Raw genomic sequence first — 47,390 nt, 5'->3', positions numbered from 1 at the left:
GGCGGCCGCGGCCGCCGCCGAAGCCGACGACCGCAACCCTGCCTCTCACGCCCGACAGGTCCCCGACCACCTCGACCAGGCCGATGAGCACGCCGACCGGCTCGGTGCCGACGACAACCGGCTGTGGACGTCCTTCGGCCCGACGAACGTGTGCCTGTACCGCGTTGCCGCGCACGTGCAGCTCTCCGAGGGGGCGGACGCCGTCGCGGTCGCGGCGGGCATCCCCGCCCAGGCGTTCAGCAATCTCCCCAGGGAGCGCCGGGCGCACCTGCTCGCCGACCGCGCCCTCGGTGAGCTGCAGGCCGGACTGCGCGAGAAGTCCGTCGACACACTGCTGCAGGCCGAGGCACTGGCCCCCGAAGAGGTCCAGTGCCGGCCCCGCACGAAGACGACCGTCGAGAACCTGCGTCTGCTCGGAGCCGGTTCCGCCGAGGGCCGGTTGCGCGGACTTGCTGATCGCTGTGGACTGCCCCGGTGACGAACACTCTGTACTTGATCGCCTGTGCCGCCCCGCCCGCCCGCCGCCTCCACGTGCCCATTCGCGCGGCCCAGGAAGCTGGTTGGGAGGTCTGCGTGATCCTCTCGCCGTTCGCGTACCGGTGGGCCTCCGAGGACGCCGAGGGCGAGATAGAGGCCCTGCAGAAGCTCACCGGCCACCCCGTCCGGCACCAGTACAAACTCCCCAGCCAGGACGACGTGCTGCCGCCGCCGGACGCGCTGCTCGTCGCCCCACTGACCAGCAACACGGTCAACAAGTGGGCCGCGGGGATCAGCGACACCCTCGCCCTTGGGCTCATCACCGAGGGCATCGGACTTCAACTGCCCATCGTCGCCCTGCCGCACTGGAACAACGCCCAGGACGCACACCCCGCCGTCGCCCGCAGCGTCGAGACCCTGCGCGCCGCCGGCGTCACCGTGCTGCTCGGCGAAGGCGGATTCGTACCGCACCGCCCCCGGCACGGCGACCTCGACGCCTACCCGTGGCAGGCCGCCGTCGACGCCCTGCCCGCCCTGCCCTGACCGTCGGACAACCGTCTCCCACGGGAGACACCCGCCCGAGATTCCCCCATGCACATGGGGAATTAGTGGAACGAGGCGCCCTCGACGACCAAGATCTCAAAAACGTGGGTTAAGGGGAGTCGTCGCAGGCCACAGGCCCGAAGACACAGACGCGGGGCTCCGCCCCACACCCCGGCCCTCCTCGGAGGGGGAGGGGGCTCATGGGCGATCTTGCGGTGCGTGGGTAGCAGGGGTGGGGGCGAGCTGCGGTGCGGACCCCTCCCCGAACGGGCACCCAAGGGGAGGACAGCCCGCCCCGGGCCGCAAGGTCGTACGTCCTCGCTTCGCTCCGGGCGCTCCACCTTGCCCCCCGACACGATCTGACCTGCGCGAGCGCCGCCCGATCGAGGAGGGAACCACACCGCTCACGAAGTCCCGTACGGCAGGCGCCGCGTGGCCGAGGCGGACGCCGCAGAAGTCGACCAGCTGCGAACGGGCCAGCGGATACGGTGCGTATGTGCAGATCAACGGGGCGCAAGAACGACCGGGGACCGCGCTGCTACTGGCGGCCGCGCCCACGGGCAAGGGCAAGCTCACCGAAGCGAGCAGTGTGATTCCCGTGCTCGCCGCCGTATCGCCGGCCGCGCTCGCGGGCACCGCGGCCGCCACGCTCATCGAACTGGCGGACCCTGTCGACCCGCAGGCCGTGCTCACCCGTCTCCGGGGCGCCGCCTCCACCGAAGGCCCGCTCACCGTCGTGCTCGTCGGCCAGCTGCAGCTCGACCGCCGCCAGCAGAGCGTGCACCTGGCGCTTGCCCGCACCACGCCCTCGACGATCCGCTACACCGCCCTCCCGTGGGCCTGGCTCGTCGCCGAGCTGCAGCAGCGCCGCCCGGACACGACCACCCTGTACGTGGACCTGGTCGCCGCCGCCGAGGTCTGGCAGCAGCTCGACGACGAGCCGCTCCCGCTTCCCGGCGGAGCCCGTACGTACGGCGTCATAGCCCCGCCGCCCGGCCGCCGGCGGATAGCCCACCCCCGCTATACGCACGCCCTGGCCCAGATCCTGCGCACCGGGCAGCGCTCCGCACCCGACCAGCTGCACCACGAGGCCCTCCGCCGCGCCGCCGTCGAGGACGCGCTCGTCCTTGGCCCCGAGCAGCCTGCGCCCGCCGTGAACGCCACCCTCCCGCCCGCGAGTTCGGCCACGGCCGCGCCGGTCCAGCTCCCTCCGCCACCGCCCCGAGCCCAGCGCACCGTCTCGCCCGTCTACCATCCCAGCGCCGCAGTGATACCCGTCGAGCACGACCCGCACGAGCAGATCGCCGCCCTGTCGAAGGCAGGCCGCCACCAGGAGGCCGTCGCCATGGCGGCCGCCGCCGAACAGCGCGCCGTGCAGACCTTCGGCGCCGACACGTTCGCCGCCGTGCACTGGGTCGAGGTCCGCGCCCATCTCGCCTCGGTCGCCCAGGACCCGGGCCAGTCCTGCCTGTTGTGGCTCCAGGCCGCCCAGACCCGGCTCGACACACTGCAGCAGGCCCCCGACGCGCACGACGTCGAGGGCGCCGTCGACCGGGCCCACCACCAGTGGGACCGCATCCGCGACGCCGCACACGCCCGCCAACTGGCCCCGCAACTCGTCGCCCTCCGCCGCCGTGTGCCCGGCCGTCAACGCGGCGCCCTGCAAGTCCTCCAAAAGAAGCTGGAACGGCTCCAGTCCGCCTGACCTGCTTCCCGCCTGACGAGAAGTCACAAATTTCTCGCCCATCCCACGGGAAAACCCGCGCGACACGCCCGCGCTGCTTGCGTACATGAACCGCAATGCGGAATGATCACGACCATGGCTAGGCCCTACGGAAGTCGAGACGAGCAAGATCGCGGGTACGTGCCGCCGGTGAGGGACAAGAAGCGCCAGGGACTGGTTCGGCTTTCGCCGATGGTCCCGGCTGAAGTCCATGCGCAGGCGTACGAGAACGCGAAGGCTGCAGGCGTCAGCATGGGCCGGTACCTCGCGGAACTGATCAGGCGGGACCAAGTCGATGACAACGGCCGTCCCGTATGGGCAGCAGAAGCGTTCGGCGACCACGAGCAGGTTCCCCTGACCGGATAGCCGAAGCCCAGACAGCAGAAAGGCCCCGGCCACGGCCGAGGCACTGACGCTCGTCGAGGGACTCGAACCTCAGATCCCCATCTTCGGTCTGAGTCCCGTTCTACCTAGTTCACCCAGCAAAACCGCCGGACTACCCGCCCGGCAACCAAACCGGCCGACTCCCAAGTCGGCCACCCGCCCGAACCCGGCCCGCAGATGAGTTGGCGCTCACCCAACGGCCACAAAGAACAGGAGGCCACCTAAGAACCCAAAAAAGCCCAGGTCAGAGCCGGTTTCCCGGTTCTTTTCCCAGCAGGCCCTCCGTCGGAGGGTCCCGTTTTTGTTGCTTTGTAGACCCATAAGGTGGTGTCCCCATCGTAGCGGACAGCTGCGGTGTCAGCCCAGTGCGCCCAAGTTCCGGTGTGTCCACGGAGTTGGCCGCGCACGGCGTGTCACGTACGGATGTAGAGCCCCAGGACGGCCCCGAGCTCGTCCTGCGCGTCCCCGTGCTCCGCCTCACCACCTGGTACCGGATCGCCGAGATCGCGCGGTACCGCGGAACGCTGCCCGAGACGAAGTTCCGCCTGGCGAAGTTCCTGAACTCCCAGCGCCTCGACCCGGCGACCGGCCGTGTCGAGGGCCGGTACGGCACGGAGCAGGTGGACGGGGGAGTCGCCCTGTCCGAGCGCTACGCGTACGTCCACGAGGTCGGTACAGACCGGTTCTGGGACGACCTCAAGGGCCTCAAGGCGTACGGGCTCGCCGAGCGCATCGTGGCGCCGGCCCCGGGCCGCCGCGCGGTCTACGCCCTGTGTCTTCGGGCTGACGCTATCCCCTCCGACCTCCCCGAGGACCTGATGCGCGAGCTGCGTGTCTGGGACCTCCCCGAGGCCGAGGACCCGTACGACGGCGCCGCCTACGGCCGCCTGACCACCCGTCCGGCGCCCGACGTCGAGCCCATGATGGTGCGCGGCAAGAACCCCGAGACGCAGCGGATGCTCGACGAGCTGGCCGCTGCTCCGCGCTGGGAGCACCCGGCAGGCTCCAAGGCCGCCGTGGTGGCCGGGACGATCCGCGAGGGCTCCAAGCGCCTCGGAGACGCCGCCCCGGACCTCCGCTGCACGGCAGTGGCCGACCGCGACCGCGCCGCCGAGATGACCGCCCGAGTCCACCGCCTGATGGCTCTTGGGGCTAGTGGCAAACCGTCCCCTCTATACGCGAAGGGCTTTTCACAACTAGTTGGTTTTTCTTCTAACGGTAGTAGTGGGCTGAACCCGTCGAACGGGATGAAAAAGACAGAAACGACGCCTTCGGCGGCGCCTGGAAAGGGGGTTGGCCAGGCTTTCGGGGACAGCCTCAGTGGCATTGCCAGCAGTGTCCAGCGCCGCGTGTGGCACTCGTGGCGAGCCCAGTTCGGCCGGGGCAAGGTGTTTTTGTCTGCGCCGACCCCGGAGGAGCTGAGCAGGTCACACACGGGCTCGCCGTGGACGGACCTGCATCACACGATCGTGATTGCCCTGCGCCGTGGCGGTACGGAGTCCCAGCTCGTCGAGATGCTGACCAGCAATCTGATCCGCCGCGATGAGTGGGGCCTGGTCACGTTTGAGGCCGACAACCTCGGCAGGCTCGCCGGATACCGGCTGTGGAGGTTCATCAACTCGCAGAAGAACGCGCACGGCTACGGCCGCCGCCGCCATGTGCCGCAGGCCGCCCATGTCACCGCGTGGGACGAGTCCACCTCGGCCGAGCGCGACCGGGCGAGGGCGCAGGCGGCACGGGAGATCGAGCTGCGCCGGGAGATGGCCCGCGTCGAGGCCGCCGCCGAACAGCGCGCCGAGCATCACGAGCGCTGGCACCTGTCCCGCTTTGCCACGGAGCCGGAGCACGTCCACCTGCAGCAGCTGGAGGAGCGGCACCGCATCGAGCGGCCCGCCCCGCGCACGGCCGACTCGACTCACGCCGCTGCCCTGGCCAAGGCCCGCGCCGAGAAGCGTGCCCGCAAGGGACTCGGCCCCCGGTGAACGACCAGGCCCGTACGGTGATTGAGGACCGGTGCCACCAGGGACCGGCGCACAACGGAGGGGACAGGGCCATGGCGCTGGCCGTACGGATGAGCGCGGAGGTCGAGCAGGCCCTCGGCCCGCAGATGGCCGTGCAGGCCCGGGGCATCACCGAGGGCACGTGCATCGAGTGCCGCGAGCCGCTGGACGACGGGCCGGCCAACGTGGTGCTCGGCCAGAGCATCGTGGGCGCGGCCGGCGGCATCTGGTTCGCCCACGACCGCTGTGCGCCGTCGCGCATCATCCCGCTGAACGCCGAGGCCACGGCCGCGCTCGTGCGGCCCGAGGACGGGCTCGACATGACGATGGCCGCGGGCATCGTGGACGGCTCGCCCGTGCTCGTCGCCCGCATGGTCATGACGCCGCTCACCGACTCCGGCACCCACGGCGCCGAGCCCCGCAACGTCTTCATGCAGGCCCTGCTGGAGAGCGGCTTCCAGATGGTCACCGCCGAGCTCGACGCCGAGCCGCTGCCGGAGTGGGTCGCCGTGTTCCAGCCCCATGGACGCGACCTGCAGCTCATCGTGCTGAACCCGGTGGGGGAGAAGTTCTTTCACGGCACGTTGCCTCGACCGCCCGCCGGGTGGGTCAAGGCCGTGCTCGACGGCCGCCAGGTCCTCCTCCTTGGCGGAGACATCGGCGGTCGCCACGACGACGAGCCGGACCAGCTGCGCAAGGGCCTGGCCGTCGCCGCCAGCACGGGCCAGCTGGCCGGCGCCCGCATCGCGTGCGGCCGCGCCGTGGACTACGGGCTCGCCTAGCCGCCAGGCGAACCCCCCGCCGCCAGCCCTACAGAGGCGGAGCCTGGCCAAACTCACCCCGCGCGGGCTCAGGGCCCTCCGCCTGCGTGAACGCGGTCATTTTCCAGCCGCCTTCGGCCCACTTGAGCTTGATCGTCATGGTGAACCAGTTGGTCTTGACGGGAGCTTTCGAGTCCTTGCCAGTCACGCCGAAGAGCCCCGAGCACCAGACAGCCACGGTCGCCGTATCGCCCTCGTACGCCTTGACCGTCGTCCCGGCGGGCATCGTCCTGCTGACGAAGACACCGCCCTGCGGTGGCCTGCCGCTCGCGTCCAGGCCGATGCGCTCGTTGAACGCAGCCGAGTAGTCGGCATCAAGGCCCGCCTGCAGCTCGCCCCGCTCGGCCGGATCGGCGATTGAGTCCACGATCGCGTGCCGGGCGGCCGGAGTGAACATGCTTTCCCCGCCGAGGGTCGCCGCGTACCGAGCGGCAGCGCCCGCGGCCCCTCGCTCACTGCGGACCGCGCCCGCGTCCGAGGAGCTGTCAGCGGATGCTGCAGGCGCCGGGCCCGCCCCTCCACCGTTGCCGCCGTCCCGGCCTGCGAGAGCGATAGCGCCGACGAGGACGACGACAAGCCCGGCCGAGGCTATGAGAGTGCGACGAGAGCCGCGAGGCGGTCGAGGAGACGCCATCGAGGGACGCAACCGCCGTTCGACCCATTGGTAGCCGTTGCTCGCGTCCATCCCGTACGCCCCTCCCACGTGGTCATCAACGCGCCACGGTAGCCCGGCCGTTGGTTTCCGGGAGCACTGAGGTGCCACTCCCCGCCACAGCGTGCGACCCTCGTATTCCGTTCTGTTGCCTGGGGGTTGATGTGTCCGCACGTACCGCGGCCCGTGCATGTGTCTCAGCCGTTGCTGGTGCCGCCGTAATGCTGATCGCCGTGGCATCGAGCGCCCACGCCGCACCCACACCCACACCCTCCCCCTCACCGACAGAGAACAAGTGCGACCTGATCAAGGGCCTGGCACGGGAGTACTGCGAAGACGGCACGACCGGCGGAGGAGGAGGCCCAGCGCTCGACGACCCCGCGAACGCACTGGACCCCCTCAAGGCCTTGGCGGACGGATTCGCCAAGGCGTCCGCGTGGACGGTGGATCAGCTCTCGAACGCGGTGAGGGTGACCGGCGACGTTGATTTCGCCAGCGGCAGCTTCGTGAAGACGTACGGGATCGTTTTCGCGGCCTCGGCCTTCTTGACGATCTTGCTGTGGCTGTGGGCCGTCACCAAGCGCGCCGTACGCGGTGTGCCGCTGACCCGGGCAATGGGCGAAGCGGTCGGGCTGCTGTGGCTGACAGTGCTCGCAACCGCGTTCACCCCGCTGGTCCTCTACACCGTGGTTGCGACCGTCGACAGCATCACCGATGCGCTCGCCGGCGGCAAACCAGGCGCGCAATTCTTCGACGCGTTCTCCGCAGCGCTGCGCAAGGACGACAGCGGCGGCAGCAGCAGCGGCGGTCCGATCGTGCGCATCATCCTGGCCGGAGTGTCGATCCTGGCCGCCGGGGTGGTGTGGCTGGAGCTGGTCGTGCGCAGCGCGCTCCTCTACGTCGGCGCCGTGCTCGGCACGATCGTCTACGCAGGGCTGGTCGACCGAGACCTCTGGGGCCGGGTCCGCCGATGGGTCGGCATGATGGCGGCGATCATCCTCGTGAAGCCAATCATCGTCATCGTGCTGATGCTCGCCTCAGCACTCTCCGGCGGTCAGCCGAACACCAACCCGGCCAACGCCATCATCTCGGGCCTGGCCATCATCGTCATCGCGATCTTCGCCAGCGCGATGCTGTTCAGGATGATCCCGGGCATGGGCGACGACATTGTGGCCGCCCGCCGCGACAGCTACGACCCGGCCAGCAAGCAGGCCGCAGCGATCGTCACCCGACCGGTGGCGACGATGCGGCAGGGCATCAGCACGCACGCTGATAGGGACTCCGTCGCCCGGCCGAGTCAGCCGGCGCAGACCTCATCGGCCAGCAGCGGAATCAGCGCCCACGCCACCCGGCCCGCAAAATCCGACGTACCCCGTCAGGACAACCGCGGCGATACGGCCCGCCGTCGCTGACACGGTCAGGAGGGGGGCGGGTTGTTGAGGCCGATCAGCACGCCGATCACGATGATGGCCAGCAGCAAGTAGAACTTGCCCTTGAGGCTCATCAGCCTCCCCCTCCGTCCGCGCCCGCCAGGCGGCCGGCGCCCTCAGCTGCTCTGCCGTGTCGGCACCACGGTACCGCCGCCCACCAACTCCGCGTCGCGGCAGGCTTGTTGCCACTGGCAGATCCGGCCGTACACGGTCTCAGCCCGTCCAGTACACCGACCAGCGCTTGACCGGACGGCGATGGCAGTCCGAAACAGGCCCAGGAAGGGGTCTGTGCGCTCGTGTGGCGTCCTCAAGGTCTCGGAAGCCGAATCAGTATGGCGTGTAGGGCGAATTATTCGCCCGCAGAAGTTCGCGAATCCAACGCGGATTGTGGTGTCGGATTGTAGATTGGCCCATGCCCACCGTTACGCACGACACAGTGCGTACGGGGAGCCAGGAAAGATAGAGGAAAGAGAAGAGCCCGAGGCGGCGAACCGCCCCGGGCGTGATGGCGGCCCTGAGCTAGAGCCAGAAGTTGCTGGTCACTTCAAGGAGCAGGTGGCAGCCTGCCCGGATCAGAAGCTTCTTGACGTTCTTCTTGCTCGGGGCCCTTCTCTTGCGCGGCTTCCGATGACGTCCGGCCATATCTCACCTCCTTCCATGGACGAAGGTGTGGCGCGGCGTGACGGTAAGTCACAGCAGAGCCGACGATATTCGGGCCGAACCCCGGCCGTCAGCCAGATCCCCGAATTGGCGTCAGAAGCCGTTCCAAGCACGCGGGTTCCCTTGCGCACTCCCGCGCCGGGCGGGCGGAGAATCCCCGGTGCCGAGGCCGCCGGACCCGCCGCCCCCCGCCCTGCCACAGCCTCAGCGCCCAGCCACCGCATGGCGTGAGGCCGCCACGGAGGTGAGTGCCGTTGTGCCGTGAGCGACGATCTCAGCGGGGCCGGTGAGGTCCATGGAGCCGTCGGCGGAGAGCTCGATCCGCAGTCGGCCGCCAGGAACGTCCACGGTGTAGGAAGCGGTCGCCGGGCGCGTGCCGTGGCGCAGGACGGCGGCCGCGACGGCGGCGCAGGCACCGGTTCCGCAGGCTCGGGTTTCGCCGACACCGCGTTCGTACACGCGCAGGGCGAGGTGCCCGGGGCCGCGAGGGATGACGAATTCGACGGTGACGCCCTGCGGGTAGGCGTCGGCCGGCTCGACGGTCGGGGCGGTGGCCAGGTCTCCGGCGTGGGCCAGGTCGTCGACGAAGACGACAGCATGAGGGTTGCCCATGTCGACGTGCAGGGCCGACCAGCGCCGTCCGGCGACGGTGACGGTGATGCGGTCGGGGCCGGGCAGCCGGGGGCGGCCCATCCGTACGCTCACGTCGCCCTCGAAGTCTGGGCTGCGGCGGGGGACGTGGGCCTGGCGGGTCCCGGCGCGGGTCGCGACGGTGAGAGTGCCGGGCGGGCAGAGGCCGGTGTCGACGAGGTAGCGGGCCATCACACGCAGGCCGTTGCCGCACATGGCGCCCTTGCTGCCGTCGGCGTTGCGGTAGTCCATGAACCACTGGGCCTCTCCCGCCATGGCGGAGGCTTCCGGCTCGGCGGTGCAGCGCACGGCGCGCAGGATGCCGTCGGCGCCGATGCCCGCGCGCCGGTCGCACAGGCGCGTCACCTCGGCCGGGGGCAGGGTGAGGCGCCCGTGGGGGTCGGGCAGGACGATGAAGTCGTTTTCGGCGCCGTGTCCTTTGGCGAAGTGGCTGACGGTGCGGGAAGGGCGGGTCATGGGGTGGGGTGTCCTCTGCTCACTCGAAGCGCAGCCAGGCGATCTGGCCGGTGTCGGTGTCGGTGAGGCCGAAGGTGGTGCCCAGGTCGAGAACGGCGAGGAGTTGCTGCCAGTGCTGCAGGAGGTCCTCGGTCACGTCGGTCTCGATGCGGACCGCTCCGGCCTCATCGAGGACGCGGGGCGGGACTCCGGTCAGGGCAGTGAGCTGTGTGATGGCGTACGTGATCGCGGTGTTCTGGCGGTCGTAGCCCACGGACACCCACATTCACATTCGATCAGCCGACGATTACGCAAAGCGTTTCTAGTTAACTAGCTTCTGGTTAGTGAACTAGCTTGTCAATGCGTCGTATAGGCAGCAACGCGGGCAAGGAGAGGCATGGCTGACGGCAGCTCAGGAGGCCACGCCCCCTACCTGCAGGTGGCTGCACAGATCCGATCCCGGATCGCCAAGGGCACTTGGTCTCCCGGCGACCGACTCCCCTCCCGCGGTGAGCTGGGATCCGAGTTCGGTGTCGGGGAGAACGTGATCCGGCGGGCGCAGGAGCTCCTGATCAGCCAGGGCCTCCTCGAAGGCCGGGCCGGATCGGGCACCTACGTCCGCGCTCCGCTCCAACGCCGCACGCTGCAGCGCACGCCAGCGGTGGACTACTCCGGGCTCGCTCCCGCCGGCTTCACCGGCACCTGGGAGGCCGACAGCACCGCGAAGGTCGCGGCCCCGCCGGAGATCGCCGCCCGTCTCGCAGTGGAGCCCGGTGACCTGTGCGTCCGCACCGTCTACGAGTTCCTGGCCGCACGTCAGCCGGTCATGCTGGCCACCAGCTGGGAACCGATGGCCATCACCGGCGGCACCGTGGTGGTCCTGCCCGAGGGCGGCCCGCTCGCCGGACACGGCATCGTCGCGCGGATGGCGCACCTGGGGATCACCGTCGCCCGGGTGGTGGAGAGACCGCGACCGGTTCATGTCGACCGCGACCAGGGCCACTTGCTGGGCATCGCCACCGGATCGCAGGCCACCCTGATCGAGCGCACCCACTACGACACCGGTGGTCGACCGCTGGAGACGGCAGACGTCCTCATTCCGGCCGACCGGTGGGACATCACGTACGACATCGCCCTGCCCACGGCGGGCACCTGACCGCTCACCGGGCTTCTTGTGGGGGATGCGGCAGCCCGGGAATCATGAACACCGCGCGGCCCCAAGGCCGTTCGAGGGGGAGGATTTCTTCATGCCTGAACAGCGCAGCGATCCGATCGGCAGGGTCACGAACGCGCTGGGCTCGCCCGCGCTCGGCGCCGTGGTCGGTATCGCCGGACTGGCCGTCCCCGTCATCGGGTGGGCGGTGGAGCGGGTCAACGTGAAGGTGCTGCTGCTCGTCCAGAGCGTGCTCATCCTGGTGCTGGTCGCAGGCCACCTGTGGATGCGCAAGGCGTACATTCACCTGCGCAAGGCCAATAACCTCAAAGCCATGGATGACGCCCGGTACTACGACCTGGTCCGCTCCCAGCTTGAACGGGAACTCATCTCCGACTACGGCGAGATCGCCGACGGCCACCTTCGCGTCTACGCCAGCGAAGTCCCCCGCCTGTCCGTGCTGCTGATCAAGACCCTCACCGAGGCGCACTCCGAGCCTCAGCGGATCCTGGCAGCCGACCTGACGACCAACCCGGCGCTGCTGACCCAGCGCCGCGAGTACATCGCCGCCAACAGGCGCTTCACCGAGGCCGGCGGCCGCATCGACCGGCTGTTCATCGTCTACCGCGACGACCTGGTGAAGGCGGACTTCGCCGGTCCGCTGCTGGAGCTCATCGGTCACCATCGCGACCTCGGCGTCACCTGCGGGCTCGCCGTCCGCGACCGGCTGCGCGCGGACCAGGCCGTCGACGTCGTGGTCTTTGCCGCGGCCGCCGTCCTGGTGGAGGAGGAGCAGGGGGACGCCGAGTACAACCGCGGCCGCAGCAGCGTGTACTTCAAGGGTGTCGAGCGCTGGACCGGCCGCTTCGAATCGGTCTGGGGCCACGGCGCCGACTCCGCCCCCCGCATCCTGCAGGCATACGAGGCCGCCGTCCGGCCCATGCTGGACGCGGGCGCCTGGGACGACGACCGCGCCGCCCGCACCGTCGACACCTTCTAACCCCAAGGGCCTGACCGCCCCGAGCAGCAACCAGCCCCGCGGCCCCCGTCTCCAGATGGGGGCCGTTTCACGTTCCTGCAAAGCGAGCTCAAGCTAGTCCACTAGATGTACGGTGCGTGATGATCGGCGGGACGTGCCCGCCCCCTTGCTCGGGAACCGCACATGCTGCTCGCCTTATCCGTCATCACCGCCGGCGCCGCACTGCGCCAGCTCGACCGCGCGCACTTCGCCTACAGACGCCCCCGCACCGCCAGCTCCGCCCAGCTCATAGCCCTTCAGCGCAACCGCGCCAACAACTGGACCCCGACCCTCCTACTGGCCGGGCAGTGGCTCCAGATCACCGGATGGTGGATGCTCGCCGCCGACGGGCCCCTGCCCGCCGCGGCGGCCGCCGTCGCCGTAGCCGTCCACTTCCGTCATCTGCAGGAGATCAGCCACTTCGCCGTCCACGGCGTCCTCGCCCGCTCTGCCCGCGCCAACCTGCTGCTCGCCGAAGCACTCGCCCACCACCCGCTCGCCTTCGGCCCGGTCACCATGCGCCGCCAGCGGCACGTCCGCGACCACCACCCCAACGCCACCGTCGTCGGCACCGACCCCAATCTCGCCGAACTCCACCAGGCCGGACTCCACCCCGGCACCACCCGACTCCGGTTCGCCGCCGCACTCGCGCACCCGCTCACCGCACGCGGCATCCGTACCACCGCCGTCGGTATCGCCGCGGTCCTGCGTCACCCCGGCGCCTGGCACCGGGCAGCCGTGGCAGCAGCCGTACCCGTCGCTGCCTACTGCGCCGGAGGCTGGACGGCCGTGATCTGCGGCGTACTCGTGCCTCGGCTGCTGCTGTATCCCCAACTGGCCTGGCTCAGCCTCATCGTCGAACACACCTGGTTCGACCCCGAGTCCCGCACCGGCACCCCGGCCTGGGTCGAAGCCGGACGCTGCCTGCGCCTGTACCCCCGCAGCCACGTGCTCGCCCACATCGCCGCCGCCACCTGGCTCCCCTACGGCGACCTCCACCACTACGCCCACTCAGCCCACCCGGCCGTGCGCTGGAACTACCTCCCCGCCCTCGAACGCCACCTCGGCCGACCGCACTTCACCCCCGCCGCACTGCTCCTCGGCAACGGATCAGTTGCCCGCCGCCACCTGCACGCCCTGACCCGGGCCGCGCACAGCAAGGCCACCTCATGACCTCCCGCACCCCTCCCGCCAGCCACGCGGCACGGCACGGCGTCTGTCCCCTATATACGGGCACGCTGCGCGACCCTCGGATGTCAGCGCCCCCGTACGGTCATGGCCACCGCCCCGAACGAGGAGCCGTGCCTGGTGACCCCCACGCCGCCGAGTAGGCAACACTGGACCGAACCCGGCGGCGTGCCAACGTCCGGCCGATGCTGCCGCCGCCGGGCCTCCCCCGCTTTGTACGAGGCCTGGCTCGCCGGCCGAAGCGCGTAAGCAGCCCGGCGGCCGCGTACGACCAGCCCGAGGCCCGCCCTCCCCGATCGAACTTCGGGGGCGCGGGCCTCGGCCATGTCCGGAAGGACTGTTACCGCGACGGCCCTGCGGCAGGATTACCCGTCATGGATTCCGCCGTCATAGCCGCGCTCATCACCACGCCCACCGCTGTCCTCGCTGCCGTAGCCGCCTACGCCGCAGGCCGTGCACAAGCGCGAGCAGCCCACCGCGGCCCCGTGGACGCCATCCGCCGGCAACACCAGCGCGAGGCATACGCCGCCCTCGTCGCCGAGGCCGCCAAGTACGAGAGCCACATGTTCCGGGTGTACCTCGGCACCATCGACCCCAGAATGCAACGCCACTGGAACGACACTCTCACCACCCAGGACAACGAAGCCCTTGTCTTCGCCGCCGCAGCAGTCCGCCTCGAAGGACCGGCGCACCTCGCTGATCTGGCCCACGGGATCGAACTCGCCTCGAATCACGTCTACGGCGCCGTGCTGGAACTCCAGGACGCCGAGGACCCCGTCATGTCTCCCGCGAACGCGAAGTTCGACGAGCGGCACAACATCCTCAAGGACAGGGCAAAGGCGTTCGTCGAAGCCGCCAGCGCGCACCTCAACGGCTCCGATGGTCGTCAATAAACCATCGTTTGTTGACGGTTGACGGTCGGGGGCTCGATTCACCCCGACGCGCCGTCAAAAACCCCGTCAAAAACCCGAGGCTTCAACAACCTCCCGAAGGCCCTTTTCTGAGAGGATCAGCGGGTGACGACGCTCTACGAACCCGACGATCTGCTCGCAGCCGCTCCGGCCGTCCTGACGAACATCCGGATCGGGTACGCCCGCGTCTCGACCAAGGGCCAGCTGCTCGACCGTCAGATCGACAGTCTCACCGCCGCCGGGTGCCGCCGCATCTTCGCCGACAAGAAGTCCGGGAAGAACGCCGAGCGTCCCGAGCTCAAAGCCTGCCACGCCTTCCTCGCGGAAGGTGACACCCTCGTCGTGCCGAGTCTTGACCGCTACGGCCGGTCCCTGCAGGACCTGGTGAACATGGTCGCCGAGCTCCGCGCCCGCGGCATCGGCTTCCAGAGCCTGCACGAGGCCCTCGACACCACCACGCCCGGCGGCCGCCTGATCTTCCACGTGTTCGCCGCCCTGGCGGAGTTCATCCGCGAACTCATCGTCGCCGGCACCCACGAGGGCCTGGCCGCCGCGCGGGCACGCGGCAAGACCGGCGGCCGCCCGACCGTGGTCAACGCCGAGCTGATCCGCGCCGCCCGCGACATGCTCCCCAACCCGGAGAACAGCGTGGCCAGCATCGCCCGCATTCTCGGCGTCTCGGTCGGCACCCTCTACAACCACATCCCAGACCTGCAGGAGCTGCGGGCAAGCCGCCTCCCCCGCCAGATCGAGCCCGCCGCCCGCTGACCCACACGGGCTTATTGCGGGGCTGACCCAGATACGAGAGATAGCCGCCATCAGTGGATCCTGAGGCGAGAAACCCACTGGTTACGGCCACCGTGTCAGGCTGGCCGCGCCACGGTGCCTGTGTGAGTTCACCCCAGGCCGATGCCCATGAGAATCGCCTGCGTCACCGCACCAGGAAGGTTCTCCCAGGCGCTCTCCTTCGCGCGCTCTAGGAACTGCCGCACTCGACCGGGGTTCGGCTCAGCGACAGCCAGCTCGCCCTGCAGCGCTTCAGCGTCGGCAACGACACGAGCCCGCGCGGTCTCCGTAATGTCTGCGCTGCTCGCCGCGGCGAGGAGCTCGCGGGCGAACTGGGCCAGCTGGTTCGGGTCGTAACCGAAGGTGTTGTGCTGGGTGTTGTAGTCGCCGATCTGAGCGGGGCCATGGACCGTGATGTGGGGCCGGCTGTCTCGCTGCTGCTCGTTCAAGAAGGTCCTCACAGAGATGGTGTTTACGGATCCGCACTCAATGCCGAGGGCGGTGAGGATGATGGCTTGCGCCTGCGAGTCGCGCCGCTCGACAGTTGCGAGCCTCTTCTCCTCGAGGTAGTCCGCAGCGCGCTGAACTTCGTCCAGCTCAAGTACGTAGTCGTAGAACCACATGTGCTTGGTGCCAACGAATGTCATGAGCTCGATTCGAGCCGCCGGGTAGAACTTCATGGCGGCCGCGATGAGCGAGTCGGCGGCGAAGTCGAACTTGCGCCGTGGGTCGTCCCGCTCCTGGGCAAACCGCTCCGCAGCAGCCACGCCGCTGGATGTGATGCGACAGGTCGTCCCGCTGGCGAAGGTGTTGTGGGTGATCACCCAGCCCCGGTTCCTCAGGTGCTCGATGAGCGTGATCGCCCGTTCCTCGGAGATATCCTGCACCTCCGGTTCGTCCTCGACGTCCACGTCGACAATGAGGTACGTGTCGCCCCTGGTCTGCTTGTTCAGCCACAGCAGAAGCCGGGCCGCATCGTTCTCAATCGTCACAGAAAGATGCTAGGTCCCGCACTGTCTCCCGTGCGTACCGCTCCAGCTCCGAGCCTTCCGGCCCGCCGTCGTACGACCAGCCGTCCGCGACGAACTGGCGGACCAATGGAAGCCCAGTGGGGCTTTCGGTCGCCGGAGCTCTCTACGGTAGGGAGATGAGCGCAGCCCCACCCCCTCCGGTCCTGGTGGTCCTCCCGGACGGCCAGGAGCTGTGCGGCCGACTTCATGAGCGGCAGCAGACCAGCCGCGCGTGGATGTACCGAGTCGGGCTGCCGATGTGGCAGACCACGGCGGAGGCGTGGGTGGAGCCCGCGGAGTACGTGGTGTGGGTGCCGGCCGACTACGTCCGGCCGATCGAGGACGTCGACTACGACCAGGTGCCCACCCACCGGTTGCCCGCCGCCCCGGCGGCGAGCCCGGCATCGGGTGGAGCCCGGTGGGCATGGAAGGTTCAGCGGCTGCCGCACCGCGGCGGCCGCCCCGGCGGGATCGTGGTGCACGTCCACGACTGCGAAGAAGCGCCCGCCGGCGGAGACGAGCTCGACCTCGACCAGGCGCTGACCACGCTGCGGCGCCCAGGCGCAGCGGCCTGCAAGAAATGCGGGGCCGCCGAAGCACTGACGCCGCTGGCGTAGTTTCCGCGAAACGACCAGCGGCGCCCGCAGCAGCTATCGGCGGATGACCACCGTCACCCGGATACCTCCAGCGGCACAGACGGCGCCGCCGACGATCGCCGCCTCCTTCGTATGGCCCGTCAGAGCCAGGAACACGACGGCAACGACGGACAGCAAGCCTGTCAGCGCGGCGAGCCAGGCGAGCAGGCGCGCATCGCGCGATGGCTCGTTTGAGGTACGGTCAGTGAGCGTCATGGGCTCCGATCTCCTCTTGCAGGGCGGTACCCATCGACTGCGAAAGGGAGATCTCAGCGAGGCCGGCCGTAGGAAGCATGGGCCGCGCAGAGGTCTCCCTTCGTCATGCCGAAGGGTTCTCGGTTGGCACACGACTCTACGCACACAGCACGACAAACCGTGGCCGTCGAGACACCACAACGCGCCTTGCAGTACTAGGAATTTGACGTTCTCCCATACCACCCAGGTACGACACATTGCGCCGCAGGTCAGAGGCTCGCCCCCGATGGGGTTTCCAGCAAAGACAGAAGCTCTGACCCGTGAAGAATGTGGTGTACGTCACTTCTGTGGTCTTTCTAAATCGTTGACCTTTTCGCAGGTCCGGGTCGGTTCTGGACTCTCCCCGGCACCCCGCATAGGTGCGGACCACACATCGGGACGTTTGCTGCCATCGACCCACGCGGGTGTGGAACGCTGATCACCCTTGTTCCACCCGTGACACCGGAGGACCAGCGTGTCCTGTAGCCGCCTCAAGCGTGATCAGCGACCGTGCCGCCACAACGTCACGGACTGGCCCGCCTACGACGACATGCCCGCCCCTGTGGTGGCCTGCTGGACTCACCTCACCGACCCCGAACGCGAGCAGTGCAAGGCCGCCCGTGAACGCCGGAGCAAGGAGAGCCGCCAGCGCTACGAACAGCTGAGGGCGGAACGCGCGGCCCGGGGTGAACCCGAACCCCAGCAGGTCTTCCGGGAGGCGCGGCCCTGCAGCGGCCAGTGCATCACCGAAGCCGACTTGTGGGATCAGGAGAATCCCGGTCGGTACTACGACCACAGCGACAGCAAGATGGTTGCGTGCGCCCGCTGCGACCAGCACGTCTGCATCCTCTGCCGGGACCGTAACCACTCCGTGGGCACCTCGTGCACCAGCCAGAGTGCCGTTCCGGACGATGAGCTCCTGCCGGAAGGGGACGAGGAGATCGACCACGGCCCGAACCCCCGCGAGTACCTCAACCACCTCGTCGACCAGCTCGCTCGGGTCACAGGCGAGCGGCACGCCACGATCAACGCCCGGATCAACCGCGACATCGGTGTCCGCAGCCGTGTCGGGGCCGAGGAGGCGTTGATCCGCCGCGCGGCCGCCGTTGCCCGTGACTGGCTCGCGGCCGAGGAGAAGGGCGCTCCGGCGGAGACCGGGCGCGGTACGTAGCTCTCGCCTCCGGCCGACTTGTCAACTAAGCTTCAAGTTATGAGCGTGATGGAGAGGAACCTGTCGGAGCTGTTGAACAAGCCGAAGGCGACGCTGGCCGCGCTCCGGGGCGCCCGCCGGATGGTGCTCCGGCGTCGAGATGACGAGGACCTGGTGTTGACGACGGCCGCGCGGGCCGAGCAGGACCAGGAGGTGATGGGCGCGACCAGCAGAATGTTCGTGGAGATGATGCGCACGCCTGCGGGCCGCACCCTGGTGCTGGACGTGCTGCCCGCCACTTTCCCGTGGGTGCGCTACCTCCCCGCGCACGACGTGCGCGAGTTCTCCGTCGAGCTGGTCGAGGCGCTGGGTGCTGCCACCGAGCTGGACAACAACTCGGCCGTCGCCCAGCTCATCACCGAGTGGCGGCACACCGCCGAGGTGCACGCCGACCCCGAGCTGTACGCCGCGCTGACCACCGACTCCGGCGAGGACTTCGGCCCCGTGCCGGAGCCCGGCGCGGCCGCGTGAGCCCCAAGCGCGGAGACCGCGCAGCACCGCCGCCCGCCGCGGACGAGTGGGACGTCCGATTCGCCAACGGCGAGGCAGCCAAGGGCTGGGAGCAACTGGGCGCGCAGGCAGCGAGCAACACCCGCGCCGCCTGGATCACCATGCGGACCGACCCGGCCCCGGCCACCCGCACCGAACGACACCACCGGCTCAAGGGCGAGCTCGCGCGCGGAACCCACCGCGGCGAGACGATGGACCGCTGGCAGATCGAAGTCACCGCCGGCGGCCGCATCTGGTACCTGGTCGACGTCGACCGGCGCACCGTCTGGATCGACCGCGCTTCGACCGGACACCCCAAGGCCACCGACCGCTAGACGAGACCGACCCACCGGGCCCCGGCTGCAATCTGCAGCCGGGGCCTTTGTCGTTGGCGCGGCGCGGTCGTACAGCCGAGGTCAGACAGACCGGCAACCGTCACATGGCACGCGTAGCCGCGAGCGCTGCCGTCTGCGGCCGGTACGGGGTGCCAAAAGACGGCAGGCAGCGGGGGAGGGGTGGCCGCTTGCGCCCGGCCAGGCGTCCGCCGCGCACAAATGGGCGGACCGCCGTACTCCCGCCGTCACGACCGCGGCCGCGTGAGGAGACCGCACCGTACGGCCGTGGCTGAGGGGGAGCTGGCAGCTGCCGCGCGGCGGCCGAGCCCGGTGTGGTCGCTCCGCGTCGGCCCGGGTCTCGTCGTGGCTGAGGAGCGTGTCGTCGGTGGTCGGCTGAGGCCCGTGGGACCCACCGCCCAAGGCCGTCGCGGCGAGCACGCGCTCCGTACGGTCGTCGATCATCCTCTGGAATCCATTGCATTTCATTGCGTTTCGTTATGCATTGCATTGACATAATGCAATGCAATGCGTTAGACTGAGGGCTCAGCCACGATGAAGGGGGCCAGAGATGGGGTTAAGGGACGAGGGCCGCTGGATCCCGCGCCGCGACGGCAGTCGGATGCGCCGGCCGCTGTTCGATACCGGATGGGGCCCGGAACGGGCCGCCCGGTATGCACGCCGGCGCCGCTCGTACGTCACGGCCTCTCGCCTGCAGCTGGACGCCCACGGTCGCGCCGAGGTGCGCCTGGACTTCCCCCGCGCCACCGCCGAGAAGGGTGTGGCCCGCGCGGACGCCGCCCGCGCCATCGCCCCCACGTACAGCCTCGAGGCCCGCAGCGTGCACCGCGAGAAGCTGGCGCTCACGGTGCACGGCGACGCCGAGGACGTCGCCCGGTTCGTGGACGGCCTCCCCCGCGTCCTCGACCACGCCGAGCAGCTGACCTCATGGGTCGCCCGCATGTACGGCAGCTGCTCCCGCCGTCCCAAGCACGCCCGCTACTTCGACGCCCTTGGCGACAGCGGACGCAGGGCGCATGCACGCGCCTACCGCGCCGTCGCGTTCCGCGTCATCGTCGACGTCCTGGTCGGCCCGGAGGACGCCGTCCTCCCCGAGGTCGACCCCGAACTGCCCCTGTGGGAGCGGCCCGGAGCCATCGCCACAGGAATCGGCCAGTACGGATGGGTCGAGATCCACGAGGCGTACGACCCAGCTGCAGCCCTGCAGCTGCTCGACGACGCCCAGCCGTTCGTCGCCCTGACCGAGCGCTGGCCGGTCGCCGACCCGCACGGCGAGCAGCTGACAATCCCGTTCGACGAATCCGCCGCCGGTCCGGTCGTCGTGATCCCCTGCTCCGGCGCGAAACTCGACCACGCCGCCGAGGCCGGGAAGCTCTACACCGGCCTCCTGCACCAGCGGGCCCGGAAGACCGCCGACGCCTTCACCGCGGCCGGCGGCACGGTCCTGGTCCTCAGCGCACTGCACGGCTTCCTGCCCCTGTCGCAGGTGATCGAGCCGTACGACCACCGATGGAAGGACCCCGGCAGCATCACCGAGGAGGAGCTGCGTGCCCAAGCCGTCGAGCTGGGCCTGATGGACGCCGAGGACGTCATCCTGCTCACCCCGGGCGAGTACACCGCGCACGCCGCCGCAGTGTGGCCGCACGCCCGGACCCCGCTCGCACACCTCGGTATCGGCAAGCAACTCGGCCGCCTGGCCGCCCTGCGCGCCAGCCCCGAGCAGTACGCAACCGCCGCGTGAACCAACCGCCCCTCGACCTCCCCAACACCCAGTAGGAGCCCCTGAGATGACCGAGCAGCCGACCGAACAGCAGGCCGTCGAGAACGAGGCCGCCAAGGCCCCGACGTGCGCGTACCCGGGATGCGAGAACCCGCCGGTCCCCAAGGACCCGAGCGTCCGGGGACAGGCCCCGAAGTACTGCTCCGACCCGGAGCACAACGCCATGTCGGCGTACCGGGCCAAGCGCAGGCAGACCGCCGGCCCCGCGGCCGCCGCCCCGGCCGCCGAGGAGGCGGACGCCGACCGCGTGGTGACCGGCGCTGCCGCCACCGCCGTGCTCGTCCGCGAGAACGTGCTCACCAAGGTCGAGGAGCTGCAGGGTGAGCTGGCCCGCTACGTGTCGTTGCTGCAGACCATCACCGACCCGGAAGCCGCCGAGGCCCAGGCGTCCGCCGCCGAGGCCCGCGCGGACGCCCGGATCGCTGAAGCCGAGCAGCAGCTCACCACCGAGCGCAGCACGCGGATCACCGCCGAGAAGAAGGCCAAGGCCGCCGAGGACGCGGAGGTCGCCGCCGACGAGGCCGCCGAGCAGGCGATCCAAGAACTCGACGCCGCCACCGCCCGGTTCGAGGAGGAGACCGCGCGCATCCGTACGGAGGCAGAGGAGCAGGTCGCGACCCTCCAGGCCGAGGCCGAGCGAGCCGTCGCGCAGGCCCACGCCGACGCTTCCGCGTCCATCGAGCACGCCCAGGAGGAGGCGGACGCAAAGGTCGCCCAGGTCGAGGAAGCCGCCGCCGAGCGGGTCCGCGTAGCCGAGGAAGCCGCCGGCAAGGCCCAGCGCGACGCCCTGGCCAAGGTCGAGGAGATGCAGGAGACCGTCGCGCAGGAGAAGACCGCCGCCGAACGCGTCAGGGCCGAAGCCGCCGACGTCGCCGAGAAGGCCCGCGAAAGCGTCCGCGTCGCCCAGGCCGCGCAGCACGACGCCGAGGAAGCCGCCCGCCGCGCCGCCACCGACGCGCAGGCCAAGGTCGACGCCGCCCAGTCTGTCGCCCAGGAACTGCGTGGCGAGCTGGAGCGGATGCGCGCCGACGCCGAGAGCAGGGCCGCCCGGATCACCGCGCTGGAGACGAAGATCGGCGAGCTGTACGAGGAGATCCGCACGGCGGAGACCCGCGCCAGGGACGCCGAGGAGAAGAACCGCGAGACCGCGCGCGAGCTGCAGGAAGTGCAGGGCCGGAAGAAGTAGGAACCAGCCAGAGAGTCGGAGTTCCGCCAATCTAGTTAACTAGATTGACGCAGAGTCACAATGCAGCGCAACCTGGTTGCATGACGAAGACTCAGGAGACCGTCGCCATGCCGCCCCAGCTCACCGTCCGCGAGACCACCCCCGACCAGGTGCCGCCCCTGCCCGACGCGGAGAAGGCCCGTCGCTACCTCGACAGCGAGGGCCGGTACGCCGAGGGCAGCCCCCACGCCAGCGCCGGGCACTACCAGAAGCTCGTACTGCACGTCCGCACCGGGGAGTTCTACTTCCACTGCGACGACTGGCGCGTCCGCCGCGACCCGAACAAGGACGACAACTTCCCGCCCGCCGAGGGTGTGTGGTCCCCGTTCCACTGGCTCCGCGTCGCCGACATCCTGCACTGGACAATCGACTCGCACCACAACGTCACCGAGCGCCCGTTCCTCACCCTCGACGAGGGCAACGAGTTCGCCCGCCAGGTCGCCCCGCTCGCCGAGGCCCTGCTGCGGAACCTGCAGCCCGTGCCCGGCACCAACGCGTACGACTGGAGCGCCGAGGCCGCCAGCGCGGGCATGGACATCCAGGCCGCTTGCACCCGCCACCAGCACCCGCCGAAGGGCCGCCGCCCCGAGCTCGTGAACATGGCCGAGGCCGTCTCGGTCTACCCCGAGCTCGTCCGCGACAGCTGGGCCACCCACGACGACAAGCAGCTCGACGAGGAGGCCGAGCACCTCAACCGGTGCGGACTGCGCCACAACCCCACCATCGCCGAGGGCCTCGGCATCGACCCCAACGCCCACCGCCCTTCGCTCGTCGGCACCCGCGCGTGGCTGTACGAGCACCGCCGCAAGGCCGCCGCCGGCCGCCCGACGATGAGCGCAGCCCTCTGGCACACCACCCACCCCGCGCTCGTCACCGCCGACACCACCGACGCCGAGCTGGAGGACGTCCCGGAGAGGGCCAGCGCGGCCACGGACGCCCAGGGCATCGTGCTGCTCGACAACACCACGGCCGTGGCGCACGACCGCCGGGCGCAGCTCCGCAAGGAGGTCCTCGACGAACTGGCGACGTACGCCGAGGCCCGCGCAGCCGCCGAAGCCCACGTGAAGAGTCACCGCGCGAACGTCTACGCCCGCCTGTACCGGGCGTTCGCATGGGAGGCCCGCCCCGAGATCACCGACACCGACCTCGGCAAGCTGGCCCACATGAGCCGCCAGGCCGTCAGCAAGCTCCGCGAGCCGCTCGACAAGGACGAGGAGACCGTCGATGCCTGACCCGATCACTGGCGAGGGGTTCAACGCGCCGTCGCCCGAAGTGGCGTACATGGGCGCCCCCGACATGGTCGAGGAGGCCGCCGACCTCACGCGGATCGCCACCCGGCTGCAGGCCGAGGCCGCAGACGCGTCCATACACGGCGAGCCGTACGAGCCCGACGAGCACGCCGGACGCCTCTACCTGCTCCGGCGCGCGGCCCTGGCGGACCGGCTGTCACTCGCACACCCGGAGGTCGAGGAGTTCCTCACCGACGCCGTACAGCTCTCCCAGAACCTGGCCCGGTTTGACCGCGAGCACGACACCCACGTCGGCCCGCACGGCCCCAGCTCGATCGAGTGGGACCCCTCGGCCAGGCCGTACGTGCGTCAGGAGTACGACCACTGGGAATGGTGACCCCGCCCGCCCAGGGCTGAACGACGAGCACCAGGACGACGACAAGGAGGAGCTGATGGCAGAGCCCGAGCCCGTGCCGTGGGCACTCCTGGCGGCCGACACCGCCACCGTCGAGCGCTACCGGGCCAAGGTCTACGACCGAGGCCCGGACCAGTGCGCCTACTTCCTCGGAGCGATCAGCAGCTCCGGCCACGGCAAGCTCCGCGCCGGGTCGAGGAAGACCGGCACCTCCCGCGTGGTCACCGCGCACGTCCTCGGATTCGTCATCGCCAACGGCGCCCAGGCTCTGGCAGCCGGCGACGTCGTCCGCCACGCATGCGACGAGTCCAGCTGTCAGCTCCCCGCCCACTGGGCATCCGGCGCACGGCTCGACAACATCCGTGACTACTACGCCCGCAGCCACCGGGCCGGACACGCCCTCGGCGATGTGCGCGGCCCGGACGGACGCGCCGTCGCCATCCGCGACGCGATCCTCACCGCCCAGGCGACCGGCGCCGATGTCGAGGCCGCCATCGCCGCCGCGATAGCAGCGGGTAACCCCTCGGGCGCCTCCCAGGACACCCTCTTCTGACCCTCCCCCGGTAACAGTTGGCACGCCCGCACGTTGATCAAACCCCATGCACATGGGGGAAGGAGTGACCGCATGACCGACCCGAAGACCGACCCGGGCCGCGAGGGCACCCGGCTGATTGCCGCGCTGGAGAAGTGCTGGGCCGCGATCCAGAAGAACCACCCCGACGTGCCACCAGTCCTGTTCATCACCGGAACCGGAATCCCGCGCAGGCAGACGGAGAAGCCCCGTCAGAGCACCGACGCACCCCGCCGCCGGCACTACCCGACCCGGGGCCACCACTGGGCCGACCGGTGGGCCGTGGCCGAGCGCGAGCAGCGGCTCGCCGAGCTGTTCGTGGCCGGGGAGACGATCCGCGACGGCGGGGAGGAGATCCTCAAGACGGAGCTGCACGAGGCGGCCCACGCCATCGCCCATGTTCGACGCATCCAGGACACCTCCAAGGGTGACCCCCGGTGGCACCGCAAGGAGTTCGCGCAGCTGGCCCGCGAGGTCGGACTGGAGCCGCCCCGCAAGAGCGAGAAGCCGTTGGGTTTCTCCAACTGCGTGCTCACCGACGCGACCCGCAGGAAGTACGCGGCGATCATCCGTCAGCTCGACGGAGCAGCCCTCCCCGGCCTCGGCGACGACCAGGAGGCCGCGGTCGAGGAGCCGCCGGCCCCGCCGGAGCCTCCCGGCTCGACCAACGGCAAGCGGGTCAAGGTCGAGTGCGGATGCAAGCCCGATCCGCGGGCGTTCCCCGTCACGCCGAAGGTCCTGGCGGAGGGACCGATCATCTGCGGACTGTGCGCGCAGCCGTTCCTCCTCCCCGGCGAGGAGGACCAGGAGGACGTCGTCGAGGACGAGACCGGCGACGAAGCGGAACCCGAGCCGCCCGCCGACGAACCCGCTGCAGCTCTCCCCGAGCCCCGCGCGGCCGAGCCCGCCGAGAGTGGGGTTTCCCCCATGGACATGGGCCGTTGACCTCCGCCCGGACCGGCCGCGCGAGCGCGGCCCCCGGGGCGCGTGGGCGGTCAGAGTTTCCCCATGTGCATGGGGCTCAGCCCGGCGCCGGCGCGCGAAGCGCGCGGCGGAATCGGCCGCCGCCGAAAATCACTCGTGGTAACAGTCGAGCCCCCGACCTGATCTCTGTGGTCGGGGGCTCCGCGCGTCTGTGCCGAGCGTAGCCGGGCAAGCGCGGGTCAGTCGACCCGACCCTCACAGAAGTCCCGCAGCAGACCGTACAGCCAACCTCACGCCCGTTCCCTCCCGCACCTCAGAACCAAGACAACCCCCTCCTTCCGAACGCCATTTCACCAGCTCACGCCACTACCAACCCCTTTCCGTCTGACCCCCCTTTACCTACTGCTACAACCTCTACTACATAACACACCTAGGCATTCTTAATTTGTCGGTGTCGCTGACGCTCTTGATCGCGTATCCTCAGTGATCGTGCTACGCATCACGGCGATCTCCGGAGGAGAGGCAGGGCTCAACTACCTGCTCTCCGGATCGGGTTGCGCCGGCGAGCACCAGGCCGACGCTGAGGTGACCCTCAACGGCCCGGAGGGCTACTTCGCCAAGGGCACGGAACACGGAACTCCGCTTGCCGTGTGGATTGGTGAGGGCGTCTCAGAGTGGGGTGTCACCGAGGGCGCTTCCGCCACGGAGCGTGACATCCGTGCCATCTTCGGGAAGCACGCGCACCCCGAGGAGTACCGGGCCGCGGTGTCCGACGCGAAGGCTTACATCGACGAGAACGGGATCACCGGCACGGCCGCCGAGAAGATCCTGGCGGATGCCGAGGCGAGCGCCCGCCGGGGCCGGAAGCAGTACGCGTTCCGCACGATCGATGAGCGGGTCGAGGACCGCCTGGCGAAGGAGCCGGACGCCGATCCGGAGCGCGTCGCGGAGATCCGGAGGGAGGAGCGGGACAAGGGTCAGCGCTCCCCCGCCATGTACTTCGATCACACCTACTCGGCGCAGAAGTCGGTCTCCACCTACCTCACCGCGCTGGAGGCCGCCGGCCGCCACGACGACGCGGCGGCGGTGCGCGGTGCGCAGAACGAGGCCATCGCGGCCGCCATGAAGGTCTTCGAGCAGGAGGCCGGGTTCGGCCGTATCGGCTACCACGGCACCGCCAAGAACGACCGGCCTTCGACCGGCCGGTACGTCGACTCGGAGGGGTTCACCGCCGCGATCTTCACCCACGAGGTCTCGCGCGAGGGTGACCCCCAGCTGCACTCCCATGTGGCAGTTCTCAACAAAATCAAGGTCTACGACGCGGACGGCAACGAGCACTTCGTGACCCTCGACTCGCGTGCCGTGAGTAAGGCCCGCGAGGCCGCGGCCGCCGTCTACGAGCGGACGCTGGAGCAGGCGATCGAGCGCGATCTGCCCGTGGTGTTCGAGCAGCGCCCGGACGGTCTGGCGCGGGAGATCAAGGGGTTCGAGCCGGAGCTGCTCGAAGCCCTTTCGGAGCGTACGTTCCAGGTCGACCGGCGTTACGAGGAGCTGCACGAGCAGTACGTCCAGGACCACGGGCGCGAGCCCTCCGCGCTCGTCCGGGCGCGTCTGCGGGAGGTCGCCACGCTGGACACCCGCGACCCTAAGCGGAGCGAGCACCAGAGCGCCGAGGCGAGGATCGAGCGGGCTACCCGGATCGCCGGCGAGAAGGTCGAGGGGGGCCTCCTCGGCGCGCTGGAGCGGGTCGAGAAGGTCGGCATCGACACCCGGCTCGCCGAGGTCGACGCGCCCACATTCGACCGCGAGGAGGTCATCAAGGAGTCGCTGGAGGCCCTGCAGACCAAGCGGTCGACGTGGGACCGCAGCGAGCTCATCCAGCAGCTGAACGCCACGCTCGGTGACAGTCTGCCGCGCGACATGCCGCTCGCGCCGCTCGCCAACGAGCTGGCCAACGAGGCTCTCAAGAGCGGGAAGTACGGCGTCGTGCAGACCGCCGGCCTGAGCATCATCGAGGACGCGCCGTCCCGCATCCGCCAGAGCGACGGCCGCTCGGTGTTCTCCCCGAGCGCCCTGGCCAGCGAGAAGTTCGCGCTGGAGGAGCACCTCAGCGACGAGGGCCGCGTCGCCTCCCGCGCCCACCAGACCGGCGCCCCGTGCCTGTCCCCGCCCACCCTCGACCAGGTGGTGAAGGAGTCCGGCATCACCGCCGACCAGGCCGACGTCGTCCGTGGTGTCCTCGGCGACAGCCGGAAGGTCAGCGTGGTCGAGGGTCCCGCCGGCGCGGGCAAGAGCTACGCGACCGGCGTCATCTCCGAAGCCTGGCAGGAGCACACCGGAGGCCGCGTAATCGGCCTTGGCCCCAGCGCCGTCGCCGCCGAGGTCCTCGGTGAGGAGGGCATCGAGATCCGGGAGAACACGGCCCGGTTCCTGATGTACGCGAACGGCATGGGCAGCGCTGAGGAGCAGGCACGGTTCCGTCTGCGCGCGGGCGACCTGGTGGTCCTCGACGAGGCCGGTATGGCGTCCACCAAGCACATCACCCGCATCTCCGAACTGTGCGAGGAGGCCGGGGCCAAGCTCGTGCTCATCGGCGACCAGCAGCAGCTGCAGTCCCCCGAGGCCGGTGGCCTGCTGCGTTCCATGGTCGAGGACGGCCCGCACTACTCCCTGTCGAACGTACGCCGGTTCAGGGAGCCGGACGGCACGGTGCGCGAGTGGGAGGCCAAGGCGAGCCTGGACCTGCGCCGCGGCGACGTCCGCGCGCTGGAGGAGTACGACCGACGCGGCTTGATCCAGGGCGGCACGCTGGAGGAGATGAAGGCCGCCACCATCCAGGCGTACGTGGCGGACACCCTCGCGGACCGCGAGTCCGTGGTCATGACCGTCACCAACGCCCGCGCCACCGAGCTCAGCAGGGAGATCCGCACGCAGCTCGTGCGGTACGGGCTCGTCGAGGAGAACGGCCTGCCCCTGGTCGACGACAACCGGGCCGGTGTCGGCGACCTGATCCAGACCCGCGAGAACGACGCCAAGCTCAAGGACTCCGAGGGTCGACTCGTCCTCAACCGGCGCGTCTACCGGGTCACCGGGATCAGCGAGGACGGCCAGCTCACGGCCTGCCGGGTCGCCGGCCGCAACGACGACGGCACCGAGCGGCTCGCCGGAACCGTCACCCTGCCCTCGGACTACGTCGAGAAGAACGTCGCGCTCGCGTACGCGGGCACAGTCAACGCCGTGCAGGGCCGCACGGTTGGCTACGGCGGATACCTGCTGGTTGAGGAAGGGATGAACCGCCAGCAGATGTACCCGGGCCTGACCCGCGCCCAGCGGAACAACCGCGCGTTCTGCGCGAGCCAGGTCCCGGCCGACGAGCACCGGCTGCAGAAGCTCGACCAGGACCCGCTGTCGATGATGCAGACCGCCGTCGAGCGCGACGGGGGCGAGCTGGCCGCGCTGCAGGAGCTGCGCGAGAGCCAGGACTGGGCGGAGTCGATCCCGGCGCTGGAGCCGCGCTGGCGCGACTACGTCACCGAGCACGTGCGCAACCAGTACGAGCCGCAGCTGCGGCAGCTGCTGTCCGAGTCCCAGTACGCCGAGATGCGGCAGCAGGACCCGAGCACCATCTACCGGGCCCTGCGCGAGGCCGAGCTGGCCGGCCACGACGGGCAGCAGGTCCTGCAGCGGGCCATCACGTGCGCGTCGATGACGTCCCCGGAGCCCGACAACGTCACCGCGCTGATCAACTGGCGCATCGAGCGGGAGCTGGAGCACCGCCAGCCGGAGAACGCCCCGGCCGGGCACAGCTGGAGCGACCGCACGCCGGAGATCCCCGGCATCGAGGGCCAGGTCGCCCGGGAGATGGCCGAGGCCATGGACGCCCGGCGCGACGTGCTGGGCGAGCGCCTGTGTGAGGAGCCGCCGGAGTGGGCGGTCCGCCACCTTGGCCCCGTGCCCGAGGACGTCCTCGACCGGGCCGAGTGGGCCCGCCGCGCGGGCACCGTCGAGGGGTACCGCGAGCTCTACGGCATCGACGCCCCGAACACCGCGATCGGCCGTCTGCCAGCGAAGGGCGCGGTCGAGCAGCGCGCCGCGTGGGAGGCCGCGCACTCCGCTCTTGGCCGCACCGAGGACCAGGAGACCCTCGCGCGGACCAGCGACGCCGCACTGCGCGAGATGGTCAACCGCTATGAGCGCGAGAAGTCTTGGGCCCCGGCCCACATGGGCGAGGAGCTGTCCGAGGCCCGCCAGCTGGTCCTGCGCTACGAGGAGAAGGCGATCCTGGCCCAGGCCGACGCCGACCAGTGCACGGACGCCGCCGAGCGCGCGGAGCTGGAGGCGCAGGCCCGCGGCTACGAGGACCTGGTGGCCAACCTCTCCGAGCGCGTCGAGACGATGGAGCAGATCGACGCGGCCCGCTCCGCTTGGTACGAGGAGACCGCCCCGGCCCGGGAGGCCGCCGAGGCCGCCCGAGACGAGCTGGACCGCCGTGGCCACGACGACCGGGTCCAGGTCCAGCAAGACGCCGACCAGGCCGAGCAGCAGCGCGAGGAGGTCCTCGACGAGGAGCTCGTCGCCGAGCCGGAGTACGACCTCGACCAGGCGCCGGAGATCGACTGGACCGTGGAGGGCGAGACCCTCGACCAGGCCCCCGAGCAGGACGTCGAGGCGGAGCTCCCGCTCACGCAGGAAGAGCAGGAGGAGCTCGACCAGGCGCTCGCCGCGTACGAGCAGCAGTACCGGGCCGCCAGCGCCGGAGACCCGGAGATCGACTGGGCAGTGGAGGGCGAGACCTGGCAGGTCGAGGCGGAAGTCGAGCAGGACGTCGAGGCCGAGCTGCAGCCGGAGCAGGCCGCCCAGGTCACCGCCGAGGCGGACCCGTACGTCAACGAGCCGAACCCGGAGCTGGACGCCGCGCTCGCCGCGTACGAGCAGCAGCTGCGCGAGCAGGCCGTGGCCGCCCGTGAGGCCGAGCCGGAGTACGACCTCGACCAGGCCCCGGAGACCAACTGGGAGATCGAGGGCGAGACGTACGAGCAGCGGCCGGAGGAGGCCGTCCAGGGCGAGGCCGAGCAGGACGTCGAGGACGAACTGCAGCCGGAGGCCCCGGAGCAGGAGCTGGCGCCGGCCGTCTCCGCGCCGAGCGCCGAGGACGAGCTGCGCGCGGAGTACGAACGGCAGTACGCCGAGCAGGGGATCGCGGCCGACCGCGCCCGCCAGGAGCAGCAGGAGGCGCCCGAGCAGTCGGCGACCCCGCAGCTCCCGGCCCAGCTGGCGGACCTGCAGGCCGACCTCGACAAGGCGCACGGTGCGCTCGCTGAGATCGCCGCCCGCCAGGCGGAGCGCGACCAGGCCGCCCAGGCCGACGACGCGGTCCGCGCCGAGCAGGCTGAGGCCAGCCGTACCCGCGAGGCCGAGGTCGAGGTTGCGCCGCAGATCCAGCAGGACGAGGGCCCGATCATCAGCTACTGAAACGTCCCGCACTAGACCGCGCCTGCTGGCCGGGCGTCAGTCCCGGCCCGTACCCTCAACCGACCAGGAGGTGAGCCGAGTTGAGCACCGCGCAGGAGTGGACGCCGCCCGAGCTGCGACCGCAGGACGAGCTCAAGGCGATGACCGAGTACGTCACCGAGCACGGATACGGCGGCGAGAGCAAGACGTACGTCCGAGGCATCGTCACGGCGTTGAACTGGGTGACCGGCGAGACGAGCATCTCCCCCATCACCCGCACGTCGCTCGGCCGACCGGTCACCGGCATGGACGTCAGCAGCGAACACGGCCGGGCGTACGAAGCCCTGTACGCCACCAGCGATCCGGGGCTGTGGAAAGTCACCCAGGAGGAGGGCCAGGACTACACGCTCGCCGTCGAGCACACGCTCGCGTGGGCCACGGGCGGCGACGTTGGGCTCGTCGTGCCCGCTGACTGGCCCTGGCGCCAGTAGGAGAGGCCGCAGAAGGCAGCACGAAGCCCCCAGCGCAATTGCGCTGGGGGCTTTCGTCGTTCGGGCCGCTAGCGGTCTGCTACGGGCCCAGGAGCGGGCGGTTCGCGGCGGTGCTGGAGGTCCCACTCCAGGTACGAGGAGAGGACCGCGTCGTCGTCGGTAGCCTGCGGGGCGCCGGGCTGGTTCGGGTCGGTGACCCAGGGCTCGTCCACGTGTGCCGACTTCTCGACGCACTTGGTCAGTGCCGTGATCACCCGGCGCTTGACCCCAGGGGCGTACCGGTCGTGCCAGTCGCCCGCGCGGGACGGGGTGCCGTACGACGTGCGGTAGATCTTGATCCATTCCTGGCAGAGCCAGGACAGTTCCTTCACGGCGTCCCGGTGCCGGTACCAGCAGGGTGGGATGCGCGCGGCCGTCATCGGGCCGTTGGATACGGAGCCGTAGCCGGTCGGGTTGTGCTTGGCGAACATGTCCGCCGGCCACCCGACCCACCCGTATGTGCCCTGCAGCTCAGAGCGGACCCAGCGGACCAGGACGTCCCAGGCTTCTGCGGCCTCCTGTTTGTCCATCCCTTCGTTGAGGGACCAGTTCCAGACCGCGAGATTCTCCTCGTCCGGTTTGGCCGCGAGGGCCTCCAGGTCCTGGCGGAGCTGCTTGACCGTCTTGGCCAGGGCGATCAAGCCTTCTTCGAGCGGGGCAAGGGCCTGCACCTCCGTCTGCAGGCCGGAGGTCCGCTCCTCCAGGTGGTCGATCGCCAGCTGTATCGGGCCGAGGTCGAGCCCGGCGAGCGCGGCCTGCACCGTGCTGCCGCGCTCGCCCAGGCCCTTCACGGCCTCCTCGACCTTGGCCAGGTCCTTGGCCAGGGTGAACACCTGCGACGCGAGGCCGCTGTCCCCCGCCATCAGCGGCGGCCCTTGGCCATGGAGACGCCGGAGCCGTCCTTGCGCTGGGCGGGCACCTTCGGCGTGGCCGTCAGCTTCCTCACGTCGCGCCGCTTCCACAGGGGCTTGATGTGGGTGATGACGGGGCTGCAACCAGCGAAGATGACCAGGGACTGCCGCTTGCCGAGCTTGAAGATGCGGCCTGCGGGCATGACCTGCTTCTCCTCGGGGGCCGTGCTGGTCGAGGTCTCGCCGTTGCGGGTGGTGGTGGTCCTGCGCTGCTTCTCGTATGTGCCGCACATGGCGCTGATGTCCTCCCGGACCGACCGGTCGCCGATGCCGCGCAGGAACACGCGCACGTTGGCGTCGTCCCAGATCACGCGGCCGCGCGACTCGCCCCAGACGTCGAACAGCTGGGAGCGGGACTGGATGACGATGACCAGGGTGATTCCCCGGCCGCCGCTGTCGGGCATCCACTTGTCGATCGGCAGCGGGATGATGTTGGCGATCTCGTCGAGCGCCCACAGGCAGGGCGGGTCCATCCGGCCGGAGCCGTTCTTGTTGCCGAGGTCGATGGCGACGGAGCGCAGGTAGTCGGCGAACATGACGAACAGCGGGGCCACGACGGTGCCCGGCTTGTCGGAGCCGATCATGTAGAGGCTGCCCCGGTTGAGCAGGAAGGTCTCTGCGTCGAAGTGCTCGCCGGGGCCGGGCAGGACCGTCTGCGCGACCTTGGGGTTCGACATCCAGCTCAGCGCGTTGCTCAGCGTCGTGAAGATGCCATCACCGGTGCCCTGCACGATCTGCTGCCGCTGGACCAGGAGGTCCGCCCAGTCCCGGGAGCCGGCCATGTTCAGGATGTTCGCCGCCGTCTGGTCGCTGCGGTTCTGGCTCCAGGTGTAGACGTCCATCATGGTCTTCCCGCCGAGGGCGGCCGCGTGCATGAAGCGCGACAGCACCTCGCAGGCCGTGGACCTGAAGAACTCGTCCACGCCCGCCGAGGCGTTGCTGCGCGAGCCGTACAGCAGGTAGGCGGCCCGCTGGATGGCCACCTCCCGGTGCTCGCAGCCGCGGATCGGGTCCCAGCGGAAGGTGTTGAGCTGCTGCTCGCCGCTCAGGTTCAGCGGGTCCCAGACCCACACGGGGCCCAGCAGTTCGCGCAGGGCCTTGGTCGCCGTGTGGTCGTAGACCTTGGAGGACGTGTGCACGACCGCGCCGTCCCACCGGTAGATCATCGAGTTGAGGATGATGCTCTTGCCCTGCCTCGACGGGGCCAGGATCAGGTAGTTCTGCTCCGGGGTGCCCCAGATTCCGGTGGGCATTCCGCCGGAGCGCAGGCGGCCCAGCGGCACGGCGTAGGCCGTGGTGGGAACCTTCTTCGTCCTGCCGACCAGGCTCGGACGGGTCTGCTCGACCATGTTCCGGGCGTGACGGGCGCTCATTTCGTCGCGGATCTCACGCTTGTTGGCGAAGCCGGGCTTCGGTGCGTACATCTTCCAGGCCGCGCCCAGGCCGCCGATGGCCGCCATCGCGGCGACGCCGAGGACGACTCCCCCGGGGCCGTACACGAAGTCGTTGAAGGTGTTCACGTACTCGAAGATGGCCGGGTCGCCCGTACCCGGGCCCGTGTCGCCGCCGGGCGGGCCCGGGACCGGCGAGGCCGCCAGCTCCAGGGCCGTAATCTGCGTGTGGGACATCATGGGGTTCTGTTCTCCTCTGTCTCGTGAAGCCCCCGGGGATCAGCGCTGCCATCGCCCCCCGGGGGCTGTCCGTCTGGTCCGGTGACCGTGCTGGGCACCGTATGCGCGAGGTCGGACACCCCTCTGCTCGTTTTCTGCTGGGCGCCGCTCGGCAGCGCGCGGTTCCCGGCCTACGGGGACCCGGTGATCCCCGCTGATCGCAGTCTGCGAAGCCGGGCCTGTGGACAGAATCCGCGCGCCGCCGCCTGACGAGTGGTCAGACCGGCTGACGCTGGCCGTTGATCGGAAGGGTCTGCGCGGCATCCTCGGCACGCTCGTGCCCGTCCGCGCGGTAGTCGCTCGGCTCCTGCCGCGCGCTGCTCGGTTCCGCGCGGCGGGTTTCCGAGCGCGCGGTTTCGCCGTCAGCCTGCCGCGCGCCGCCGTTGGCGATCATCGCGGCCCGCTTCTCCTTGAAGTCGGCCAGCCAGTTGCGTGCGTTGCCCTCGACGACGCCGTACGCCACCGCCAGCTCCGCCGCGGTTGGGAGCTCCCTGCCCTCGATTGATGCCGCCAGGTACTCCTCCCAGCCGGCCTGCTTCGCCTCGCTCCTGAAGACCGGCGCCTCGACGAGGGCAACCGCCTCGGCCGGACCTCCGAGCCGGTCGGCCAGCTGCGGCCGGAGAGACTCCAGCAGGGCCTGCGCCTCAGCCGCCTCGGCCTGCGTACGGGCCGCAGCCTCGGCCGCCTGGCGCTGGTTCTCCTCGGCCCGACGCCGCAGCTCAGCAGCCTTTTCGGCCGCCGTGGTGTGCTCGCGAACCGCGCTCTGCGCCTCGACGAGAGCCGACCGCAGCCGCTCGACCTCACCGGCGACCCGACGGGCCTCCTCGGTCTTGGCGCGGGTCGTGTCCGTCGCGGACTCCCGATCGTTGACCAGACGCTGCAGCTCGTCGCGGATCGAAGCCACCTCGGCCGCCGCCTTGTTGCGCCGCTCGGTCTCGTCGGCGATCCGGTCCTGCACCCGGGCCAGCTCGTTGGCCGCGTCGGAGAGCTTCTTCTGCTCCTCCTCCGCCCGCTCCGCGAGGAGAGCGACATTCCGTGCGTCTTGGGTCATTTCGGATTCCGCGCGTTTCCGTGCAGCTTCCGCGCGCTCCCGAGCATCTTCCGCGCGGGCCGCCTCAGACTTGGCCGCCTTGGTCTCCTCGGCCGCCTGCCGGAGTGCCTCCTCGGCTTCCTTCCGCGCGGTTTCCGCCGCCGCCTTCTCCTCGACTGCCGAGCGCTTTTCCTCTTCCGCGCGCTGCCGCGCAGCCTCGGCCTCGACCCGGGCCTCTTCCGCGCGCTCGGCCGCCTCTTCCAGTTCTGCCGCGCGCTCGGCCGCCTCGATCCTCTTCGCAGAGGGCAGGATCGCGACCTCTTCCATCAGCTTCATGACCTCCGGGGTGTTGGAGGTGTCGACCGTGGCGACGTCATCCACGCGCGTCCAGCCGGCCAGCCCGCGCAGTACGGCGAGAGCCTGCCCGGAGTCGAGCGCGAAGTCGGAGCGGTCCATCGCCGACGTGGCCTTGCGCCGCAGCGCGTCCAGCTCGTTGACCGCCCTGGCGAGGTCCCGGCGCTTGGCCTCCCGGTTTTCCAGCAGCTTCGTGTGCTGCTCCAGGGCCTTGCGGAGGCGGAACAGCCGGGTCGCGGCCTTCTTGGCGAGGGTGGCGCGGGCCACCTGCCCGGACGTCGAGTTGGGGTCCAGGCCCAGGCCGGAGAACGCGGCCGCCCAGCCCTTGGTCCACATCAGCACCAGCAGCCGGACCGGTCCGGCCTTGGACGCGTCGTCGAGCTTCTCCGAGCCGCGCATCCGGGCGCGGAACTCCAGCTCGATGACCCAGGCCGCGCCGATGGGCATGGCTGCCATGAACGGGGACGCCACGGGGTTCGGGGCGTGGATGAAGTTCGCCGTCGCGGATACGGCGACCAGTGCCCAGGCTGTGTTGTGGATCAGGCGGAGCTGCGTGGTCCACCCGAGCTTGGGGTTCGCCCGCTTGTAGAGCTGGGAGAACAGCACCAGTTCCATCGCATCGAACATGCCGATGAAGCCGACCGCGATGACCTCCGGCAGCTGCGCCGTCTGCAGCGCGAAGCCCCACATGCCGTAGATGCTCACGGCCATGCCGCCGAGGGCGACGTACGCCTGGCGTCCCATGCTGCCCAGGCCGATGACCTCGGACTCCCGGCCCTCGGCCTTGGCCGTCTCCACCTCGGTCTGGCGCCGCTTCCGGGCCCGCTCGGACGCCCGCCAAAGGCCGCGGCCCGTCAGGTACGCCATGCCGAGAAGCGCCAAAAGCACGGCGCCGGCCGTGACGCTGAGGACCCAGGCCGGGGTGTCGGACACGGCCCGGTCAAGGGTGGACGACCAGTCAAATCCCTGACTAGTTCCCGCCGCGTGTGACCAGGACGGATGCACTCCGGCCGTAGTCTGGGACAGACGCATACAGACCTCCATATCTCTGCGTCGCTTTGGCCTCGGCGGTCCCACAACCGCTGAGGCCTTCTTTCTGTCAGGACCCTTCGGCGGGGTCCACTTCGTTTCGCTCGGGCCGTTCTTCCAGGCGCTCGATGTACGCCATGAAGCTGGCCAGGAGTTCCTCTTCCGTGTCGCCGACCAGGACGTTCCTGCGCTTGAGGAGTGCGTCCACCGCGACCCGGATCACCGTGTTCGCCGTGATCCGCTCGACCTTGCGCGTCCGGCCCGCCTGCAGCTCCCGCGCCAGCACGTCCAACTCGATCTGCTGATCGCCTCTGAGCTGCACGTACTTCGGCGAAAGCGTCTTGCTCGCCGCCGCCGCCGCCTCATTGAGGCTCGACGACCGCTTCGCCGGCCGATCCGCTGCCATGTGTCCCCCTCGGGGTCTTGGAGTTCCTGACCCCAAGAGGCTATGGCTTCGGATCTCTGACGAAGCGGGGCGCGTCGGTGCCCTCTCGCAGATCGCGCCCCCCATTGGGCCTCCTTCGATGTTCACGAGGAGAATCCTACATCAAAACTCTTGAAGTTCAAGACTCGGGGGGTTAGGGTTCTGGTTGTACGGCGAGAGGGCCGGGGTTCCAGCCCCGACCCTCTCGGACCGGCGGAGTTCCAGCTCCGGCCCGGTCACGGACACCCCTGACGTCTCACCGAGAGGGATCTCCAGTGCGCAATCTTCCCAGGACCATCCGTGTCCTGACCACGCAGGTGAACACCGACACGACCCCCGCGCCGAACGGGCGCCGGGTGCTGGTCGTGGGCCGCTTCCGCCGCCCGACGTGTGACAACTGCGACGACTTCAAGTCCGTGAAGGCCGTCATCGACGGCGAGCTCGTCACGATCGACTGCACCGAGTGCACCGCCCCGTCCCCCACCGCCGGCGTCATCGACGACATCGAGTCCGAGGACGAGGCCGAGGGCTTCGAGGCGGAGGACGCGCTGGTTCAGGGGCGTGCGGCATGAGTTCCTGCGGACACCCGCCCCGTCTCGTCACCGTCAACTTGATCGGTGCCGACGGCAGGCCGTACCAGAGCGTTCGGCACGAGCCGTGCACCTGCGGGGGCAAGCGATGACCGAGCACCAGCCCCTGCCGATGCGCCCCACCGCGCACGAGCGTGACGGGCGCCAGGACCTCTCCGTCGCGGCGGAGACGGCCCGTACGGCGCACGACCTGCACGCCAGCGGCTACGACGAGGCCACGGTCAGCCACGCGCTCGCCGTCGACGAGCTGACCATCGAGCTGCTCCTGCAGAAGCCGGGGGGCCCGCGATGAGGAACCCCCTGCGCCCCCTGCTCAGTTGGTGGGGACACGCCCTCGGCGCCGCTGGCGTCATCGAGGACGCCGTCGCCACCGTCCGCGACCGCCGCCTGACCAAGGCCGACAACGTGCAGCTGGCCGCCTCGGAGCGGGCGGCCGCGCTCGCCAAGGCCCGCCAGGGCTGCACCCACACGCCGCCGTGCCCGCCGACCTCCGCGCCGGACCGGACGAAGGCCGCCGAGGTCTGGGCCGACGACGCCTGTGTCTACCTGTGCAACGGGCTCGTGCTGGCCACCAAGGCGATCAAGGCCCCGGACTCCCCGTCCGGCCTCTACGCCCCGATGCCGGAGAAGGAGACGACGCTGTGAACGACGACGACCACACCCAGGCCACCGCCCTCATCGCCCTGCTCGCGGCCCTCCTCTGCACGCTGTGGGCCCTGCAGCGCGGCCTCGACCCGCAGACCGTCGCCCTGGTTGCCGGGCTCGCCTACGGGGCTGCCCTGGCCCTCTCGGCCCCGCTGCAGGCGCCGCTCGGCGCGGTGCTCGCCACCAGCGCCAAGTACACCGGCCTGACTCTGGCGTTCAGCGTGTGGATCGCCCTCTCCGGCGTCTACGCCGGGTGGGAGCTGCTGCGCGGACGCGGGGTCACGAAGGGGGTGTTCGCGTGAGCAGGCTCGCCGAACTCCTCGGCAGCGAGACCGAGGCCACCAGGTGGAAGGAGAGCCGAGCCCGCGGGCTCGTCCTCTGGCACCGGCTCGCCGAGGACAAGGCGCTCGCCCTGGTCGAGGCCGCCGTCGCCGAGCACGACCCGGCGATTCTCGCCGAGCCGGGCCAGGTGTGGACCCGCAGGCCCGAAGCCGACCCCGGCCTCCCCGCCGTCCTGTACCTGACCCACTGGCTCGACCGCGACCGCCTGGTCGCCGAGGACGGAGGACGTACCGGCACCGGCGTGATCCTGCTCCCGCTGCTCTACGCCTACGAACTCGACTACTGGCGGCCCGTGTGACATCCCGCCAGCCCTTCTCCGAGGACATGAACGGCGGCCAGCAGATGCGGCTGTTCGACGAGGAGACCGAGACCGGGCCCGCCACCGTGGCGGGCCCGGCCCCGGGCCCCACCACCCCCGACACCGACACCGACGCCATGTCCCGGACGGAGCCGTAAGCCGTGACACCCGACCACCTGCCCGCCTGGTACAGCCAGCACCTGCCCGCCCCCGCGCCGCAGGTCCACCACACCGGGGCCAGCCTGCTCATCGCCTACTCCGGGCGCGTGGTCCCGGTCATCACCACCTCCACCGCCCTGGCCCTGGCCCGGATCTGGCACGAGCAGGGAGCCGCCCACAGCATCGGCAACGCCGCGCTGATGGTCGCCCTGTCCGCTGGCGCTTTCGCCGCCGCGTGCGTCTCCGCCGTCCACCGCAACAGCGATCCCGTCACCACGGCCGTGGCGTTCACCGCGTCCGGCGCGTTCGCCATCATCGGCCCCGCGGCCTACACCTCCTCGTGGGCCCTGTCCGCGCTGCTGTGGCTCGTCGCCACGGTGCTGGTGTACGTGACGTCATCGCGCCACTGGCGAACCGCCAGACAGGCCAGGGAGGCCCGCGAGCACGAGCTGGCGCTGGCCCGCCTCAACAGCGCCACCACCGTGGCGACCGCAGTCATCGGCCACGACGTCCAGGCGCAGGCCCTGGCGTACGGGCTGACCCTGGCCCGCGCCGTCGAGGAACGCCGCCAGCTCGACCCGCTCTCGTACGACCCCGCCGCAATGGAGCAGGCCGGACTGCCCGCCCTCCCGCACAACCCGGCTGACACCAAGCACCGCAACGCATGAGGATGATCAGCGTCGATAGGCACGAAAGGGGGAGGCACATGCTCCCCGTGACGTTCGGTCCTGACTGGACCGTCACACCCCGGGTCGCCGCCGGCCTGCTTGGCATCGAGCACCGCGAAGTGCTCCGGCTCATCGAGCACGGCGACCTCACCGTGCAGCGTGAGAACCGCACACGGCTCGTCGAGTTGGACAGCCTGCTCGCCTACCGCCGCCGGCGCCCGCTCCCCCGCATGCCCGCACTCGACAAGGAGCACCAACGCCATGACCGTTGACGACCCGTGGGCCACCCACTGGACGCCCCCGCCGCCCCCGCCGCTCAGCGACTACGAGCGCGCCCTGGAAGCCGCCGGGTACGGCAGCACCGCCCGCGCCCGCTACTTCGCGGAGCGAGGCGGTGAGAGCCGGGAGTACCTGGAGTGCGTCTGGGAGGAGGAGATCCTCCCGGCCGCCGAGGCCGCTGGCATCATCCCGCCCCGGCCCGTGGCCGAGGACGAGCTGGCGGACGTCGTGCACCACTGGTGCCACCGCGCCGCGATCCGCCAACGCGACGACGCCCGGGGCAACCCCAGCCCGTGGGAAACGCCGCTGGACGGCACGGAGATCGACCGGACCCACGCCCTGGCCGAGCGGCTCGTCGCCGAGCGCGGCGAGGCCCTGGCCACCTTCCTGCAGGACAACCCCCGGCCCCGCTGGGTCAAGAACAACCCCGCCGCCCAGGCCGCGGCCGCCGAGTTCGAGCGCCAGGTGTTCGCCCTGCTCGCCCGGGAGCCGACCGTGGTCGTCATCTGCGGCAGCACCCGGTTCATGGCCGAGATGGCCGAGGCCAACTGGCAGGAGACCGCCGCCGGCCGCATCGTGCTCGCGCCCGGCTGCAACCTCAAGGAACCGCACCCGCTGTGGAACGACCCGGCCGACGCCGAGGCCCTCAAGCCGAAGCTCGACGCCCTGCACCGAGCCAAGATCCGCATGGCCGACGAGGTGCTCGTCGTCGGCGACTACATCGGCGACAGCACCCGCGCGGAGATCGCCTACGCCCACGAGTTAGGCAAGCCCGTCCGCTACACCCACCCCGAGGTCGAGGAGACCGCCAAGTGATCCGCGTCATCACCCGCTCGACGAGGCAGTTCTACGAGGCCAAAGTCGAGGAGGCCGGGAAGGTCCCCGGTCTGGAGCACCAGCTCCAGACCGCCGAGGAGGACGTGGCCATGTGGAAGGCCCAGTCCGAGGACTACCTGCAGCAGCGCGACCAGGAGCACGAGCGGACCGAACAGCTCATGCGCGAACTACGCGAGGCCCGCGCCCAGCTCGACGGACAGCAGTCCGAGTTCGACCGGCAGCTCGACGAGGCCCGCAAGCCCGTCGTGGACCTGCTCACGGACCTGCTCGACCGCCTCAACCACCCGGTCCAGAGCGCCGACTTCCGCAAGGAGCTGGCCCTGCGGGTCGTGGAGACGTGGACCGAGAGGCTGACCCCCGAGGACCACGACAGCCCGATGGGACTCATCCTGCGCATCATCACGGACACCAAGAAGCCGGGCGAGGCGACCGCGGCCGAGACCGAGGCCCAGGCGCCGGCCCCGGCGGAGGAGCCCGCCTCCTTACCCGAGGCCGACCCCAAGCTCGTCGGCCAAGTGATGGACGCGGCCCTGCTCCAGGGTCCGGAGCCGTTCCCCGGCGTGGGCTGAACCGCACCCGCACACGGCGAAGCGCCCGTCCCGAGCAGCTGCTCCGGGCGGGCGCTTCGCCGTGTGCGGGCTCAATTCTCGACGAGTTCCGCGTCGATGATCGTGTCCTCCGGCACCGTGACCTTCTTTCCGCTCAGCCAGCGCCCGGCAGCCTTGATGCGGGCGACCGCCTTCTCCGCCGCTGGCGCATCCTCCGGAGCGACCCCGGCCTCGACGAGCACCGCGAGCCGGTCCACGATGTCGTCGAGTTCCTTCACGGCCGTGTCGAGTACCGAGTTCACCCTGCGCCGCTCGAAGGCAGCTTCCGCCGCCTTCGCCTTCTTGTTCGATTCTTCCGAAGCTTCGGAAGCCATGGTCTGCCAGGTCTTCCGCAGGCCGCCCTCGGTGACCTTGCCGTCCCGCTCCAAGGTCTGTGACCACATCGCCGGAGCGACCTCCGCCCCAGCGGACCGCATCGCGGGCACGAGTGCCCGGACGTGCCCCGTGTTCAGCGCGATGCCCTGCACCTTGTAGTCGGTGGTCCCGGCGATGCCGAGGCCCGCCCGCACTTCCACCGAGTCCATGATCAGGTACGTGTGGCTGCTCTCGTAGCCGAGGACCTTCTTGGCCCACTGGCGGAAGGTGAGCCCGTCGACCAGGTCCTGCAGGCCCTCCCAGTGGTCCCGCGCCCACATCAGGTAGGGCCCGGCGGCGTCCATGAAGCGGGCCGTCGCCCTCTCCCGGGCCTCCCGGAGCGTCTCCTCGCGCCGGTCCTCTGCCTCCCGGATCACCCGGGCGCACTCCGCCAGCTGCTCGGCCGGCGACAGCTGACTGAGCCGTTGAGCAGGCGATCCCAGCACCATCGCGGCACGGTTCTGCGGAGACCCGGCTGCGGCCGCCGCCAGCTGCAGTCCGCCCGTCCCACCGTTGCGGTTGGCCAGGCCGCTCTGCAGGGCCGCGAGCTTGTCGTTCTTACCAGTCTTGGTGCTCACCGGCTCGACACCGCCTTGGCACCGACCGTCGCCAGCTCCCGCGAAAGCTTGCCCATTGCCGAGGTGAAGTCGATCGGGATGGGCTTGGCGAAGCTCTGCCCGTACCCGTCCATGGCGTGTTGGTCGGGCATCTCGTTCTGCAGGACCTGGTACCCGGCCTCGGTCAGGGTGTCCCTGGTCTGCGTGGCCGCGTTCGCCTGTGCCTTGGTCCGCGCCAGGAGGATGACCAGCTTCGGTGTCCGTCCGCCGACCGCCTCGATCTGCTGGATTGCGCTCAGCATTGACCCGGCCCGGTTCAGTTCCATGCCCGTGGGCTGGAGGCACAGCACCGCCACGTCGACCATAGACAGCGCCCGCATGTGGATCGTCTCCGGCTTCCGCTCCCATGCCGGGGTGTCCAGGCCCAGGATGCCGCCCGCAGGCAGGTACAGGCCCAGCTCGACGTCCAGGTCCTCGTGGTTGGCCGGCGCCTTGCGGACCGGTGCCCCGAACGACGCCGCCCGCGACCAGGTGTAGAGCGAGCCGTCCTCATCCTCTCCCGGCTCGTCCGCGTCGATCGCACCGGACGGGATGCCGTCCGCCGCCCAGTGCCCCAGCATGTGCGCGAGCGAGGTGGTCTTGGTGGAGCCCCCCTTGCCGAACATGCCGAGCTTGATGCCCTGCGGGGGGACGATCACCGGCTCCCATTGCCGGGGAACGGTAACGTCTTTGGTGTCGGCCACGATCGGAACTCCCTTGTCGTCAACGGGGGTTGTGGCTGTACGAAGACGCGCCCGCCGGGTCAGCCTCCGGCGGGCGCGTGACGATCCGCTGATATGACGGACTGCCCCACACCGAGGAACGGTATCGAGGCTGCCCGTGGTCGAGGAGGGCAACGCCCTCGACGGGTCCCGTGTCATCCTCCCGGCGGTAGCGCCGGCCGCCGCCGTTGACGCCGCGCCGGCGCCCCGCCACGGGTCGCCCCCGCACCGCTCCCGGCCGGGATGTCGACCTGCTCGACACGCACGGTCGGTGCCCCGGCGAGCTGCACATCGAGGACGACGCGAAGCCCGCCGCCACGGTGGGAGAGCCGGGTCGGCTCACTTGCCTGCAGCGCCGTGCACGCCTTGAGCAGCGGCAGCAGCACCTCCAGGACGTCCTCCCCGAGCTCCCTGTCGTCCGTCATCACTCGAAGCTGCACCATCAGTTCGCCGTCCCCTCGCGCGTGCCGCCGGCCGCCGTCGCGTACTCGTCCGCGTAGTCGCGTCCCATGGCCCGCAGGCAGTCGAGGACCGCACGGCAGTCCCCGGCCGCCCTGTGACCGCCGTCGAGGGGCTGCCATCGGTTGTTGCCGTGGTACTCGCTCCAGTCCCCCACCCAGTCCGAGTACGGGATCATTACGTCCTCGATCTGCATGGCGTCGAGCCAGGCCGCCGCCTGCTCCCGGGCCCAGGCCAGCGCCCGCTCCCGTACGTCCTCCGCCACGGTGCCCGTGCTCACCGTCTCCTCGGCCGCCTCCCGCGCCGCGCGGTCGAGGTAGTGGAGCGTGAGCTCGTGGCGCAGCCGGGCGACGTCGTACCACTTGTTGTAGATCAGGCACCGCTTGCCGTCGAGCAGCCCGGTGAGCTGCACGAGCACGTCCGAGAACGTCCGCGCCCCGGCGAGCGCCTCGGTCGTGATCCCGTGGATCGCCGCCGCATCGTCCGGCACGGGCACACCCGGGTCCAGGAGCGTGTCGAGGAGGACCTCCCCGCGTGAGTTCAGCACGGCCAGCTCGACGATCCGCGCGTCCTCGGTGAGGCCGGTCGTTTCGGTGTCGAGCACCAGGACGTCCGGGTCGACGAGCGCGGCCGCAGCCCACCGCTTGCGCTCGTCGGCGGCCCGAGCCTCCGCCGCCCGCCGCTCCCGCTCCTCCCGCTCGTACCGGGCCTGCAGCTCTGCCTGGCGCCCCTCCTGCTCCGCGTCGAACACCGTCTGGCACGGCGGACAGCGGCGCGCCCAGTTGGGCCACCACATCGAATCAGGGAGGTCCGTGCGCTCCGGACGCAGCAGCCAGTCGTGCTCCTTGAGGTAGGCCCGCGCCGCCTTCTTGGACCCGCGCCGCTTCGTGCAGTCGTCGCCGGCGCACACCGTCACCTCGACGAGCCACGCCTCGACCCGCGTCCGCTTCTTCTCCAACTGCTTCTGCCGGCAGCCCTGGCAGCGCCGATGCTCCTTCGGGTACGGCCGCTCCCGGACCGTGCTGCAGCCCGCGCACGTCCGCGCCAGCAACCGCTGCCGCTCCTTCTCCGCCCGTTCCCGACAGGCCGAGCAGGGCCCGCGCAGGATCACCTTGCGGACCTTGCCGCACTCCGAGCAGGTGCGCCGCGCCGCCATCTTGGCCTTGGTCGACGAGGGCAACGGCCGCATCTTCTCCGCGGCCGCCGGGTCGTGCAACGGCACGTCGCCGTAGTCGCGGGTGCGGACGTAGGCCAGCGGAGCCGCTTCCTGCGCCTCGGTCACGTTCAGCCGGTCCGAGAGCAGTTGGGTCTTGGTCCGCAGGTACGGCGGTGCCTGCCCCCAGCCGTAGACGGGGACGCCAGCGGTGTGGTCCAGGGGCTTGCCCCTGGCGACCCGGGCAGGGTCCGCCTCGGTCCGGCTGGACGGGATCTGCTCCGTCGCCGTCGCCGTGGTGGTGCTCACTCATGCCTCCCGAAAAGAGCGTCGAGGGAATCAAAACCGTAGCAGCTATAAACCCTATTCTGCCGTCGTTCAAACATTCCCCCGGAATCAGCCAGGAGGCGAAATAAGGCCGCTATTACTCGTACGCGCGGTCCCGCATTCCCTAAATGGATCTCCATTTATTAGGACGCGGAACTTCACTCGTCTGCCGTGTGGGAGGACGACGCCGGTCCGTACCGGGCCAGGGCCTCCCGGACGATCCTCGGCACCGGGTAGAGCCGCTCCGCCAGCTCGTCGCGCTCCCGCTTCTGTCCTTCGGTCAGCACGAGGCCGGCGCCGACCAGGCCGCGCGCTTCCAGCTCCCGCATTGGTGCCTCCGATACCCGCCATGCAGCGGTGCGCAGCCGCGTGACCAGCGCGGTACGCAGGCTGTAGTTGCGCTGAGCCATGGAGATCCCGAGACTCGCTCCCGGCCAGCGGCCCGACAGGGCGAGCTGCTCCGACTCGGCCACGGTCAGCGGCTCCCACGGGCCGGCCAGGTCCGGCTCGTAGAGGCGCTGCTCGACCGCCTGGGCGACGATCGTCTCCAGGCTGGGCCACTCCGTGGGCCGCATCCGGGCCACGATGATCCGTGCCTGTTTCCGGGTATTCCCCTGGTTTACCAGCGCGTTCTGTGTCGCCTTTTCCTCCAATGCCTGCTGCTTTTTCAGCAGGTCCAACCGGCCCGCCTGGTAGGCGTAGATCATCACCGTGATCGGAGTCTTATCCATAGGAGTAGCTTAATGGAGATCCATTCATCGGGCACGATGCCCGATTTTTCCCCTGGCTCGGCCCGGTTGTACGGCGCGCGGGGTCGGTAGCTCCTCGGCCCCGGGGGGCCTGCGGTGCCCCGCCGGGGCGGCCGGTCGACGTCGGCGGCCGCGGGTTCGCCGTGGCCTTGAAGAGGGGAGGCGTGGCTGGGACCGGGGAGTGGTTGCTGGAGGCCATGCAGCTGCTCGGCCGGGTGCGGGAGCATCGGGGCTGGCTTTCGTGGGCTGAGGTCGAGTCAGCTGGCAGGACGGTTCTCCCCGTTGTCGTCTGCATGGCCGCTCCGGCCTGGTGGCGTGCCGCTGGCGCGGCGCACCACCGAGAGCACTGTGGACATGGCGAAGCCCCCAGCGGGGTCGGGTGGACGGCCAGCTGGGGGCTCCGTGCGCCCGCGCCCACGGGGGAGAGCGTCGGGCGGTCCGTGGGGTCGGTCAGGTCGAGGACGCGGCGGGATGCGCGGTGTTGAGCCGGTCGAGGCGTTCGTAGAGCGCGCGGACCATGCGGGCCCGCTGCTTTACGCAGTGCACTGTGCCCTTCCGGGGAGCCGACAGTCGGCGGTCGGCTTCCTCGAGTACGACCTCGGCCAGGGCCCGGATCTCGTCCTCGTCGGGCAGGCCGCCGCAGCGGGTCCGGACGTCCCCGGCGACCGCGCGGCCGTGGCCGGTCAGCTGCAGGGCGATCTGCTCGCAGTCGCTCCTCGCCACCTCGGCCGTGTCCGCCCAGGCCAGCACTGCCTTGACCAGAGACATGTGCGGCTCACGGTCGAGAGGGAGCTCCGCGCCGAGCAGGCCCTCGGGGTCGTACAGAACGGTGTACCTGCTGCTCATGACGCCACCACCGAGGCCACCACGGGCCGGTCGACCGTGGCCAGCGCGTCATACAGCTCCCGCGCATCGACCCCGGCCGACATCCCAGCCAGGATCGGCTCGGTCTCCTGATCACGCCATGGGGCCGGGACGTCCTGCGTGGGGCGACTCAGCCACGTCGCGGCGAACGAGCCGTCAGAGCCCGGCACGGGCACCAGGAGCCAGGCCCCGAGCGAGAGCACCCGCACCCCCGGGATCTCCTCCCACAGGTGCATCCAGCCGTCCTCCACGACCACGATCAGCTCCTGGCGGGAGTGGTCGGCGAGCACTGTGTGCCCGTCCTCGACGGGCAGGGTCAGGGCGTCGAGCGCCGCGAGGCCGCGCTGCAGGGGAGAGATCACGACCGCGTCCCGGCCGCCGCCACACTGGACGAACCGGGTCGCGCCGCTTCTCGCGGCCCGCAGCCGGGCGAGGGTGTTGTCGTCAGGTACGAGCAGCGCCGCCCACGTTGGGGTGACGGGCTTCCGGGACTTGGCCATAACCGGACGGTAGGGGCGGTAGAACGGGGTGAGACCACACGATGTGTGTGGGTCGTGCTCCGTATGGAGAAGCCCATGGACTCCTTCCAGTTCGGCCGCCGAGTCAACTACTGGCGCACCCGCCGGCGCATGTCCCGCCAGGAGTTCGCCAACCTCATGGGCAAGTCCCTTCGGTGGGTCGAGGAGCTGGAGGGCGGCCGCCGCCAGGCCGACCCTCAGCTGTCGGTGATGCGGCTCGCCGCCGTCCGTCTGGGCATCACGCTGGAGCGGCTGGTCGCCGACGTCATCGACACCGAGTGTGTCCAGGAGAGCGAGATCGACGCCGTACGCCGCGCGCTGCACCGCCACGACGTCATCACGGGGGCGTTCGACGAGTCGACCGACGAGCCGCTCCCCGTCGAGAAGCTGCGCCGCTCCCTGGCGTACGCCAGAACCGGCTTCCAGGCCGGGCACTTCGCCCAGCTGGGCAGCGCGATCCCGGCCCTGCTCGTGGACGCCACCCGGGCCGCCCAGCATCACCGCGGTGACGACCAGCTCACCGCGTACGAACTGCTGTCGCTCACCTTGGAGTTAACCGAAGCCGCCGCCATCAAGTGGGGCGACACCGAGCTGGCGCTCATCGCCGGGCACCGAGCCGTCACCGCCGCCGAGCGCAGCGAGAACCCCGTCATCATGGCGTCCGCAGCCCGCCACCTGGGCGACGCGATGACCAGCCACGGCCAGGCGGCCGACGCCGCCGAGTTCGTTCTCGCCTCCGCCCACCGCCTCCAGGAGGAGCTCCTGCGCAGCGGTCCGGACGGTTTCTCGGTGCTGGGGATGCTCTACCTCAAGGCCGCGATGGCGGCCGCGGCCGCCGCCGAAGCCGACGACCGCAACCCTGCCTCTCACGCCCGACAGGTCCCCGACCACCTCGACCAGGCCGATGAGCACGCCG

At 70.4% G+C, this 47,390-nt stretch carries 51 protein-coding genes and 1 pseudogene; 35 read left to right on the top strand and 17 right to left on the bottom strand.

All coding sequences use genetic code 11. The annotated features are described in order from the left end of the window. The 6 genes and pseudogenes from ACFYXH_RS40650 to ACFYXH_RS40625 form a co-directional block, all read left to right on the top strand. Positions 1-478: pseudogene (locus ACFYXH_RS40650) on the top strand (XRE family transcriptional regulator); the annotation flags it as partial. Then, positions 475-1,020 carry a flavoprotein gene (locus ACFYXH_RS40645; protein ID WP_389574400.1) on the top strand — a complete coding sequence of 182 codons (546 nt, stop codon included), beginning with the start codon at positions 475-477 and terminating at the stop codon, positions 1,018-1,020. The pseudogene ACFYXH_RS40650 and the gene ACFYXH_RS40645, both read left to right, overlap by 4 nt. Positions 1,021-1,516: 496 nt before the next feature. After that, positions 1,517-2,725 (top strand): hypothetical protein, encoded by a 1,209-nt coding sequence (locus tag ACFYXH_RS40640; protein ID WP_389574397.1) that lies wholly within the window; start codon positions 1,517-1,519, stop codon positions 2,723-2,725. Between the two features lie 210 nt (positions 2,726-2,935). Next, entirely contained in the window at positions 2,936-3,109 is a 174-nt protein-coding gene (locus ACFYXH_RS40635) for a hypothetical protein (RefSeq protein ID WP_389574394.1), read from the top strand. A 401-nt stretch (positions 3,110-3,510) separates the two neighbouring features. Beyond that, positions 3,511-5,109 carry a hypothetical protein gene (locus ACFYXH_RS40630; protein ID WP_389574391.1) on the top strand — a complete coding sequence of 533 codons (1,599 nt, stop codon included), beginning with the start codon at positions 3,511-3,513 and terminating at the stop codon, positions 5,107-5,109. Next, positions 5,106-5,909 (top strand): hypothetical protein, encoded by an 804-nt coding sequence (locus ACFYXH_RS40625; protein WP_389574388.1) that lies wholly within the window; start codon positions 5,106-5,108, stop codon positions 5,907-5,909. Before ACFYXH_RS40630 ends, ACFYXH_RS40625 begins: the two co-directional genes overlap by 4 nt. Before the next feature lie 28 nt (positions 5,910-5,937). Here the strand turns inward: ACFYXH_RS40625 and ACFYXH_RS40620 are convergent, their stop codons facing one another. Further along, positions 5,938-6,345, bottom strand: coding sequence for a hypothetical protein (locus ACFYXH_RS40620; protein WP_389574386.1), 408 nt, complete (start codon positions 6,343-6,345; stop codon positions 5,938-5,940). Positions 6,346-7,070: 725 nt separating this feature from the next. Between ACFYXH_RS40620 and ACFYXH_RS40615 the strand changes: the two genes are divergently transcribed. Then, positions 7,071-8,012 carry a hypothetical protein gene (locus ACFYXH_RS40615; RefSeq protein ID WP_389574384.1) on the top strand — a complete coding sequence of 314 codons (942 nt, stop codon included), beginning with the start codon at positions 7,071-7,073 and terminating at the stop codon, positions 8,010-8,012. Between the two features lie 537 nt (positions 8,013-8,549). On the opposite strand, the gene ACFYXH_RS40610 is transcribed toward ACFYXH_RS40615, so the two are convergent. From ACFYXH_RS40610 to ACFYXH_RS40600, 3 genes are all read right to left on the bottom strand, one after another. Further along, the gene (locus ACFYXH_RS40610) at positions 8,550-8,672 is read right to left on the bottom strand and encodes a hypothetical protein (RefSeq protein WP_389574381.1); all 123 of its coding nucleotides are present in this window, start codon (positions 8,670-8,672) and stop codon (positions 8,550-8,552) included. Positions 8,673-8,894: 222 nt separating this feature from the next. Further along, entirely contained in the window at positions 8,895-9,797 is a 903-nt protein-coding gene (gene dapF / locus ACFYXH_RS40605) for a diaminopimelate epimerase (RefSeq protein WP_389574378.1), read from the bottom strand. A 19-nt stretch (positions 9,798-9,816) separates the two neighbouring features. Further along, entirely contained in the window at positions 9,817-10,056 is a 240-nt protein-coding gene (locus ACFYXH_RS40600; protein ID WP_389574375.1) for a hypothetical protein, read from the bottom strand. A gap of 117 nt (positions 10,057-10,173) precedes the next feature. On the opposite strand from ACFYXH_RS40600, the gene ACFYXH_RS40595 reads away from it, so the two are divergent. From ACFYXH_RS40595 to ACFYXH_RS40575, 5 genes are all read left to right on the top strand, one after another. Continuing rightward, on the top strand, positions 10,174-10,932 hold the full coding sequence (locus tag ACFYXH_RS40595; protein ID WP_389574373.1) for a GntR family transcriptional regulator: 759 nt from the start codon (positions 10,174-10,176) through the stop codon (positions 10,930-10,932). 91 nt (positions 10,933-11,023) lie between these two features. Then, positions 11,024-11,929 carry a hypothetical protein gene (locus ACFYXH_RS40590; RefSeq protein WP_389574371.1) on the top strand — a complete coding sequence of 302 codons (906 nt, stop codon included), beginning with the start codon at positions 11,024-11,026 and terminating at the stop codon, positions 11,927-11,929. A 162-nt stretch (positions 11,930-12,091) separates the two neighbouring features. After that, positions 12,092-13,120, top strand: a complete 1,029-nt coding sequence (locus ACFYXH_RS40585; protein WP_389574368.1) for a dihydrouridine synthase — start codon at positions 12,092-12,094, stop codon at positions 13,118-13,120. A 389-nt stretch (positions 13,121-13,509) separates the two neighbouring features. After that, positions 13,510-14,028, top strand: a complete 519-nt coding sequence (locus ACFYXH_RS40580; protein WP_389574365.1) for a hypothetical protein — start codon at positions 13,510-13,512, stop codon at positions 14,026-14,028. Between the two features lie 123 nt (positions 14,029-14,151). Beyond that, entirely contained in the window at positions 14,152-14,814 is a 663-nt protein-coding gene (locus ACFYXH_RS40575) for a recombinase family protein (protein WP_389574363.1), read from the top strand. Between the two features lie 128 nt (positions 14,815-14,942). On the opposite strand, the gene ACFYXH_RS40570 is transcribed toward ACFYXH_RS40575, so the two are convergent. Beyond that, the gene (locus ACFYXH_RS40570) at positions 14,943-15,824 is read right to left on the bottom strand and encodes a hypothetical protein (protein ID WP_389574360.1); all 882 of its coding nucleotides are present in this window, start codon (positions 15,822-15,824) and stop codon (positions 14,943-14,945) included. Positions 15,825-15,979: 155 nt separating this feature from the next. Here ACFYXH_RS40570 and ACFYXH_RS40565 point away from each other — a divergent pair, with 155 nt between their 5' ends. Further along, a complete protein-coding gene (locus tag ACFYXH_RS40565) occupies positions 15,980-16,459 on the top strand; it encodes a DUF6233 domain-containing protein (RefSeq protein ID WP_389574357.1) in 480 nt (159 codons plus the stop codon). A 33-nt stretch (positions 16,460-16,492) separates the two neighbouring features. Here the strand turns inward: ACFYXH_RS40565 and ACFYXH_RS40560 are convergent, their stop codons facing one another. Then, complete coding sequence (locus ACFYXH_RS40560; protein ID WP_389574354.1) at positions 16,493-16,693, bottom strand: hypothetical protein; 201 nt, start codon at positions 16,691-16,693, stop codon at positions 16,493-16,495. Positions 16,694-17,186: 493 nt separating this feature from the next. On the opposite strand from ACFYXH_RS40560, the gene ACFYXH_RS40555 reads away from it, so the two are divergent. The 11 genes from ACFYXH_RS40555 (at position 17,187) to ACFYXH_RS40505 (ending at position 30,849) form a co-directional block, all read left to right on the top strand. Next, positions 17,187-17,882, top strand: coding sequence for a hypothetical protein (locus ACFYXH_RS40555; RefSeq protein ID WP_389574352.1), 696 nt, complete (start codon positions 17,187-17,189; stop codon positions 17,880-17,882). Positions 17,883-17,921: 39 nt separating this feature from the next. Next, the gene (locus tag ACFYXH_RS40550; RefSeq protein ID WP_389574349.1) at positions 17,922-18,392 is read left to right on the top strand and encodes a DUF6247 family protein; all 471 of its coding nucleotides are present in this window, start codon (positions 17,922-17,924) and stop codon (positions 18,390-18,392) included. After that, the gene (locus ACFYXH_RS40545; protein WP_389574348.1) at positions 18,389-18,745 is read left to right on the top strand and encodes a hypothetical protein; all 357 of its coding nucleotides are present in this window, start codon (positions 18,389-18,391) and stop codon (positions 18,743-18,745) included. The genes ACFYXH_RS40550 and ACFYXH_RS40545 overlap by 4 nt, the downstream gene beginning before the upstream one ends. Before the next feature lie 568 nt (positions 18,746-19,313). Continuing rightward, positions 19,314-20,504: a DUF6884 domain-containing protein gene (locus ACFYXH_RS40540; protein ID WP_389574344.1), complete on the top strand. Its 1,191-nt coding sequence runs from the start codon at positions 19,314-19,316 to the stop codon at positions 20,502-20,504. A gap of 46 nt (positions 20,505-20,550) precedes the next feature. After that, positions 20,551-21,729, top strand: a complete 1,179-nt coding sequence (locus ACFYXH_RS40535; protein WP_389574341.1) for a hypothetical protein — start codon at positions 20,551-20,553, stop codon at positions 21,727-21,729. A gap of 80 nt (positions 21,730-21,809) precedes the next feature. Further along, a complete protein-coding gene (locus tag ACFYXH_RS40530; RefSeq protein WP_389574338.1) occupies positions 21,810-23,000 on the top strand; it encodes a hypothetical protein in 1,191 nt (396 codons plus the stop codon). After that, positions 22,993-23,394, top strand: a complete 402-nt coding sequence (locus ACFYXH_RS40525; protein ID WP_389574335.1) for a hypothetical protein — start codon at positions 22,993-22,995, stop codon at positions 23,392-23,394. The genes ACFYXH_RS40530 and ACFYXH_RS40525 overlap by 8 nt, the downstream gene beginning before the upstream one ends. Before the next feature lie 55 nt (positions 23,395-23,449). Further along, a complete protein-coding gene (locus tag ACFYXH_RS40520; protein ID WP_389574332.1) occupies positions 23,450-23,965 on the top strand; it encodes a hypothetical protein in 516 nt (171 codons plus the stop codon). Between the two features lie 72 nt (positions 23,966-24,037). Next, positions 24,038-24,928: a hypothetical protein gene (locus ACFYXH_RS40515; RefSeq protein WP_389574329.1), complete on the top strand. Its 891-nt coding sequence runs from the start codon at positions 24,038-24,040 to the stop codon at positions 24,926-24,928. A 468-nt stretch (positions 24,929-25,396) separates the two neighbouring features. Continuing rightward, positions 25,397-30,379, top strand: coding sequence for a MobF family relaxase (mobF, locus tag ACFYXH_RS40510; RefSeq protein WP_389574326.1), 4,983 nt, complete (start codon positions 25,397-25,399; stop codon positions 30,377-30,379). Between the two features lie 80 nt (positions 30,380-30,459). After that, positions 30,460-30,849 (top strand): hypothetical protein, encoded by a 390-nt coding sequence (locus ACFYXH_RS40505; protein ID WP_389574323.1) that lies wholly within the window; start codon positions 30,460-30,462, stop codon positions 30,847-30,849. A gap of 68 nt (positions 30,850-30,917) precedes the next feature. Here ACFYXH_RS40505 and ACFYXH_RS40500 read toward each other — a convergent pair whose 3' ends face one another. The 4 genes from ACFYXH_RS40500 to ACFYXH_RS40485 all read right to left on the bottom strand — a co-directional run bounded on the left by ACFYXH_RS40500 (position 30,918) and on the right by ACFYXH_RS40485 (position 36,288). Then, on the bottom strand, positions 30,918-31,751 hold the full coding sequence (locus ACFYXH_RS40500) for a hypothetical protein (RefSeq protein ID WP_389574320.1): 834 nt from the start codon (positions 31,749-31,751) through the stop codon (positions 30,918-30,920). Continuing rightward, positions 31,751-33,430 (bottom strand): type IV secretory system conjugative DNA transfer family protein, encoded by a 1,680-nt coding sequence (locus tag ACFYXH_RS40495; RefSeq protein ID WP_389574317.1) that lies wholly within the window; start codon positions 33,428-33,430, stop codon positions 31,751-31,753. Before ACFYXH_RS40495 ends, ACFYXH_RS40500 begins: the two co-directional genes overlap by 1 nt. Before the next feature lie 256 nt (positions 33,431-33,686). Then, on the bottom strand, positions 33,687-35,786 hold the full coding sequence (locus tag ACFYXH_RS40490) for a hypothetical protein (RefSeq protein ID WP_389574314.1): 2,100 nt from the start codon (positions 35,784-35,786) through the stop codon (positions 33,687-33,689). Between the two features lie 166 nt (positions 35,787-35,952). Then, a complete protein-coding gene (locus tag ACFYXH_RS40485) occupies positions 35,953-36,288 on the bottom strand; it encodes a hypothetical protein (protein ID WP_389574311.1) in 336 nt (111 codons plus the stop codon). Positions 36,289-36,581: 293 nt separating this feature from the next. Here ACFYXH_RS40485 and ACFYXH_RS40480 point away from each other — a divergent pair, with 293 nt between their 5' ends. From ACFYXH_RS40480 to ACFYXH_RS40435, 10 genes are all read left to right on the top strand, one after another. Further along, positions 36,582-36,878, top strand: a complete 297-nt coding sequence (locus ACFYXH_RS40480) for a hypothetical protein (RefSeq protein ID WP_389574309.1) — start codon at positions 36,582-36,584, stop codon at positions 36,876-36,878. Between the two features lie 106 nt (positions 36,879-36,984). Next, positions 36,985-37,188, top strand: a complete 204-nt coding sequence (locus tag ACFYXH_RS40475) for a hypothetical protein (protein WP_389574306.1) — start codon at positions 36,985-36,987, stop codon at positions 37,186-37,188. Next, positions 37,185-37,541, top strand: a complete 357-nt coding sequence (locus tag ACFYXH_RS40470) for a hypothetical protein (protein WP_389574303.1) — start codon at positions 37,185-37,187, stop codon at positions 37,539-37,541. The genes ACFYXH_RS40475 and ACFYXH_RS40470 overlap by 4 nt, the downstream gene beginning before the upstream one ends. Further along, the gene (locus ACFYXH_RS40465) at positions 37,538-37,843 is read left to right on the top strand and encodes a hypothetical protein (protein WP_389574300.1); all 306 of its coding nucleotides are present in this window, start codon (positions 37,538-37,540) and stop codon (positions 37,841-37,843) included. The genes ACFYXH_RS40470 and ACFYXH_RS40465 overlap by 4 nt, the downstream gene beginning before the upstream one ends. After that, on the top strand, positions 37,840-38,181 hold the full coding sequence (locus tag ACFYXH_RS40460) for a hypothetical protein (protein WP_389574298.1): 342 nt from the start codon (positions 37,840-37,842) through the stop codon (positions 38,179-38,181). The genes ACFYXH_RS40465 and ACFYXH_RS40460 overlap by 4 nt, the downstream gene beginning before the upstream one ends. Further along, on the top strand, positions 38,178-38,339 hold the full coding sequence (locus tag ACFYXH_RS40455; protein ID WP_389574295.1) for a hypothetical protein: 162 nt from the start codon (positions 38,178-38,180) through the stop codon (positions 38,337-38,339). The genes ACFYXH_RS40460 and ACFYXH_RS40455 overlap by 4 nt, the downstream gene beginning before the upstream one ends. 3 nt (positions 38,340-38,342) lie before the next feature. Continuing rightward, positions 38,343-39,008: a hypothetical protein gene (locus ACFYXH_RS40450; protein ID WP_389574292.1), complete on the top strand. Its 666-nt coding sequence runs from the start codon at positions 38,343-38,345 to the stop codon at positions 39,006-39,008. 38 nt (positions 39,009-39,046) lie between these two features. Further along, a complete protein-coding gene (locus tag ACFYXH_RS40445) occupies positions 39,047-39,280 on the top strand; it encodes a hypothetical protein (RefSeq protein ID WP_389574290.1) in 234 nt (77 codons plus the stop codon). A gap of 472 nt (positions 39,281-39,752) precedes the next feature. Continuing rightward, positions 39,753-40,103, top strand: a complete 351-nt coding sequence (locus ACFYXH_RS40440; protein ID WP_389574402.1) for a hypothetical protein — start codon at positions 39,753-39,755, stop codon at positions 40,101-40,103. Beyond that, positions 40,100-40,693: a hypothetical protein gene (locus ACFYXH_RS40435; protein WP_389574287.1), complete on the top strand. Its 594-nt coding sequence runs from the start codon at positions 40,100-40,102 to the stop codon at positions 40,691-40,693. Before ACFYXH_RS40440 ends, ACFYXH_RS40435 begins: the two co-directional genes overlap by 4 nt. Before the next feature lie 71 nt (positions 40,694-40,764). On the opposite strand, the gene ACFYXH_RS40430 is transcribed toward ACFYXH_RS40435, so the two are convergent. The 7 genes from ACFYXH_RS40430 to ACFYXH_RS40400 all read right to left on the bottom strand — a co-directional run bounded on the left by ACFYXH_RS40430 (position 40,765) and on the right by ACFYXH_RS40400 (position 46,456). Next, positions 40,765-41,664, bottom strand: coding sequence for a hypothetical protein (locus ACFYXH_RS40430; protein ID WP_389574285.1), 900 nt, complete (start codon positions 41,662-41,664; stop codon positions 40,765-40,767). Next, positions 41,661-42,386, bottom strand: coding sequence for a hypothetical protein (locus ACFYXH_RS40425; protein ID WP_389574282.1), 726 nt, complete (start codon positions 42,384-42,386; stop codon positions 41,661-41,663). The genes ACFYXH_RS40430 and ACFYXH_RS40425 overlap by 4 nt, the downstream gene beginning before the upstream one ends. 173 nt (positions 42,387-42,559) lie before the next feature. Next, positions 42,560-42,829: a hypothetical protein gene (locus tag ACFYXH_RS40420; protein WP_389574279.1), complete on the bottom strand. Its 270-nt coding sequence runs from the start codon at positions 42,827-42,829 to the stop codon at positions 42,560-42,562. A gap of 17 nt (positions 42,830-42,846) precedes the next feature. Further along, positions 42,847-44,325 carry an exonuclease domain-containing protein gene (locus ACFYXH_RS40415; protein WP_389574276.1) on the bottom strand — a complete coding sequence of 493 codons (1,479 nt, stop codon included), beginning with the start codon at positions 44,323-44,325 and terminating at the stop codon, positions 42,847-42,849. A gap of 176 nt (positions 44,326-44,501) precedes the next feature. After that, positions 44,502-45,074, bottom strand: a complete 573-nt coding sequence (locus ACFYXH_RS40410) for a hypothetical protein (RefSeq protein WP_389574273.1) — start codon at positions 45,072-45,074, stop codon at positions 44,502-44,504. Positions 45,075-45,542: 468 nt separating this feature from the next. After that, positions 45,543-45,938, bottom strand: a complete 396-nt coding sequence (locus ACFYXH_RS40405; RefSeq protein WP_389574270.1) for a DUF6415 family natural product biosynthesis protein — start codon at positions 45,936-45,938, stop codon at positions 45,543-45,545. Then, entirely contained in the window at positions 45,935-46,456 is a 522-nt protein-coding gene (locus tag ACFYXH_RS40400) for a hypothetical protein (RefSeq protein ID WP_389574267.1), read from the bottom strand. The genes ACFYXH_RS40405 and ACFYXH_RS40400 overlap by 4 nt, the downstream gene beginning before the upstream one ends. A 75-nt stretch (positions 46,457-46,531) precedes the next feature. On the opposite strand from ACFYXH_RS40400, the gene ACFYXH_RS40395 reads away from it, so the two are divergent. Then, a partial coding sequence (locus ACFYXH_RS40395; protein ID WP_389574264.1) for a helix-turn-helix domain-containing protein occupies positions 46,532-47,390 on the top strand: 859 nt, incomplete at its 3' end.

Source organism: Streptomyces sp. NPDC002730 (assembly GCF_042888805.1).
Lineage (GTDB): Bacteria > Actinomycetota > Actinomycetes > Streptomycetales > Streptomycetaceae > Streptomyces.
Note: the sequence above shows the minus strand (reverse complement) of the source record. Positions and strands in the feature narration are given on the sequence as shown.

What these genes read in the sequence shown, in the direction of transcription:
- ACFYXH_RS40635 (WP_389574394.1), top strand. Translation starts at nt 2,936, where the DNA reads ATGGTCCCGGCTGAAGTCCATGCGCAGGCGTACGAGAACGCGAAGGCT.
- ACFYXH_RS40620 (WP_389574386.1), bottom strand. Translation starts at nt 6,345, where the DNA reads ATGTTCACTCCGGCCGCCCGGCACGCGATCGTGGACTCAATCGCCGAT.
- ACFYXH_RS40610 (WP_389574381.1), bottom strand. Translation starts at nt 8,672, where the DNA reads ATGGCCGGACGTCATCGGAAGCCGCGCAAGAGAAGGGCCCCGAGCAAG.
- dapF (WP_389574378.1), bottom strand. Translation starts at nt 9,797, where the DNA reads ATGACCCGCCCTTCCCGCACCGTCAGCCACTTCGCCAAAGGACACGGC.
- ACFYXH_RS40595 (WP_389574373.1), top strand. Translation starts at nt 10,174, where the DNA reads ATGGCTGACGGCAGCTCAGGAGGCCACGCCCCCTACCTGCAGGTGGCT.
- ACFYXH_RS40590 (WP_389574371.1), top strand. Translation starts at nt 11,024, where the DNA reads ATGCCTGAACAGCGCAGCGATCCGATCGGCAGGGTCACGAACGCGCTG.
- ACFYXH_RS40585 (WP_389574368.1), top strand. Translation starts at nt 12,092, where the DNA reads ATGCTGCTCGCCTTATCCGTCATCACCGCCGGCGCCGCACTGCGCCAG.
- ACFYXH_RS40580 (WP_389574365.1), top strand. Translation starts at nt 13,510, where the DNA reads ATGGATTCCGCCGTCATAGCCGCGCTCATCACCACGCCCACCGCTGTC.
- ACFYXH_RS40565 (WP_389574357.1), top strand. Translation starts at nt 15,980, where the DNA reads ATGAGCGCAGCCCCACCCCCTCCGGTCCTGGTGGTCCTCCCGGACGGC.
- ACFYXH_RS40560 (WP_389574354.1), bottom strand. Translation starts at nt 16,693, where the DNA reads ATGACGCTCACTGACCGTACCTCAAACGAGCCATCGCGCGATGCGCGC.
- ACFYXH_RS40550 (WP_389574349.1), top strand. Translation starts at nt 17,922, where the DNA reads ATGAGCGTGATGGAGAGGAACCTGTCGGAGCTGTTGAACAAGCCGAAG.
- ACFYXH_RS40540 (WP_389574344.1), top strand. Translation starts at nt 19,314, where the DNA reads ATGGGGTTAAGGGACGAGGGCCGCTGGATCCCGCGCCGCGACGGCAGT.
- ACFYXH_RS40535 (WP_389574341.1), top strand. Translation starts at nt 20,551, where the DNA reads ATGACCGAGCAGCCGACCGAACAGCAGGCCGTCGAGAACGAGGCCGCC.
- ACFYXH_RS40530 (WP_389574338.1), top strand. Translation starts at nt 21,810, where the DNA reads ATGACGAAGACTCAGGAGACCGTCGCCATGCCGCCCCAGCTCACCGTC.
- ACFYXH_RS40525 (WP_389574335.1), top strand. Translation starts at nt 22,993, where the DNA reads ATGCCTGACCCGATCACTGGCGAGGGGTTCAACGCGCCGTCGCCCGAA.
- ACFYXH_RS40520 (WP_389574332.1), top strand. Translation starts at nt 23,450, where the DNA reads ATGGCAGAGCCCGAGCCCGTGCCGTGGGCACTCCTGGCGGCCGACACC.
- ACFYXH_RS40515 (WP_389574329.1), top strand. Translation starts at nt 24,038, where the DNA reads ATGACCGACCCGAAGACCGACCCGGGCCGCGAGGGCACCCGGCTGATT.
- ACFYXH_RS40500 (WP_389574320.1), bottom strand. Translation starts at nt 31,751, where the DNA reads ATGGCGGGGGACAGCGGCCTCGCGTCGCAGGTGTTCACCCTGGCCAAG.
- ACFYXH_RS40495 (WP_389574317.1), bottom strand. Translation starts at nt 33,430, where the DNA reads ATGATGTCCCACACGCAGATTACGGCCCTGGAGCTGGCGGCCTCGCCG.
- ACFYXH_RS40485 (WP_389574311.1), bottom strand. Translation starts at nt 36,288, where the DNA reads ATGGCAGCGGATCGGCCGGCGAAGCGGTCGTCGAGCCTCAATGAGGCG.
- ACFYXH_RS40475 (WP_389574306.1), top strand. Translation starts at nt 36,985, where the DNA reads ATGACCGAGCACCAGCCCCTGCCGATGCGCCCCACCGCGCACGAGCGT.
- ACFYXH_RS40470 (WP_389574303.1), top strand. Translation starts at nt 37,185, where the DNA reads ATGAGGAACCCCCTGCGCCCCCTGCTCAGTTGGTGGGGACACGCCCTC.
- ACFYXH_RS40445 (WP_389574290.1), top strand. Translation starts at nt 39,047, where the DNA reads ATGCTCCCCGTGACGTTCGGTCCTGACTGGACCGTCACACCCCGGGTC.
- ACFYXH_RS40420 (WP_389574279.1), bottom strand. Translation starts at nt 42,829, where the DNA reads ATGACGGACGACAGGGAGCTCGGGGAGGACGTCCTGGAGGTGCTGCTG.
- ACFYXH_RS40410 (WP_389574273.1), bottom strand. Translation starts at nt 45,074, where the DNA reads ATGGATAAGACTCCGATCACGGTGATGATCTACGCCTACCAGGCGGGC.
- ACFYXH_RS40405 (WP_389574270.1), bottom strand. Translation starts at nt 45,938, where the DNA reads ATGAGCAGCAGGTACACCGTTCTGTACGACCCCGAGGGCCTGCTCGGC.
- ACFYXH_RS40400 (WP_389574267.1), bottom strand. Translation starts at nt 46,456, where the DNA reads ATGGCCAAGTCCCGGAAGCCCGTCACCCCAACGTGGGCGGCGCTGCTC.